The 56,662-nt window shown below is 67.5% G+C and carries 47 protein-coding genes and 1 pseudogene (2 of these 48 cut by a window edge); 27 read left to right on the top strand and 21 right to left on the bottom strand.

Going from position 1 to position 56,662, the window contains the following annotated elements:
- The 4 genes from AAFF32_RS18605 to AAFF32_RS18590 all read right to left on the bottom strand — a co-directional run.
- Window positions 1-211 carry the 5' end (the start) of a ribokinase gene (locus tag AAFF32_RS18605; protein ID WP_342315990.1) on the bottom strand. Its footprint begins 797 nt before the window's first position, so 211 of the gene's 1,008 nt are visible here — the first part of the coding sequence; the start codon lies at window positions 209-211; its stop codon lies beyond the left edge, outside the window.
- A 78-nt stretch (window positions 212-289) separates the two neighbouring features.
- Window positions 290-1,588, bottom strand: a complete 1,299-nt coding sequence (locus tag AAFF32_RS18600) for a nucleoside transporter C-terminal domain-containing protein (protein WP_216963721.1) — start codon at window positions 1,586-1,588, stop codon at window positions 290-292.
- Between the two features lie 193 nt (window positions 1,589-1,781).
- Window positions 1,782-2,852 carry a GGDEF domain-containing protein gene (locus tag AAFF32_RS18595; RefSeq protein ID WP_216963718.1) on the bottom strand — a complete coding sequence of 357 codons (1,071 nt, stop codon included), beginning with the start codon at window positions 2,850-2,852 and terminating at the stop codon, window positions 1,782-1,784.
- A gap of 143 nt (window positions 2,853-2,995) precedes the next feature.
- Entirely contained in the window at window positions 2,996-3,574 is a 579-nt protein-coding gene (locus AAFF32_RS18590; RefSeq protein WP_254200552.1) for a TMEM165/GDT1 family protein, read from the bottom strand.
- A 318-nt stretch (window positions 3,575-3,892) separates the two neighbouring features.
- Here AAFF32_RS18590 and AAFF32_RS18585 point away from each other — a divergent pair, with 318 nt between their 5' ends.
- The 4 genes from AAFF32_RS18585 (at window position 3,893) to AAFF32_RS18570 (ending at window position 8,642) form a co-directional block, all read left to right on the top strand.
- Window positions 3,893-4,861 carry an aldo/keto reductase gene (locus AAFF32_RS18585; RefSeq protein ID WP_216963716.1) on the top strand — a complete coding sequence of 323 codons (969 nt, stop codon included), beginning with the start codon at window positions 3,893-3,895 and terminating at the stop codon, window positions 4,859-4,861.
- Between the two features lie 79 nt (window positions 4,862-4,940).
- The gene (locus AAFF32_RS18580; protein WP_342315989.1) at window positions 4,941-5,165 is read left to right on the top strand and encodes a hemin uptake protein HemP; all 225 of its coding nucleotides are present in this window, start codon (window positions 4,941-4,943) and stop codon (window positions 5,163-5,165) included.
- 184 nt (window positions 5,166-5,349) lie between these two features.
- Window positions 5,350-7,644 (top strand): TonB-dependent hemoglobin/transferrin/lactoferrin family receptor, encoded by a 2,295-nt coding sequence (locus tag AAFF32_RS18575; RefSeq protein ID WP_342315988.1) that lies wholly within the window; start codon window positions 5,350-5,352, stop codon window positions 7,642-7,644.
- Between the two features lie 50 nt (window positions 7,645-7,694).
- Complete coding sequence (locus AAFF32_RS18570) at window positions 7,695-8,642, top strand: DUF6607 family protein (RefSeq protein ID WP_342315987.1); 948 nt, start codon at window positions 7,695-7,697, stop codon at window positions 8,640-8,642.
- 157 nt (window positions 8,643-8,799) lie between these two features.
- Here AAFF32_RS18570 and AAFF32_RS18565 read toward each other — a convergent pair whose 3' ends face one another.
- From AAFF32_RS18565 to AAFF32_RS18555, 3 genes are read right to left on the bottom strand one after another with little or no spacing between them, the layout of a single operon-like run.
- Entirely contained in the window at window positions 8,800-9,927 is a 1,128-nt protein-coding gene (locus AAFF32_RS18565; protein ID WP_216963704.1) for a PDZ domain-containing protein, read from the bottom strand.
- Window positions 9,928-9,956: 29 nt separating this feature from the next.
- A complete protein-coding gene (locus tag AAFF32_RS18560) occupies window positions 9,957-10,718 on the bottom strand; it encodes a hypothetical protein (protein WP_342315986.1) in 762 nt (253 codons plus the stop codon).
- A complete protein-coding gene (locus tag AAFF32_RS18555; protein ID WP_342315985.1) occupies window positions 10,711-11,322 on the bottom strand; it encodes a sigma-70 family RNA polymerase sigma factor in 612 nt (203 codons plus the stop codon). The genes AAFF32_RS18560 and AAFF32_RS18555 overlap by 8 nt, the downstream gene beginning before the upstream one ends.
- A gap of 131 nt (window positions 11,323-11,453) precedes the next feature.
- Between AAFF32_RS18555 and AAFF32_RS18550 the strand changes: the two genes are divergently transcribed.
- The 7 genes from AAFF32_RS18550 (at window position 11,454) to AAFF32_RS18520 (ending at window position 17,156) form a co-directional block, all read left to right on the top strand.
- Window positions 11,454-12,413, top strand: a complete 960-nt coding sequence (locus AAFF32_RS18550) for an SPFH domain-containing protein (protein WP_216963696.1) — start codon at window positions 11,454-11,456, stop codon at window positions 12,411-12,413.
- 3 nt (window positions 12,414-12,416) lie between these two features.
- Window positions 12,417-12,857, top strand: a complete 441-nt coding sequence (locus AAFF32_RS18545; RefSeq protein WP_216963693.1) for an NfeD family protein — start codon at window positions 12,417-12,419, stop codon at window positions 12,855-12,857.
- Window positions 12,857-13,372 (top strand): hypothetical protein, encoded by a 516-nt coding sequence (locus AAFF32_RS18540; protein ID WP_216963690.1) that lies wholly within the window; start codon window positions 12,857-12,859, stop codon window positions 13,370-13,372. The genes AAFF32_RS18545 and AAFF32_RS18540 overlap by 1 nt, the downstream gene beginning before the upstream one ends.
- A 100-nt stretch (window positions 13,373-13,472) precedes the next feature.
- Window positions 13,473-14,594: a glycine cleavage system aminomethyltransferase GcvT gene (gcvT, locus tag AAFF32_RS18535; RefSeq protein WP_216963687.1), complete on the top strand. Its 1,122-nt coding sequence runs from the start codon at window positions 13,473-13,475 to the stop codon at window positions 14,592-14,594.
- Window positions 14,595-14,599: 5 nt separating this feature from the next.
- The gene (locus AAFF32_RS18530) at window positions 14,600-15,235 is read left to right on the top strand and encodes a 2-hydroxychromene-2-carboxylate isomerase (protein WP_216963684.1); all 636 of its coding nucleotides are present in this window, start codon (window positions 14,600-14,602) and stop codon (window positions 15,233-15,235) included.
- 100 nt (window positions 15,236-15,335) lie between these two features.
- Window positions 15,336-15,731: a glycine cleavage system protein GcvH gene (gcvH, locus tag AAFF32_RS18525; RefSeq protein ID WP_216963682.1), complete on the top strand. Its 396-nt coding sequence runs from the start codon at window positions 15,336-15,338 to the stop codon at window positions 15,729-15,731.
- Window positions 15,732-16,706: 975 nt separating this feature from the next.
- Window positions 16,707-17,156: a hypothetical protein gene (locus AAFF32_RS18520; protein ID WP_216963679.1), complete on the top strand. Its 450-nt coding sequence runs from the start codon at window positions 16,707-16,709 to the stop codon at window positions 17,154-17,156.
- 518 nt (window positions 17,157-17,674) lie between these two features.
- Here AAFF32_RS18520 and AAFF32_RS18515 read toward each other — a convergent pair.
- Window positions 17,675-18,955 (bottom strand): annotated as a pseudogene (locus AAFF32_RS18515) (serine hydrolase domain-containing protein); the annotation flags it as partial.
- 188 nt (window positions 18,956-19,143) lie between these two features.
- Entirely contained in the window at window positions 19,144-20,724 is a 1,581-nt protein-coding gene (locus AAFF32_RS18510; RefSeq protein WP_342315983.1) for a choline dehydrogenase, read from the bottom strand.
- Between the two features lie 163 nt (window positions 20,725-20,887).
- Between AAFF32_RS18510 and AAFF32_RS18505 the strand changes: the two genes are divergently transcribed.
- The 3 genes from AAFF32_RS18505 (at window position 20,888) to AAFF32_RS18495 (ending at window position 24,099) form a co-directional block, all read left to right on the top strand.
- A complete protein-coding gene (locus tag AAFF32_RS18505; protein ID WP_342315982.1) occupies window positions 20,888-22,222 on the top strand; it encodes an MFS transporter in 1,335 nt (444 codons plus the stop codon).
- Window positions 22,223-22,289: 67 nt separating this feature from the next.
- Entirely contained in the window at window positions 22,290-23,420 is a 1,131-nt protein-coding gene (locus tag AAFF32_RS18500) for an NAD-dependent epimerase/dehydratase family protein (RefSeq protein ID WP_342315981.1), read from the top strand.
- Between the two features lie 325 nt (window positions 23,421-23,745).
- A complete protein-coding gene (locus AAFF32_RS18495) occupies window positions 23,746-24,099 on the top strand; it encodes a DUF1304 domain-containing protein (protein ID WP_342315980.1) in 354 nt (117 codons plus the stop codon).
- A 12-nt stretch (window positions 24,100-24,111) separates the two neighbouring features.
- Here AAFF32_RS18495 and AAFF32_RS18490 read toward each other — a convergent pair whose 3' ends face one another.
- Window positions 24,112-24,576 (bottom strand): hotdog fold domain-containing protein, encoded by a 465-nt coding sequence (locus AAFF32_RS18490; protein WP_342315979.1) that lies wholly within the window; start codon window positions 24,574-24,576, stop codon window positions 24,112-24,114.
- Window positions 24,577-24,641: 65 nt separating this feature from the next.
- Window positions 24,642-27,110, bottom strand: coding sequence for an acyl-CoA dehydrogenase (locus tag AAFF32_RS18485; RefSeq protein WP_216963660.1), 2,469 nt, complete (start codon window positions 27,108-27,110; stop codon window positions 24,642-24,644).
- Window positions 27,111-27,354: 244 nt separating this feature from the next.
- Here AAFF32_RS18485 and AAFF32_RS18480 point away from each other — a divergent pair, with 244 nt between their 5' ends.
- From AAFF32_RS18480 to AAFF32_RS18445, 8 genes are all read left to right on the top strand, one after another.
- Complete coding sequence (locus AAFF32_RS18480; protein ID WP_216963657.1) at window positions 27,355-28,020, top strand: TetR/AcrR family transcriptional regulator; 666 nt, start codon at window positions 27,355-27,357, stop codon at window positions 28,018-28,020.
- 60 nt (window positions 28,021-28,080) lie between these two features.
- On the top strand, window positions 28,081-29,877 hold the full coding sequence (locus AAFF32_RS18475; RefSeq protein ID WP_343224080.1) for a phosphoenolpyruvate carboxykinase (GTP): 1,797 nt from the start codon (window positions 28,081-28,083) through the stop codon (window positions 29,875-29,877).
- Between the two features lie 7 nt (window positions 29,878-29,884).
- Window positions 29,885-30,469 carry a 2OG-Fe(II) oxygenase gene (locus tag AAFF32_RS18470; RefSeq protein WP_342315977.1) on the top strand — a complete coding sequence of 195 codons (585 nt, stop codon included), beginning with the start codon at window positions 29,885-29,887 and terminating at the stop codon, window positions 30,467-30,469.
- Between the two features lie 19 nt (window positions 30,470-30,488).
- Window positions 30,489-31,520 (top strand): hypothetical protein, encoded by a 1,032-nt coding sequence (locus tag AAFF32_RS18465; RefSeq protein ID WP_342315976.1) that lies wholly within the window; start codon window positions 30,489-30,491, stop codon window positions 31,518-31,520.
- Window positions 31,517-33,112 (top strand): sulfotransferase, encoded by a 1,596-nt coding sequence (locus tag AAFF32_RS18460; protein ID WP_342315975.1) that lies wholly within the window; start codon window positions 31,517-31,519, stop codon window positions 33,110-33,112. The genes AAFF32_RS18465 and AAFF32_RS18460 overlap by 4 nt, the downstream gene beginning before the upstream one ends.
- Window positions 33,113-33,144: 32 nt before the next feature.
- Window positions 33,145-33,741: a sigma-70 family RNA polymerase sigma factor gene (locus AAFF32_RS18455; protein WP_216963643.1), complete on the top strand. Its 597-nt coding sequence runs from the start codon at window positions 33,145-33,147 to the stop codon at window positions 33,739-33,741.
- Window positions 33,738-34,274, top strand: coding sequence for a hypothetical protein (locus AAFF32_RS18450; RefSeq protein ID WP_342315974.1), 537 nt, complete (start codon window positions 33,738-33,740; stop codon window positions 34,272-34,274). Before AAFF32_RS18455 ends, AAFF32_RS18450 begins: the two co-directional genes overlap by 4 nt.
- Before the next feature lie 74 nt (window positions 34,275-34,348).
- Complete coding sequence (locus AAFF32_RS18445; RefSeq protein WP_342315973.1) at window positions 34,349-35,263, top strand: DUF4097 family beta strand repeat-containing protein; 915 nt, start codon at window positions 34,349-34,351, stop codon at window positions 35,261-35,263.
- A gap of 569 nt (window positions 35,264-35,832) precedes the next feature.
- On the opposite strand, the gene AAFF32_RS18440 is transcribed toward AAFF32_RS18445, so the two are convergent.
- From AAFF32_RS18440 to AAFF32_RS18415, 6 genes are all read right to left on the bottom strand, one after another.
- Entirely contained in the window at window positions 35,833-36,492 is a 660-nt protein-coding gene (locus tag AAFF32_RS18440; RefSeq protein ID WP_216963634.1) for a TIGR02466 family protein, read from the bottom strand.
- Between the two features lie 96 nt (window positions 36,493-36,588).
- Window positions 36,589-39,633 (bottom strand): TonB-dependent receptor, encoded by a 3,045-nt coding sequence (locus AAFF32_RS18435; protein WP_342315972.1) that lies wholly within the window; start codon window positions 39,631-39,633, stop codon window positions 36,589-36,591.
- 243 nt (window positions 39,634-39,876) lie between these two features.
- On the bottom strand, window positions 39,877-42,897 hold the full coding sequence (locus tag AAFF32_RS18430) for a TonB-dependent receptor (protein WP_216963628.1): 3,021 nt from the start codon (window positions 42,895-42,897) through the stop codon (window positions 39,877-39,879).
- A 280-nt stretch (window positions 42,898-43,177) separates the two neighbouring features.
- On the bottom strand, window positions 43,178-46,189 hold the full coding sequence (locus tag AAFF32_RS18425) for a TonB-dependent receptor (protein ID WP_216963625.1): 3,012 nt from the start codon (window positions 46,187-46,189) through the stop codon (window positions 43,178-43,180).
- A 287-nt stretch (window positions 46,190-46,476) separates the two neighbouring features.
- Window positions 46,477-47,298: a hypothetical protein gene (locus tag AAFF32_RS18420; protein ID WP_216964305.1), complete on the bottom strand. Its 822-nt coding sequence runs from the start codon at window positions 47,296-47,298 to the stop codon at window positions 46,477-46,479.
- Window positions 47,299-47,440: 142 nt separating this feature from the next.
- A complete protein-coding gene (locus tag AAFF32_RS18415; protein WP_216963622.1) occupies window positions 47,441-48,361 on the bottom strand; it encodes an Hsp33 family molecular chaperone HslO in 921 nt (306 codons plus the stop codon).
- A 105-nt stretch (window positions 48,362-48,466) separates the two neighbouring features.
- Between AAFF32_RS18415 and mtgA the strand changes: the two genes are divergently transcribed.
- The 3 genes from mtgA to AAFF32_RS18400 all read left to right on the top strand — a co-directional run bounded on the left by mtgA (window position 48,467) and on the right by AAFF32_RS18400 (window position 50,772).
- On the top strand, window positions 48,467-49,219 hold the full coding sequence (gene mtgA, locus AAFF32_RS18410) for a monofunctional biosynthetic peptidoglycan transglycosylase (protein WP_342317311.1): 753 nt from the start codon (window positions 48,467-48,469) through the stop codon (window positions 49,217-49,219).
- A 29-nt stretch (window positions 49,220-49,248) separates the two neighbouring features.
- Window positions 49,249-50,265, top strand: a complete 1,017-nt coding sequence (locus AAFF32_RS18405) for a glycosyltransferase family 2 protein (RefSeq protein ID WP_342315970.1) — start codon at window positions 49,249-49,251, stop codon at window positions 50,263-50,265.
- 78 nt (window positions 50,266-50,343) lie between these two features.
- On the top strand, window positions 50,344-50,772 hold the full coding sequence (locus AAFF32_RS18400; RefSeq protein ID WP_216963616.1) for a CBS domain-containing protein: 429 nt from the start codon (window positions 50,344-50,346) through the stop codon (window positions 50,770-50,772).
- A gap of 9 nt (window positions 50,773-50,781) precedes the next feature.
- Here the strand turns inward: AAFF32_RS18400 and AAFF32_RS18395 are convergent, their stop codons facing one another.
- On the bottom strand, window positions 50,782-52,671 hold the full coding sequence (locus AAFF32_RS18395) for an AsmA family protein (RefSeq protein WP_342315968.1): 1,890 nt from the start codon (window positions 52,669-52,671) through the stop codon (window positions 50,782-50,784).
- 218 nt (window positions 52,672-52,889) lie between these two features.
- Window positions 52,890-53,591 carry a hemolysin III family protein gene (locus AAFF32_RS18390; RefSeq protein WP_216963610.1) on the bottom strand — a complete coding sequence of 234 codons (702 nt, stop codon included), beginning with the start codon at window positions 53,589-53,591 and terminating at the stop codon, window positions 52,890-52,892.
- 152 nt (window positions 53,592-53,743) lie between these two features.
- Here AAFF32_RS18390 and AAFF32_RS18385 point away from each other — a divergent pair, with 152 nt between their 5' ends.
- Together AAFF32_RS18385 and AAFF32_RS18380 are read left to right on the top strand one after the other, a co-directional pair.
- The gene (locus AAFF32_RS18385; RefSeq protein ID WP_216963607.1) at window positions 53,744-54,367 is read left to right on the top strand and encodes a sulfotransferase family 2 domain-containing protein; all 624 of its coding nucleotides are present in this window, start codon (window positions 53,744-53,746) and stop codon (window positions 54,365-54,367) included.
- A 2-nt stretch (window positions 54,368-54,369) separates the two neighbouring features.
- Entirely contained in the window at window positions 54,370-55,002 is a 633-nt protein-coding gene (locus AAFF32_RS18380; RefSeq protein WP_342315967.1) for an aspartyl/asparaginyl beta-hydroxylase domain-containing protein, read from the top strand.
- A gap of 345 nt (window positions 55,003-55,347) precedes the next feature.
- Here AAFF32_RS18380 and AAFF32_RS18375 read toward each other — a convergent pair whose 3' ends face one another.
- Both AAFF32_RS18375 and AAFF32_RS18370 read right to left on the bottom strand, forming a co-directional pair.
- Window positions 55,348-55,617, bottom strand: coding sequence for a DUF1294 domain-containing protein (locus AAFF32_RS18375; protein ID WP_342315966.1), 270 nt, complete (start codon window positions 55,615-55,617; stop codon window positions 55,348-55,350).
- On the bottom strand, window positions 55,617-56,662 hold the 3' portion of the coding sequence (locus AAFF32_RS18370) for a peptide chain release factor 3 (protein WP_216963596.1). 559 nt of this gene lie beyond the right edge of the window; 1,046 of the gene's 1,605 nt are visible here — the last part of the coding sequence; the start codon falls outside the window, past its right edge; its stop codon occupies window positions 55,617-55,619. Before AAFF32_RS18370 ends, AAFF32_RS18375 begins: the two co-directional genes overlap by 1 nt.

The following is a 56,662-nucleotide window of genomic DNA, read 5'->3' as shown; positions in this document are numbered from 1 at the left end:
ACGTCGTCGCCGCGCCCGCGCGCACCGCCGCGGTGGCCTGGTTGAAGCCCTTGCCGCCGGGGCCGGTGTGGTAGTGGCCGCTGAGCGTTTCGCCCGGCCGCGGCAGCGCCGCGACCGTCCACACGTGGTCGACGTTGAACGAACCTACGACGACGACTTTGGCGCCGTGATTCGCGATTCGGGATTCGGGATTCGCAGGAGCAGGTGTCATCGCTTCATCTGTCGATAGTGGCGGCCGACCCGGATTTCGCTTTGCGAATCACGAATCCCTAATCCCGAATCCCGGCTTTCAGCTACCGAACCAGGTCAGCACGCCGGCGATCGTCGCGGTCATGAACGTCGCGATCGAACCGCCCAGCACTGCGCGCAAGCCGAAGCGCGCCAGGTCCTGGCGACGCTCCGGCGCGAGTCCGCCGATGCCGCCGATCTGGATCGCGATCGAGCTGAAGTTGGCGAAGCCGCACAGCGCGTAGGTGGCGATGAGTCGACCCTGGTCGGTCAGCGTGACGCCGGCGACCTTGCCGTTGACGATGTCGGCCAGTTGCAGGTACGCCACGAACTCATTGATGACGACCTTCTGGCCGATCAGGCTGCCCACGGTGGACGCGTCCTGCCACGGCGTGCCGATCACCCAGGCCAGCGGCGCGAGCACATAGCCGAAGATCGTCGCCAGGTCGAACGGCTTGCCGATCGCGGCCGAGATGCCGGTGACGTCGCCGATCCAGGTCAGCGGCCAGTTGACCAGCGCGATCAGCGCGATGAAGGCCAGCAGCATCGCACCGATGTTCAGCGCCAGGCGCAGGCCGTCGCCGGCACCGGCCGCGGCGGCGTCGATGATGTTGGCGGTGTTCTTCTCCACTTCCATCTTCACCGTGCCGCGCGTCAGCGGTTCGCCGGTTTCGGGCACGAGGATCTTGGCGATGACCAGCGTCGCGGGTGCGGCCATGATCGAGGCCGCCAGCAGGTGCTTGGCGTAGAACGCCTGCTGCTCCGGATCGCCACCGCCCAGCATGCCCACGTACGCGGCGAGCACGCCGCCGGCGATGTGCGCCATGCCGCCGATCATCATCGTGATCAGCTCCGACTCGGTCATCTTCGGGATGTACGGACGCACCGTCAGCGGCGCCTCGGTCTGGCCGATGAAGACGCTGGCGCAGACGCTGGTGGTTTCCGCACCGGACACGCGCATCACCTTGGTGATCACCCACGCCATGCCGCGCACGACCGCCTGCATCACGCCCAGGTGGTACAGCACGCCCATCAGCGCGGCGAAGAAGATGATCGTCGGCAGCACCTGGAAGGCGAAGATGAAGCCGTAGGTGTTCACGTCCATCAGGCTGCCGAAGATGAACTTCGAGCCTTCGCCAACGAAGCTGAGCACCTTCACGAAGCCGTGGCCGATGGCGTCGAAGACATCCTTGCCGCCCGGCACCAGCAGCACGAGCGCCGCGAAGGCGACCTGCAGGCTCACGCCGGTGACGACGAGCTTCCAGTCCACGCGACGCTTGTTGTTCGAGAACAGCCACGCGATGCCGATGAGCACCGCAAGACCAAACAGGCCAAAGGCCACCCGGGTAATGGCTTCCACTCAGTTCTCCCCATGCAACCGGCGGCCGGCAGCGAGTCGTTGTCGTTCAGGAATGATGCGGCCCTGAGCCCTCGAGGGGGGCGGGTCATGGCTGCGGCGGCGCGTAGTTTACGACGCCGCCGGGACCGCGGGCGGTGGGCCGTGCCAGAGGGGCTCGCCCGCTTCGGGGGTACGAAAACAGCGCGATGCGCGGTCAGGTATCCCGCGCCACGACCCGGTTTCGGCCCTGCAGCTTGGCCTGCTGGAGGCGGCCGTCGGCCCGGCGCAACAGACGCGAGAGGTCCGAGCCCTCGTGCGGGAAGCCGGCCAGGCCGGCGCTGAAGCTCAGTGCCACATTGTCCGCTCCGCGCTCGGGCTCGAACGGCCGCTCGCCCAGGGCGCGGCGGATCGCGTCCACGCGCTCCCAGGCCGTCCCGATCGGCTTGCGCAGCAGCAGGACGAACTCCTCGCCGCCGATGCGCACCAGCCATTCGCCCGGCTCGGCCAGCTCGCGCAGCACGGCGACGACGTGGCGCAGGGCGCGGTCGCCGGCGTGGTGGCCGTGGGCGTCGTTGATGCGCTTGAAGTGGTCCAGGTCGATCAGCGCCAGGGTCAGGCTGTCGCCGTCGTGGCGCACGCTGTCGAACAGGCGCGGCACGCGGTACATCAGCCACGTGCGGTTGGGCAGGCGGGTCAGACCGTCGGTGCCGGACATCTCCACCAGCCGCTGCATCCGGTAGACGACCATCGCCGTGATCAGGGTGAAGATCACCAGCAGCAGCATGCGCTGCAACTGGCTGGCCACGGTGATCGCGCCGTAGTCGCTGGAAATGAGCTGCTCCGGGGAACTGGCCGAAGCGAACACCCACAGCACCAGCAGGCTGTACTGGCCGATCGCCAGCGCGCCGGCGAACAGGGCGATGCGGCCGTCGCTGCGCGGCGCGGTCAGCACGATCGCCACCACGTAGCCGCACCAGGCGGTGAGGTTGTTCACGCCGGCGGGCAGGTGGTCGGAGGCGAGCAGAAGCAGCAGCACCGTCGTGGCGGTGACGTCGAACGCCGACGACGCGAACGGCAGCCAGCGGAACAACCGCCGCCGCCGCGCCAGCGCCAGCCACAGGTGGGCGAAGATGTTGATCACGATCGCGCCGCCCAGGCCGACCATGGTGTCCTTCACGCTGCCGCCGCCGAGCGCGTTTGCCACCGGCAGGACCAGCAGCATCGCGGCGATGACCACGCGCAGGCGCGCGACCATCAGCTCGCCGCCGGCGCCGATCTCGAGCATGATTTCGTCCGGCCTCGCCAATAGCGCGGCGATGACATCGCGGACCCTTCCGCCGGTTCCGAGCATCCACTCCCCCGATCGCGTGGCCCTAGCGGTGCCGCGCCGAGCATAGCGCGGCACCGTGGCGTGGCGCAGGCCGGATGTCAGGCGATGCCGCGGAATGCGGCCCACGCCGCCAGGGCGAGGAACACCACCGCCGCCGTGTAGCGCGCCGCCTTCAACGGCAGGCGGTCGGCCAGCTTGCTGCCCAGCAGCACCACCGGCACGTTAGCCAGCAGCATGCCGACCGTCGTGCCGACCACCACTTCCCACAGGGGCTGGTACTTCGCGGCCAGCAGAACGGTGGCGACCTGGGTCTTGTCGCCGATCTCAGCCAGGAAGAAGGCGAACGTCGTCGCCACGAATGCGCCGCGCGCGGGCAGCGATTCCTCGCCCTCGTCCAGCTTGTCCGGCTTGAGCGTCCACAGCGCCACGGCGAAGAAGCTGATGGCGACCACCCAGCGCAGCACCTCCGGCGTCAGCCATTGCGCCACCAGCGTGCCAAACCAGCCGGCCAGCGCGTGATTGAGCAGGGTCGCCACGAGAATCCCCGCGATGATCGGCAGCGGCTTGCGGAAGCGAGCGGCAAGCAGCAAGGCGAGGAGCTGGGTTTTGTCGCCGATTTCGGCGAGCGCGACGGTGCCCGCCGAAATGGCGGCCGACATGAGCGGAAAGTGATCCATGGGGACTCCGAGGTCGGGCTTTCGCGTGGACGCGAAAGGCAGCCGTCACGCGGCCCGACCCGGCTTTCGCCAGTTGCTCGCATGACGCCTGCCTTCGGTCTTGCCCGTGGTCGCTCGCCGCGCGTCGAAACGCCGGCTGGCTGCCGCTCCTGCGCCATGGCCGGTGGGCCAAGTGTGTTGACGCAGATCCCCGCGAGGCCGGCGGGCCGGATCGCGGATGGGCTACTCCCCGGAGGAGGAAGTGCGCGCATTGTACCGACCGGAAGGCCACGGGGGCAGGGCTAAACTGAACCGGACCGTCCTTCCGGAGTTCCCCCCATGCAATACCGCCGCCTCGGCTCGTCCGGCCTGCAGCTGTCGGCCCTTTCCTTCGGTGCCTGGCTGACCTTCGGCGCCCAGATCGGGCGCTCCACCGCGCGTGAACTCATCGCCGCGGCCTGGGACAACGGCATCAACTTCTTCGACAACGCCGAGACCTACGCCAACGGCGAGGCCGAGAAGGTGATGGGCGACGTGATCGCCGACCTGCGCCTGCCGCGCGACGGCTTCTGCGTCTCCAGCAAGGTCTTCTTCGGTTCGGCCAACGAGCCCGGGCCGACCCAGCGCGGCCTCTCGCGCAAGCACGTGACCGATGCCTGCCACGCCGCGCTCAAGCGCCTGCGCGTGGAGTGCCTGGACCTCTATTACTGCCACCGCCCCGATCCCGATACGCCGATCGAAGAGACCGTGGGCGCGATGGACGTGCTGATCCGCCAGGGCAAGGTCCTGTATTGGGGCACTTCGGAATGGACGGCGGCGCAGATCCGCGAGGCGCACAAGATCGCCCGCGCCAACCACTGGTATGCGCCGACGATGGAGCAGCCGCAGTACAACCTGCTGCACCGCGAGCGTGTCGAGCTGGAGTACGCGCCCCTCTACGCCGAGTACGGCCTGGGCACGACGATCTGGTCGCCGCTGGCCTCGGGCCTGCTGACCGGCAAGTACAACGCAGGCGTACCGACGGAGGCGCGTCTGGGGCGCGAAGGCCTGGGCTGGTTGCAGCGCACGGTGCTGGGAGGCGAGGGCGAGCGCGTGGAACGTGCACGGCGCTTCGTCGCGATCGCGCAGGAGCTCGGCCTCGCGCCGGCGCCGTTGGCGATCGCCTGGTGCCTGCGCAATCCGCATGTTTCCAGCGTGATCCTCGGGGCCAGCCGACCGGAACAGCTGATCCAGAACCTGGAGGCGCTGGAACTGGCCGATCGTTTGTCGGAAGGCGACTGGCAGCGGGTGGAGGCCGCGACCGGGTGAAACAAAATCGCGGCCGGGCCTGTTGACTCATAAATGAGAATCATTATCATCATCGGCGAGCCCTGAACGAGCCACGCCCATGTCGATGCGTCCCACGCTGCTGCAGCTCAAGCCCCGTACCGAACGCCTGACGCCGCCCATCGCCGCGGTCGCGCCGGGTGCGCCCGTCGGCCTGCCGTTCGCCAGCGGCCTCGTCGAAAGCGACGAGCTGCTGCGTGGCGGCCGCGAAGTGCTGATCCGCCACGGCGGCGAGGTCTACCGTCTGCGCCACACGCGCAACGACAAGCTGATCCTCACCAAGTAATCCTTCCCTGATCGACGGCGGCCGCTCTCTCCCGGCCGCCTCGGTCGACCTCCATGGCGCGGCGATCTTGGGGAAGGTCGCCGCGCACGGCCGCATCCGGCGGCCGCACTCTCAACTTCACGAAGGCAAGCCCGCCCGCCGGCAACGGCTGCCAGCCGCCTCGGAAACCACTCCGAGCACGCGCATGCACCCTGTCCGCAACACCCTGGCACTGGCCCTCCTGCTTGCCATTCCCGCCGTCGCGTCCGCCGCCGATGCCACGCCCGACGGCAGCGATCCATCGCTGGTCACCGCTGCCGCGGCGGCCGCCGCCGCGAACGAATTCAACCGCATCGTCGTCACCGCCACGCTGACCGAGCGCGCGCTGGACGACGTCCCGAACGTAGTCACCGCGATCAATCGCGACGAAATGGACCGCCACCTGGTCCGCGACCTGCGCGACCTGTTCCGCTACGAGCCCGGCATCACCGTCTCCGGCGGTTCGGGCCGCTTCGGCGGGCTGGGCGACATCCGCATCCGCGGCCTGGGCGGCAATCGCGTGCGTATCGAAACCGACGGCATTTCGGTGCCGGACGCGTTCTCGATCGGCAGCTTCTCCAACGCCAACCGCAACTTCGTTGACCTGGACACGCTCAAGGCGGTCGAAGTCGTGCGCGGGCCGGGCAGTGCGCTGTACGGCTCCGACGCGCTGGGCGGCGTCGTCTCCTTCGTGACCAAGGATCCGTCGGACTACCTGGCGGACGGCAAGGACGCCTACTTCGGTCTGAAGCTGGGCTACTTCGGCGAAGACAACGGGCTGTTCGGCGGTGCGACGGCGGCCTTCGGCGGCGATCGCTGGTCGGGCCTGGTCGCGGTCGGCCATCACCAGGGCCAGGAGCGCGAGAACATGGGCGAGAACCGCAGCCGCGGTACCACGCGCACCGCGCCCAATCCGCAGGATTACGACGGCCGCAGCCTGCTCACCAAGCTGGTGTTCGCGCCGAGCGAGAACCAGCGCTTCAAGCTCACCGTCGAAGGCAACGAAGACAACGTCGACACCGACGTGCTCAACGCGCTGGGCGATACCTCCACGATCCCGGGCACGCCGCCGTCGGTGCGCGTGACCTCGCAGACCGGCGACGACAAGCAGACGCGTGCCCGCGTCGCGTTCGCGCACGAAGTCGATGCGCTCGACGCGGGCATCGCCGATTCCCTGCAATGGCAGATCTACCGCCAGGACAGCGAGACCACGCAGCGCACCCGCGAGGAACGCGCCACGCTGCGGGCCGGCGTCGCGATCAACCCGGTGCTGCGCGAGCGCGAGTTCAACTTCGACCAACGCCTGACCGGCCTGGACGCGGTGTTGCACAAGGCGGTCGAGACCGGCACGGTGGACCACGAATTCACCTACGGCGTCGAGCTGACCCGCACCGAGTTCAAGCAGAAGCGCGATGGCCGCGCGACCAACCTGCTCACCGGCACCGTCACCAACGTGATCTCGCCTGACACCTTCCCGGTGCGCGACTTCCCGGTGAGCGACACCACGCAGGCGGCGCTGTTCGTGCAGGACGAAATGTCCTTCGCCGACGGCGCGTTCCGCCTGATTCCGGCCGTGCGCGTGGACTATTACAAGCTGGAGCCGAAGATCGACACGATCTTCGCGCAGGACAACCCGGGCGTGCAGGTCGCCGACCTGAGCGAAACCAGCGTGTCGCCCAAGCTCGGCGCAGTGTGGCATTTCAGCCAGGACTGGTCGCTGTTCGGCGGCTACCAGCATGGTTTCCGCGCGCCGCCTTACAGCGACGTCAACCTGGGCTTCACCAACCTGCAGTTCGGCTACACGGCGATTCCGAATCCGGACCTCAAGCCGGAAAAGAGCAATGGCGTCGAACTGGGCCTGCGCTTCTCCAACGACGCCGTGTACGCGGAAGTGTCGGGCTACTACAACCGCTACGACGATTTCATCGAGTCGTCCGTGCAGGTGAGCGCGCCGCCGCAGACGCCGCTGATCGTGTTTCAGTCGCAGAACATCGAGGACGCGGAGATCTACGGCATCGAAGCGCGCGCCGGCGTGGACCTGGGTGCGTTCAGCGATGCACTGGCCGGCTGGTCGATCCGCGGCGCCGCCGCGTGGTCGAAGGGCGAGGACCGCACGACGAACGATCCACTGCCGTCGATCGACCCGCTGCGTGCGACGCTGGGCTTGGCCTACGACGCCGAAGTTTGGGGCGTCGAACTCGCCGGTCGCTTCGCCGGACGCAAGGACGAACTGCCGGCGGCGAACCAGTTCGAGATCCCGGGCTACGGCGTGTTCGACCTGCTCGCGCACTGGAATTTCGCGCCGGGCGCGGTGTTCAACGCGGGCGCGTTCAACCTCGCCGACCGCAAGTACTGGGACGCGGGCGACGTGCCGAACGGCACGCTCGCGTCGAGCGCCGTACTTGATCGCTACACCAGCCCGGGCCGCAACGTCGGCATCAGCCTGGCGGTGAGCTGGTGAAGCTCCCGTCGTTCCCCTCTATCCATTTCTTCCGTGACATCGAGCCAGCCATGAACCTTCGCACGCTCGCCCTTCCGTTGGGCTTCCTCGCCGCCGTCGTCTCGCCGGCGTCCTTCGCCGATACCACGCGTGACCACGCGTCCATCCTCGCCATGCAGGGTGAATACATCGTCGATTTCGCCTTCGACGAAACCGTCCTGCTGGCGCCGGGCTACGAACGCCATCCGGCGATGCGCAGCGGCGGCAACGAGGTCGTGATCGTGGTGCAGGACTCGCCCGACAAGATCGTGTTGCAGCACATCCTGGTGGACGAGAAGAGCGGCCACGTGACCAAGCACTGGCGCCAGGACTGGACGTATGAAGCGCCGACGCGCTTCGAGTTCAGCGCCGACCAGACCTGGCAGGTGCGGGCGATTCCAGCCGCGCTCTCGAAGGGCGCGTGGACGCAGTGCGTGTACGAGGTCAGCGACGCACCGCGCTACTGCGGCACGGGCAAATGGACCTACGACAACAACGTGCCGACCTGGACCAGCGACCTGAGCTGGCGCCCGCTGCCGCGTCGCGAGTACACGCAGCGCCACGACTACAACGCCATCAGCGCGGTCAATCGCCACACGCTGACGCCGGGCGGCTGGACGCACGAGCAGTTCAACACCAAGGTGCTGCGCAAGCCCGACGGCACGCAGGTGGAACTGGCGCGCGAGTTCGGCTTCAACGACTACCAGAAGACGACGGAAGTCGACTTCAAGCCCGCCTACACCTACTGGAACGCCACGAAGGATTTCTGGGCGAAGGTGCGCACGCGTTGGGATCGATTCCTCGCCCAGCCGCCGGGCGTGCACCTGAAGACCAAGATCGACGGCATGGCGATGATCATCCCGTTGTTCGAGCAGGCCGGCTCGCTCGAGAAGGGCAAGAAGGTGCGCGATGCGCAGATCGATGCGGTGTTCGACAAGTGGGTCGAGCGCGCGCCGGTCGAGGCGGCGGCGCAGCGTTGATTGAGCTGTAGGTTCCACCTGCCGCAGTCGCTCCCTCCCAAGCGTGCAGGGGAGGGATGAAGCGCGCCGCGCGGTGCCTTGCCACGTCGCCGCGCTGCCCGCATTCGTCCCAGCCCCTCTTCCGGCGACGGAGGAGGGGCTTTTTACTTGCGCCAGTTCAGAACGATCGCACGACCACGACGGACGGCTCCGGAGGCTCCGGTGCCCGTGGCGCCGCAGGCGGCGACGGAGGCGTCATCGCCTGAGGCGGCTTCGGCGCGGTCGGCGGCGCGGGTAACGCGGGCACGGCCGGAACGGCAGGCGGCTTCGGCGCCGCGGGCGGGAGCGGCGGCACCGGTGGACGCGGGATGCGCAGCATCGCCGTCTTCGGCACCGTGATCTGCGTGGTGGCGCTCTTGCGGTCGCGCAGGTAAGTCACGCCGACGCGACTGTCGGCGGGCTTGCCGCGCAGCGCGGCCATGGCTTCGCGCGGCGAATTGACCGGCTTGTTGTCGATGCGCTGGATCACGTCGCCCGCTTGCAGTCCGGCCAGCTCCGGGCCGGTGCTCAACACCAGCACGCCGCGATCGGTGCCGAAGTAGCGGCCCAGCTGCGCGTCCACCGTCGCCAGGTTCAGGCCGTTCCAGCGGAAGGCTTCGGTGAGCGCGGGCAGGCGGCAGTCGTCGTCGCCCGGGTCGCAGTCCAGGCGGATGAGTTCGTTGCGCACCTGCGGGGCGACGATCGCCATCGGCCGGGCGAGCGGGTTGCCGTCGGCGTCGCGCGTGACCAGCAGGCGATCGCCGATCTGCGGTGTGGCGCGCGCGGTCGCGGCGCGGCCATCGCGCGTGTAGGCCAGCGCGATCGGCGATTTCACGTCCAGCGTGCGCAGTTGCGCGCGGGCCTGCTCCAGGCGTGCGTCGGCGTCCTTCTGGTCCAGGTTCTTGCCGTTGATGGCGGTGAGCACGTCGCCGCTTCGCAGTCCGGCCTTGGCGGCGGCGCTGTCCGGCGTGACGGCGGCGATGCGCACGCCGGCCTTCGGCTCGGGCGAGAGCACCACGCCCAGCACCGGCTGGCGCGCGAAGCGCTTTTCGAACTCTCGCTCGAACTGCACGCGGTCGAACTTGATGTTCTCGCGCGAAAGTTCGGCATAGCGCTGTGCGGCGCGGTTGAGTTCGGTGCGCGCGTTCTCCAGCTCGCGCGCCTTGTCGGCGTCGGATTTGCTGGTTTGCGCGCCAGCGCCCGCGCAGGCCAGGAGCAGTCCGATCGTTGCGGCCAGCAGCGTCGGTGTGGTGCGGATGGGAATCATGGGTTCGGTCCTGCGGGGTAAGTGGGGAGTCAGTCGACGCTGACCAGCGCGCCGTCGTAGCGCTCGCCGCTGGCGAAGAGCCAGCGCTGCGTGGTTTCGATGCCCGCCAGTTCGCGCATCGTCGCCACGCGCGCCTGCCACAGCGCAGCGCGATCGGCGTCGGCCAGACCGGGCTGCGAGAGCGAGGCATCGATGCGACCGATGCGGCGGTCGAACTCGACCGCCAGCGCCGCGCCGTTGGCCGATGCGACGCGGTCGTCGCGCGCCAGCGCCAGCAGCGTTTCGAGCTGCGCGGATTCGGACTGCAATGCGGCGATGCCGGCGCGCAGTTCGGCGGCTTGCGCGTCCGGTGCGGGGGAAGGCGGTGTCGTCGCGGCGATGCGTGGTGCGGTGTCCGGAGCGGTTGGCTTCGTCGAAGCGGCTGCGCCGTCGTCGCGCGACGGAGCCTGCGTGGGTTCGGTCGTCGTCGCCACGCGCGTCTCGGGTCGCTTCGACGTGGCGATGGGCGGGCGTGAAGTGTCCACCGGCGCGCGCTTGTGCGCGGCGATGGGCGCGTCGCCCGGCGCGACGGCGTCGTCGGAATGGCGCAGCGCCGGAACCAGCGCGATCGCGCCGATCGCAGCGGCGGCCAGCCACACCGGCCAATGCCTGCGGCGCTGCGTGCGCGCGACGGGCGCATCCAGCGCCTGCTGCAATCGCTGCCAGCCACCGTCCGGCGGCGTTTCCACCGGCAATGCGGCGAAGGCGCCGCTCCAGTCGGCGGGCGGGGTGGTGCGTTCGGTGTCAGGCATGGGCCTTCTCCGGTTCGAGCAGATCGCGCAGGCGGCGGCTGCCGCGCGCGAGTTGGGATTTCGAGAAGCTCGGCGTGCGCTGCATCAGCGCGGCGATCTCCTCGTGCGTGTAACCCTCGGCGTGGTACAGCCACAGCACGCTTCGGGTGGTGTCGGGCAGCCGTGCCAACGCGCGGCCCAGCGCGGCGGCATCGGCGGCCGCTGCGGGCAGTGGTGCCGGATCGACGACGAAGTCGTCGTCTTCCAGCGCGACGTCATGCACGTGGCGACGCTGGCTGCGCAGGCGCATCAACGCCTCGTTCACGGCGATCTGGCGGACCCAGCCCCAGAACGGGCTGGCGCCTTCGCCGTGGCCGCCGCGGAAATCGCCGATCCGGCCGAACACCTTGAGCATGGTTTCCTGCAGCACGTCCGCCGCCTCCTCGTGACCATCCGGCCCCTTGCCGCCGCCGAGCATGCGCAGCGCCAGGTTGAACACCGGGCGCTCGAAGCGGCGGTAGATCTGTTCGAATGCCGCCCGCTCGCCGGCCCGCACGCGCGCCAGCAGCGCCTCCGGGACATCGATGGCGAAGCTGCTGCGGGGCGCGTCGGTCGTTGGTGTCACGGGCGGAGACAAGGGCTCGGGGCCTGCGTTCGATGGCATGTCATTCCCAAGGATGCGGGGACCGGGAAAATCGTCGCAGCGGCCTGCTCAGGTCCCTGCGCCTATACTCGGGCCATCAGAAGGAGGGGATCATGAGCCTGAGTGCAGTACTGAGCGTCGTCCTGCTGTTCGCCGGTGTCGTCCTGGTGCTCAAGGCGGTCCGGATGGTGCCGCAGGGGTATGAATGGACGGTGGAGCGCTTCGGCCGCTACACCCACACCATGGACCCGGGGCTGCACTTCCTGATCCCGATCGTCTACGGCGTCGGCCGCAAGATCAACATGATGGAGCAGGTGATGGAGGTCCCCAGCCAGGACGTCATCACCAAGGACAACGCCGTGGTGAAGGTGGACGGCATCGTCTACTTCCAGGTGCTCGACGCGGCCAAGGCCGCCTACGAGGTCGCGCAGCTGGAGGTCGCCATCCTCAACCTGGTGATGACCAACATCCGCACCGCCATCGGTTCGCTGGACCTGGACGAATCGTTGTCCAAGCGCGACGAGATCAACGCCAAGGTGCTGGTGGCCGTGGACCAGGCCACGCATCCGTGGGGCCTGAAGGTCAACCGCATCGAGCTCAAGGACATCCAGCCGCCGCGCGACCTGGTGGATTCCATGGCGCGGCAGATGAAGGCCGAGCGCGAGAAGCGCGCCAACATCCTGGAGGCCGAGGGCCACCGGCAGGCGGAGATCCTGCGTGCCGAGGGCGAGAAGCAGGGAGCGATCCTCGCCGCCGAAGGCAAGCGCGAAGCCGCCTTCCGCGAGGCCGAGGCCCGCGAGCGTCTGGCCGAAGCCGAAGCCAAGGCGACGCAGCTGGTGTCGGATGCGATCGCCGCCGGCAACGTCAGCGCCATCAACTACTTCGTCGCGCAGAAGTACATCGAGGCGTTCAAGGCGCTGGCCGAGGCGCCGAACCAGAAGTTCGTGATGATGCCGATGGAGTCGGCGGGCGTGATCGGCTCGCTGGCCGGCATCGCCGAACTGGCGAAGGAAGCGATGGACCGCAAGCCTGTGATTGCTACGCCGCCGCCGTCGCCGCGGACGGGAGGCTGACCGATGCAGTGGGACTGGCAGACGGTGACCTGGGCGGTGGTGGCGCTGCTGCTGTTCGCCGCCGAAGCGATGGCGCCGGGAGCGTTCATGCTGTGGCTCGGCTTCGCCGCAGCGGCGGTGTTCGCGATCGTGCTGCTGGTGCCGGGCGTGCCGGTGCTGGCGCAAGTGACGGCGTTCGTAGTGCTCAGCTTCGTCTCCATCCAGGTGTACCGCACGTGGTTTCGAGGCCGGGAACCCCGCAGCGACCAGCCCAACTTGAACCGTCGCGCGCAGGCGCTGGTCGGACGCGTCGTGCCGCTGGAGCTGGCCATCGTCAACGGTCACGGTCGCGTGCAGATCGCCGATGCGTACTGGGACGTGAGCGGCCCGGAACTTCCCGCCGGTACCGTCGTGCGCATCATCGCCACGCGCGGCATGACGCTCATGGTCGAGCCCGCGCAGTGATGCGCCTGTACACCGCGTGCCTGCTGCTGGCCGGCCTGTGCGCCGGTGGCGGTACATGGGCAGGCGGGCATCCGATGATGATCGGCAAGGTGGTGCCGCCCTATCCGGAAGGGTACCGATCCAACACCGGCAGCTGCGTGGGCACGGGCACCGGCATCGACCAGCTCTGCACGCGCAGCATCGTCACCCTGGACGATGCCGAAGACCGCACGGTGCAGCTGCTTGCCGCGCAGTTCGTCGACCGGGTGGGCGACGAGCCGCGCTGGCGCATCACCGACGCCCTGCCGTACCCCGCGCTGCGCCGCGATGAACTGGTCGCCATCGCCACCTGCCAGCGCGACGGCGTGGACGACACCAGCGTGGTCGCGATCATCGACACCGGCGCGGCGGGTGCCTCCGAGCTGGACATGCTCCCGGCCGCGCGCTGGGCGATGCGGCTGGACCGCGCCTCGGGCAAGTTCCTGCGTGTGCAGCCCTCGCGCGTGCGCTGCTACAACGAAGGCTCCAGCGAGTAGCGCCGCGTCCATGCGCCGGCGTAGGTGAATGCGGGAAAGCCCCGCGCCGGCCGTTCTGGGATAATCGCGGGCTCGCTCCCGCACACAGGTTCCCAGCGCCATGACCCAGAAGACGATCCTCAACCAGACCCACCGCGACCTCGGCGCCAAGATGGTCGACTTCGGTGGCTGGGACATGCCGATCCATTACGGCTCGCAGATCGAGGAACACCACCAGGTGCGCCGCGACGCGGGCATGTTCGACGTCAGCCACATGACCGTGGTCGACCTGCGCGGCGCGAAGGTGCGCGACTTCCTGCGTCGTCTGGTCGCCAATTCGGTGGACAAGCTCAAGGTGCCGGGCAAGGCGCTGTACACCTGCATGCTCAACCCGCAGGGCGGCGTGATCGACGACCTCATCATCTATTACCGCGCGGAGGACTTCTTCCGCCTGGTCGTCAACGCCGCCACCCGCGACAAGGACCTGGCGTGGATCACCGAGCAGGCCGAGGCGTTCGACGTGAAGGTCACCGAGCGCCCCGACTTCGGCATGATCGCGGTGCAGGGCCCCAGCGCGCGCGAGAAGGTGCTCGGCCTGCTGCGCGAAGAGGACCGCGCTGCGGTCGGCAAGCTCGGCAAGTTCGTCGCCGCCGAGGCGAAGACGACGGGCGGCATCGACGTGTTCGTCGCACGCACCGGCTATACGGGCGAGGACGGTTTCGAAGTGGTCGTGCCCGAAGCGCAGACCGTCGCTTTCTGGAACGCACTGCTGGAAGCCGGCGTGAAGCCCGCCGGCCTGGGTGCACGCGACACGCTGCGCCTGGAGGCGGGCATGAACCTCTATGGGCAGGACATGGACGATTCGGTCTCGCCGTACGAAGCCGCGCTGGCCTGGACCGTGGCCCTGGACGACCAAGCTGATGGAAAGCCGCGCGACTTCATCGGCCGCGACGTGCTGGAGAAGCAGAAGGCGGCCGGCGCGCCGCGTCAGATGATCGCGCTGGTGATGGACGAGAAGGGCGTGCTGCGCCACGGCCAGAAGGTGCTCACCGACAACGGCGACGGCGAGATCCTGTCCGGCACGTTCTCGCCGACGCTGGGCAAGGCGATCGCCTTCGCGCGCGTGCCGGCCGGCACGCCTGGCAACGTGCGCGTCGACATCCGCGGCAAGGAAGTCCCGGTGCGCGTGGTGAAGTTCCCGTTCGTGCGCGACGGCCAGCCGCAGGAAGGCGTGCTGGGCTGATCGCCGTGGTCGCGCGCGTCGTCGAGTACTACTTCAGCCTGATCTCGCCGTATGCCTGGCTCGGGCATGCGGCGGTGCTGGCGGTGGCACGCGAGACGGGCGCGACCCTGCACTACCGGCCGGTGCGCATCTTCGAACTGTTCGATGCCAACGGCGGCCTGCCGCTGGGCAAGCGCGCACCGGCGCGGCAGCGTTACCGCCTGATCGAACTGCAGCGCTGGCGCGAACAGCGCGGCCTGCCGCTCAACCTGTCGCCGGCGTTCTTCCCGGTCGACATCGCCCTGGCGGACGGCTGTGCGATCGCGCTGGTCGAGGCGGGACACGATCCCTCCGGCTACATGGACGCGGCGTTCCGCGCGCTGTGGTCGGAGGATCGCGACCTTGCCGATCCCCAGGTCGTTGCTGCGTTGCTCCAGGCACAGGGCTTCGATGCGCGGGTCGTGATGGAGCAGGCCGCGACCGACGCCGTCGCCGAGCGGTACGCCGCCAACACGCGCGCGGCGATCGCGGCGGACCTGCCGGGACTGCCGGGTTACGTCCTCGACGGCGAACCGTTCTGGGGCCAGGACCGCGTCGATGCGCTGCGCGATGCGCTCGTGCATCCGCGTGCGCCGTACCGCCCGTCCGTCGAGCCACGCTGACCGCGATCCGCTACCCTGTCGCGGTCCGGGTCGGCGCCGTTAAACTAGGCGCCGACATCCGGTGTTCCGCCGCCCCCGCAAACGTTTCGAGGCTCCCGTCATGAGTGAAATTCCCGGCGATCTGAAGTTCATGAAGTCCCATGAGTGGGTCCGTATCGATGGTGACGGCAAGGCCACCGTCGGCATCTCCGACCACGCACAGGGCCTCCTCGGCGACCTGGTGTACGTCGAACTGCCGAACGTCGGCGACCGCGTGGAAGCGGGCACCGGCTGCGCCGTCGTGGAGTCGGTGAAGGCCGCCTCCGACGTCTACGCACCCGTGTCGGGCAAGGTCGTGGCGGTCAACGCCGCGCTGACCGACAAGCCGGAAACCATCAACGAGGACGCCTACGGCGAAGGCTGGATCTTCACCGTGGAGATCGAGGACGCCGATCAGCTCAACGAGCTGCTGGCGCCGGACGACTACGCCGAGCTGCTCGAAGAAGAAGATCACTGACGTCACCGCCGCGCGATCCTTCGCGCGACGCACGCGACACCCGGACCGGCCGCCCTGTGCGGCCGGTTCTTTTTTGCGGTGAGCGCGCGTTGCGGGAAGTGACGGTCGGGTGAGTTTCAGGCGTTGCGCGCGTGCATCCGAGCTTCGACGCCGATCGAAACGCGACGTCCGCCAAGCATCCAAGCGCGACGTCCGATGCCAGCGACAGGGTGCGCCATCGCGCTCACTCGCCACCGTCGAAGGCATCGTCGAGTGGCCCGACGCGACCTGCACGAGCATCTCGAAGCCGTCATCGGGTTCGCGCACTTTCGCGCAAATCGGCTTGTGCGACGCGAAACCGGGCGGTCGTCGGTGATTTTTTTTCGGGTGCCTTCGCGCCCCCCGAAAACGGTTCGCCGCCTCCGTCGTGCATGTGCGCGAGTTTTGCGTCGTCGCTGCGAGCGTTTTCGCAAACCCCTAAAAAAAAGCCATTTGTGAAATGCATGAGTGCGCACGACGGGTTCGATGGTCCTCGTCGCCGTCGTCAGCTGCACCGCTTCGACTGCCGTCCATGGCGATGCCGCACCGACGGCGTTGAAAAAAATTTGGGCGAAGTTGTTGACAGTCCGAAAAAGCGTGATTAGGTTTCGCCCAGCAGACGTCTCCTGCGGAAGAGAGTGAGTACAGACAACGCGACAACTCGCGGCACAAAACGAACCTCCGACCGGGCAGTCGACACGGTGGAAGCAGGGTTCGTTTCCCCCGCGAAAACGCGCACCGTGCACACGCAGGCCAGGCACTCCATCCAACCCGGTCCGCTCAGCGCGCGCCGGGTTTTTGTTTGCCCGCACTCGCGGGCGGTACCGAATCCGTACCGGCGCGCCCGCGCGTCGGCGGCTGCTCGCGGGTCCGACTCCCGCGGCTCTGGTTCTACTGGGCGATAGACCTGCAAGACCACTGATCAATGCTGATCAACCACTGACGAGGAGCCATACCATGGCCATGAAGAAAGCTGCGAAGAAAAAGACCGCCGCCAAGAAGGCGACCAAGAAGGTAGCCAAGAAGGCTGGCGCCAAGAAGACCGTGAAGAAGGCCGCCAAGAAGGCTGCCAAGCGTCCGGCCAAGAAGGTCGCGAAGAAGGCCGCCAAGAAGTCCGTCCGCAAGACGGCTAAGAAGGCCACGCGCAAGACCGCCGCCAAGAAGACCGCGAAGAAGGCCGCCAAGAAGGTTGCCAAGCGTCCGGCGAAGAAGGCTGCGAAGAAGACCGCCAAGAAGGCCACCAAGAAGGTTGCCAAGAAGGCCGCCAAGAAGACGGCTAAGAAGGCTGGCAAGAAGGCCACCAAGAAGGCTGCCCCGAAGAAGGCCGCCCGCAAGTCGAGCCGCAAGAAGACCGCCAAGAAGGCGTCCGTGACGGCGATGCCGGCTACCCCGGCTCCGATGATCTAAGAAAGCCCCGAAGACCGTAATCGAGCTCTCTCCCCGCAGCCCAGGCGGGGGGAGAGTTTTTTTTTGTGGCCTCGAAAGGCGACAGGCGCCACGGGAATGCGGTGCGGCGGTATCCCGTCCTCGACGGAGGGGAGCAGGGTGCGCGGAGCGATGGCCCCGGATGGATGCGACTCGGCACTGGCGGCATCGGATGAGCCCGCCGCTTCGTCTGCGTCAGAAACTCAGCAGCTCACTGCGACACCTGCGGCATCGCTGCACGGGAAGATGGCGCGGTGCGTTGCCCGGATCTCTTGCGGTAAGCGGCGCGCGACGACCCGCCACGCGCGACGCGGGCGGGCCCGCCGCCGATCTCAAGCATCGATGAATGCCCGCCCGTCGAACCGGTGAGCGATGACGCCGCAGGGCGTCGGATCAGCCGCTCAGTGCGGCGCGGCGGTCGAAGCCGATGCGTGCGTGCCCGGCGCGTTCGGTGCGTTGGGCGAGGCGTCGTCGCTGGACTCGGCGGCATAGAGCGTCGGGTCGATGTCGTCGTCCAGCCACTGGCCGGCGGGCAGGCCGAGCGCGTTGTCGAGGATGGTCGGCAGCAGGCCGGAGGGCAGCGAGCTTTCGCTGTTCCACATGATCGCCACGCCGAAGTCGAGCTCCGGCACCATCGCAATCAGGCCGCGATAGCCCTGCACGGCGCCGCCGTGGAAGACCACGCGGTGCCCGGCATAGTCATAGGAGCGCCAGCCCAATGCGTAGCCGGCGCTGGTGAGGCGGCTGCGGCGCCAGGACGAACCGCGGATCTCGCTCGGCGTGCTCACCAGCGGTTGATGCAGCGTGGCCAGCAGCGGCGCGGGCAGCACGTCCGGGCGATGGCCGGTGTGGGCGAGCAGGTACTGCGCCATGTCGCTGGCGCTGGCGTTGACGCCCGCGGCCGGCAGCACCTGGTAGTAGGTGGTCTTGGGCATCATCGACACCCAGCCGCCGCGGCCGCGCACATGCGGACGCGCCCAGCTCGGGCTGGCCTGGATGCCTTCCAGGCCCAGGCTCGCGTCGTTCATGCCCAGCGGCTTGAAGATGCGGCGCTGCACTTCCTGCGCATAGAAGTCGCCGGTGGCGGCGAAGACCATGTCGCCGACCAGGCTGAAGGCGACGTTCTGGTAGCTGTAGCAGGTGCCCGGTGCGCACTGCAGCGGCGCATAGGCGAGCTTCTGCGTCAGCGTGCGGTAATCGGTGTACTGCTCCAGGTCGCGGTCGAACGCGTTGTGCGTGAGCCCGACGCGGTGGCTGAGCAGGTCGGCCACGGTGAGCTGCTGCGAGGCGAGCGGATCGCTCAGGCGGAACGTGGGCAGGTAGTCGACCAGCTTGCTGTCCCAGCGCAGCGAACCGTCGTTGACGAGCAGGCCGGTCATCGTGCCGGCGAAGCTCTTGGACAGCGAGGCCAGGCGGAAGACGGTGTGCGAATCGACCGGCGTGGCATGGCTGGTATCGGTGATGCCATAGCCGCGCGCGCTGAGGATGCGGCCGTCGTGCACCATCGCCATCGCCAGGCCCGGTACACGCTGGTTGGCGACCAGCTGCTGCGCCATCGATTCGAATTGACGTACGTCGAAAGCGGCGGGAAGCGGTACGGCCGGCGGCAGGTTCGCGGGACGCGCGACGGTCGTGGCCACGGTGTTCTGGACACGCGCCGCATTCGTCATGCCGTTGTGCTGCGGAGTCTGCGCAGTGGAGCCGAGCGTGAGCGGCAGCAGCAGGGCAATGGCACACGCCCGGGGCAGGGCGCGCGAAGGCTTTTTCACGTTGCTATTCATGGCCTTCGCCCCTGCTTCACAGTACGCGGGGATCATAGCGCCTATCTAAGGGGGTGGCGCAACAGTCCCGACCACGGCCCTGATTTTGCAGGCTTTAGTGCGGTCCATCGCAGTTCGCGAGGCGCTCTTTTTCCCGTTCACTTTTGTCGATGCGCGGGTCTGCGGGCGGCCTGCGCGGCGGTGCGGCGTCACGCTGCGCGGATGAGCTCGGCGGCGCGCTCGGCGATCATCATCGTCGGGGCGTTGGTGTTGCCGCCGATCAACGTCGGCATGACCGACGCGTCGACCACGCGCAGGCCCTCGACGCCGCGAACATGCAGTTGCGGATCGACCACCGACAGCGCGTCCTCGCCCATGCGGCAGGTGCCGACCGGGTGGTAGATGGTCTCGGCCTTGGCGCGGATGAACTCGACCAGCTCCGCATCGGTGAGGTCGTTGCGCGCGGGGAAGATCGGCGCGCCGCGATACGCATCGAACGCGGGCTGCGCGAGCAGTTCGCGCGAGAGCTTTGCGCATTCGACCATCATCTTCAGATCGAAGCCTTCGGCATCGCTGAGGTAGTTCGCTTCGATGCGCACCTGGTCGCCGGCATGCCCACTGGCCAGCGTGATCCGGCCTCGGCTGCGTGGGCGCAGGAAGCACGCGTGCACGGTGTAGCCGTCGCCGGACAGGCGGTGGCGGCCGTGGTCGTCGAGCATGGCCGGCACGAAGTGCAGCTGGATGTCCGGGCGTTCGTCCGGCGCCAGGCGCGAACGCACGAATCCGCCGGCCTCGGCGATGTTGCTGCTGCCGATGCCGCTGTGGCCGCGCAGGTAGTAGTCGAAGGCGATGCGCGCGTCGCTGAGGCGGTCGTAGGTGATGGGCTGCGTGCAGTGCTGGAGCGTGCAGATGTCCAGATGGTCCTGCAGGTTCTCGCCCACCTGCGCTGCGTCGACGACGACCTGCAGGCCGTGGCGTCGCAACTGCATCGCCGGCCCGATGCCCGACAGCATCAGCAGCTGCGGCGAGTTGAGCGCGCCGCCGCACAGCAGCACTTCGCGCGCGGCGGCTTCGTGGAAGGCGCGGCCCTTCGCGGTGTACACCACGCCGTTGGCGCGGCCGTGCTGGAAGGTGACGCGGCTGGCCGTCGCGCCGGTGACGATGGTCAGGTTGCGACGACCGCGCACGGGATCGAGGTAGGCGACGGCGGCCGAGCAGCGCGCGCCGTCCTTCTGCGTGACCTGGTACAGGCCGAAGCCGTCCTGTCGCGGGCCGTTGAAGTCGTTGTTGCGCACGAAGCCCGCCTGCCGGCCGGCTTCGATGAAAGCGTGCGACAGCGGATTGCTGTGCCGCAGGTCGGACACATACAGCGGGCCTTCGTCGCCGTGCAGCGCGTCGGGTCCGCGCGCGTTGTGCTCGCTGCGGCGGAAGTAGGGCAGCACCGACGCCCAGTCCCAGCCGCTCGCGCCGTGCGCGGCCCACTCGTCGTAATCGGCCGGCACGCCGCGCGTGTAGCACATGGCGTTGATCGAACTGGAACCGCCCAGCACCTTGCCGCGCGGCCACCACAGCGTGCGGTTGTCGAGCTCGCGCTCCGGCGCGGTGTGGTAGTCCCAGTTGACCCGGCGGTTGTTGACCAGCTTGGCCAGGCCGGCGGGCATGTGGATGAAGGGGTGGTTGTCGCGCGGGCCGGCTTCGAGCAGCAGCACCTTGACGTCGGGGTCCGCGGACAGTCGGTTGGCGAGCACGCAGCCGGCCGAGCCGGCACCGATGATGATGTAGTCGTACACGTTTGCCTTGCGCCCCAATCGGTGTGTCGGTCTGCCTGCCAGCGGCCGGCCGACCGTAAGCGCCGCCATTAGAGCAAATGCTCCCAGGGGCGGCAGGCGCGCGATGGCGGGGCCGGGCACGGCGGTTACACTGCCGCCACCTCTCCCCCGGAGCCGCAGTGCGATGACGCAGGGCCACGACGACCGCGAGCCGTCCGCCGTGCCGGCCCGCCGCATCCGGGGCGGGGAGTGGCCGGCGGTGGCGCTTTCGTTCGCCTACTTCTTCTGTGTCCTGGCGGCCTACTACGTGATCCGGCCGGTGCGCGAGCAGCTCTCCGCCGCGGTCGGCTCGACCCAGCTGCCCTGGTTCTACGGCGCCACCTTCCTGGCCACGCTGGCCCTCACGCCGATCTTCGCCGGCCTGATCGCGCGCTACTCGCGGCGCGTCGTCGTGCCGCTGGTGTACCTGTTCTTCATCGCCTGCCTGTTCGCCTTCGTCCCGCTGTTCGCCCAGCCCGATCTGCTGAGCCCGCGCGCGCTGGGCACGGTGTTCTTCGTCTGGGTGAGCGTGTTCAACCTGTTCGTGGTGTCGGTGTTCTGGATCTTCATGTCCGACATCTGGACCAGCGAGCAGGCCAAGCGCCTGTTTCCGATCATCGCGGTGGCCGGCACCTGCGGCGCGCTGGCGGGGCCGACGATCACCGCCACGCTGGTCAACATCATCGGCGTCGCGCCGCTGCTGCTGGTGTCGGCCTCGCTGCTGGGCGTGGCGGTGGTGTGCATCGTGCTGCTCGGCCGCTGGGCGCGCACGCACGGCGAGCGCCGCTTCGAGACCGGGCAGGAAGCGCCGATCGGCGGCAGCATGTGGGACGGCCTGCGTCAGGTGTTTTCCGATCCTTTCATGCGCGGCATGGCGATCCTGCTGCTGCTGGCCGACGGCATCGGCACCGTGAACTACGCGCTGGTGGCGGACTATTCGGGTGCGACCTTCGCCGACGCGGTGTCGCGCACCGCCTTCGCCGCGAAGGTGGACCAGGCCGCCAACGCGCTGACCGTGATCACCCAGCTCACGCTCACGCGCTGGCTGCTGCCGCGCAGGGGGCCGGGCGCGGTGATCATGGTGTGGGCCGTGGTGAGCATGCTCGCGCTGTCGTTGGTGGTGTTGGCGACCGATCCGCATGCGCCGATGGTCTTCGGCCTGCCGGCGGTGGCGGTCGCGCTGATCATCAGTCGCGGCCTGGCTTACGGAATGGCCGAACCGGCGCGCCACAGCCTCTACGCGCGCGTCCCGCGCAACGTCCGCTACAAGGGCCAGAACGCGGTGGACACGGCGGTGTGGCGCTTCGGCGATACCGCGATCGCGCTGAGCATGAACGCCCTGCGCGCGGTAGGCGTGACCACCGCCGGGTTCGCCGGCATCAGCGCGATGGCCGCCTTCGCGGCCGCGACCATCGGCTGGCGCCTGTCGCGTCGCGTGGAAGAAACGCCGCCCGCCGCGACGCAAGCCGCCACGCCATGACCTTCGGCGGATGGCGACGTGCGCCGGCCGGCGCACGCTGCCCCGACTCCGCATCCGAAGGATCGACATGACGCATCGCCGCGACGTCCTGAAGGCCGGCCTCGCCGGCGCCGCATGGATGGCCCTTCCCGCGTTCGCCCGCGAAAAGCCCGCCAAGCCGATGCGCATCCTCGTGCTCGGCGGCACCGGCTTCCTCGGCCCGCACTTCGTCGATGCCGCGCGTGCGCGCGGTCATGCGCTCACGCTGTTCAATCGCGGCAAGACCAATCCGACCAAGTTCGCCGGGACCAAGGGCGTCGAAATACTGCACGGCGACCGCAAGACCGACCTGACCGCGCTGGAGGGCGCGCAGCGCTGGGACGCGGTGCTCGACACCTCGGCCTACATTCCCGCCGACGTCACGCGCTCGGCGACGCTGCTGGCGCCGCGCGTGGACCAGTACGTGATCATCTCGTCCATCTCCGTCTATGCGAACAACGACAAGATCGGAGAGGACGAATCCGGCCCGCTCGCGCAGCTTGCCGATCCCAACGTCACCGAGGTCACCGGCGCAACCTACGGCGGCCTCAAGGCGGCGTGCGAGAAGGCCGCCGAAGCGGCGATGCCGGGCCGCACGACGGTGGTTCGCCCGGGCCTCATCGTCGGCCCCGGCGACACCACCGATCGCTTCACCTACTGGCCGGCGCGCGCCGGTCGCGGCGGCGAGATCCTCGGACCCGGCAGCGCGAGCGATCCCACGCAGTTCATCGACGTGCGCGATCTCGCCGCGTTCCTGCTGCACCTCATCGAACAGCGCCGCTTCGAAACGTTCAACGCCGACGCGCCCGCCGGCAAGCTCACGATGGGCGGCCTGCTCGACACCTGCCGCACCGTCGCCGGCGAGCTGGGCGCACCGAAGTCCACGGTCACCTGGGTGCCGGCGGATTTCCTGGAAGCGAACAAGGCGTCGGCGTGGCAGGACCTGCCGGCGTGGATTCCGCCGACCGGCGAGTACGCCGGCTTCGGCCGTCGCAGTTCGGCGAAGGCGCAGGCGGCGGGGCTGACCTACCGCCCCTTGCGCGACACCGTGCACGACACGCTCGTGTGGTGGCGCGCACAGCCGGCCGAACGCCGCGCCAAGCCCAAGGCCGGCCTCACGCCGCAGCGCGAGGCGGAACTGCTGGCGGCGTGGCACGCGAAGGAAAAGGGCGGCGGCTGAGGCGCAGCCAGCGCTGGAAGACCAGTCGCGTACCAAGAGGCCGATATCGCGCCGGAAAGCGTGGATGGCACAGCCGAAAGGCCGGCGCCCACCCGAAAGGCCGGCAGCACACCCGATGCCGTCATCCCGGCGAAGGCCGGGATCCAGGCCGTCACGTTGTCAGACGCTGTCGCGTCACTCCAGTCACCCAAACCCCTCTTCCGTCGGAATAAGGGCGGTGACTCCGACGCTGTTTGCACTCACCGAATCCATGCGACGCTGCGAGCCTGGCTCCCGGTCTTCGCCGGGATGACGTCTGCGTTACGCCGCCTGTTGGAGAACCCGAATGTCCATGCTCGCGCTGGTGCTGATCGCGATCGTCGCCCTGCTGCACCTGTACTTCCTGGTGCTGGAGATGTTCCTGTGGACGAAACCGCTGGGTCGCAAGGTGTTCCGGATGTCGCTGGAAAAGGCCGAGGCGACGAAGGTGCTTGCCGCCAATCAGGGCCTCTACAACGGCTTCCTCGTCGCCGGGCTGGTGTGGGCGATCGTCGCCCAGCGCGCCGATGTGGCGACTTTCTTCCTCGCCTGCGTGATCGTCGCCGGCGTGTACGGCGCGGCGACGGTCAACAAGCGCATCTTCTACGTGCAGGCGCTGCCGGCGATCGTGGCGTTGGCCGTGGTGTGGTTCGCCCGCTAGGAGCCGCGGCTTTCACCGTCGCGGCGACACCCACATCATGATCGACGCGCGGAACACTGCTTCGCCCGCGTCGTTGCTCACCAGCACCGTGACCGGCAGGTCGTAGCCGTTCGTCGACTCGACGAGCGCCACATCGGGCGTGGCGACGCCGTGCATCGTGCCGGTGGCTTTCTTCAGATACTCGACCGTCATGCCCTTGGGAATCCAGCGCATCGACGGCGGCAGCGAAGCGTCGGTCATCACGCCGGCAGCGAGTTCGGCCAGGTTGCACAGCGCGATCGCGTGCACGGTGCCGATGTGGTTGTGGACGCGGCGACGGTCGCGGATGCGCACTTCGCAGCGGTTCGGTTCCAGTGAGACGATGCGCGGTGCGATGGTGCCGAAGTAGGGCGCCTTGAAGCACACCGCGCGCGAGAACAGCCAGTGGCCCGCGGGCCAGCGCGTGATCCTGCGGTAGAGCTGGAGCAATGGCGTCATGGCGAAGTCCGCATAAGACGACGGCGGGACAAGCCCGCCGTCGTGGATGTGAATCCCGCGTCGCGTCAGGCCGCGTAGCGGCTGTCGTGCGTCGCGTCGTGGTGGCCGGCGGCACGCAGCTCGTCCGGAGCGAAGTCGTCCACGCTGATCGTGTCGATCGTCAGCTCGCGCAGCTCTTCCAGCTGGCGGCGTTCGTCGGCGGTGATCCAGCCTTCGCGCACGCCCTCGTCGAGCTGCGTGGCGAAGTCGTGCGCCTCGATGCCCTTCTGCTTGAGCGCCTTGAGGAACTTGCGCTCCACCGGCTCGGCGAGAACTGCCTTCTGCAAATAGCTGGCGATGCGGCCGCCCGGGTTGTTCGCGGTCGGCGTGAGGAACACGCCCTTGCCCAGACGATCGCGCGCTTCGTTCGGCGACATAAGCAAAGACGCGACCTTGTGGCCCAGGCGATCGCTCGGGTACTGCGCGCGACGGCCCAGCGGGAACACCAGCGCCCACAGCAGCCAGCCGATCGGACGGATCGGGAAGTTGCGCAGCGCGCCGGAGAACGCCTTTTCGATCTTGAAGGTGGCGTTGTGGATCGACCACGCCAGCAGCGGCTGGTCGGTGACCGGGCGGCCTTCGTCCTCGTAGCGCTTGAGCAGCGCGCTGGCGATGTACAGGTTGCTGAGCACGTCGCCCAGGCGGCCCGACAGCGATTCCTTGAACTTCAGCTTGCCGCCCAGCAGCAGCATCGAGGTGTCGGCGCACAGCGCCAGCGCTGCCGAGTAGCGGTTGAGCTTGCGGTAGTAACGGCGCGTGTAGGCATCGCCCGGCGCCTTGCCGACTCGCGCCGAGGTCAGGCCGAACCAGAACGAACGCACGGCGTTGGAAATCGCGAAGCCGATGTGCCCGAACAGGTTGCGGTCGAACTCCCGCAGGCGTTCTTCCGGATCGGGCAGCGTCGCCGCCTTCATTTCCTTCAGCACCCACGGATGGCACAGGATCGCGCCCTGGCCGAAGATCATCAGCGAGCGCGTCATGATGTTCGCGCCTTCCACCGTGATCATGATCGGCGCGGCCTGCCAGTTGCGGCCGGCGAAGTTGCGCGGGCCCAGGATGATGCCCTTGCCGCCGATGATGTCCATGACGTCGCGGGCGACTTCGCGGCCCATTTCGGTGCAGTGGTACTTGGAGATGGTCGAAGGCACCGCCGGCAGTTCGCCACGGGCCACCGCGGCGGCCGAGGCTTCGGCCAGCGCGCTGATGGTGTAGGCGTTGCCGCCGATGCGGGCGAGCGCTTCTTCCACGCCTTCGAAGCGGCCGACCGACAGGCCGAACTGCTTGCGAATGCGCGCGTAAGCGCCGGTCACCACGGCGCCGAACTTCGTGCCGCCCGAGGCGGTGGACGGCAGCGTGATCGAACGGCCGATGGACAGGCACTCCACCAGCATCTGCCAACCCTTGCCGGCGTAGGCTTCGCCGCCGATCAGCTGGCTCAGCGGAATGAAGACGTCCTTGCCGCGGATCGGGCCGTTCTGGAACGGGCTGTTGAGCGGCATCGCGCGGCGGCCGATCTCCACGCCCGCCGTGTCGCGCGGCAGCAGCGCCAGGGTGATGCCGATGTCCTGCTTGTCGCCGATCAGCCCGTCCGGGTCGTACATGCGGAATGCCAGGCCGATCAGCGTCGCCACCGGGGCGAGGGTGATGTAGCGCTTGTCGAAGGTCAGTTTCACGCCGACCACGCGCGCGCCGTTCCACTCGCCCATGCAGACGATGCCGTAGTCGGGGATCGACGTGGCGTCCGAACCGGCCCACGGACCGGTCAGGCCGAAGCAGGGCACTTCGCGGCCATCGGCCAGGCGCGGGAGGTAGTGGTCCTTCTGCTCCTGCGTGCCGTAGTGCATCAGCAGTTCGGCCGGGCCGAGCGAGTTCGGCACGCCGACAGTGGAGGAGACCACCGAGGAGATCGAAGCCAGCTTCTGGATCACCTTGTGGTTGCCCAGCGCGGTGAAGCCCAGGCCGCCGTACTCCTTCGGCACGATCATGCCGAAGAACTTGTTCTTCTTGATGTACTCCCACAGGTCCGGCGAGAGATCGGCGTCGACGTGGGTGATCTTCCAGTCGTCGACCATCTTGCACAGCTCTTCGACCGGGCCGTCGAGGAAGGCCTGCTCATCCGGACGCAGCGTCGGCTTGGGCTGGTTGGCGAGCACATCCCAGTCCGGCTTGCCGGAGAACAGCTGGCCTTCCCAACCCACGGTGCCGGCTTCCAGCGCGACGCGCTCGGTTTCCGACAGCGGCGGCAGGATCTTCGTGTAGAAGCCCAGCAGCGGCTTGGTGATGAACGGCAGGCGGATCTGCGGCACCAGGAGCGGCACCGCGATGATCGCGGTGACCAGCGCGGCCACGACGGTCGCCGTGCCACTGGCGCCCAGCAGCCAGCAGGCGACCAGGGCGGTGGCGGTCAGCGCCGCCCACACCGGCAGGCGCAGGCGGTGGTAGGCACAGATGGCGCCCACCAGCAGGAAGGCAATAAAAGGTATGGCGATGCTCATGACGGCGCTCCAGCAGCGGTGCGGCAGTGTCCAGTTGATGGATATGTTGGGTCGGGTTGCGTCGATGCGCAGGGGCCTTTTATGGAAACAAGGCGTTCAAGCGCGCGCATCAAACGCTTGCCATACGGCCGAGTATGGTAATATCCCATCCTTGCTGTCAACCGACCGTCTTCATGCCTTCTTTCGGCCATCTTGACGGGGCGCATACTGTTACCGCCACTGCCGTATGGTTAAACTTGCCGCCATGAGCTCGAACGCGCAGACCAAGCAGGAAGGAGCCGGGCAGGACCGCACCGGTGACCGCGGAGCCCAGGAGCGTGCGGGCCAGGATCGCCCCGCCGCGCCCGAGCGCACCGGACGCCTGAGTGCAGACGACTGGGCCCAGGCCGCGCTCGACCTGATCGCCGAGCAGGGCGTCGCCGCCGTCGCGGTCGAACCGCTCGCCCGTCGCCTGGGCGTGACCAAGGGCAGCTTCTACTGGCACTTCCCCTCGCGCGATGCCCTGCTGGTGGCCGCGCTGGAGCGCTGGGAGAAGGTCGAGCAGGAAACCGTCTTCGGCCAGCTCGAACCCATCTCCGACCCGCGCGAACGCCTGCGTGCGTTGTTCACCCTGGTCGCGCACGAGTTCAAATCGCACGTCATCTATTCCGAGCTGCTCAAGGCGCTCGACCACCCGGCAGTCCAGCCGGTCATCGGCCGCGTCTCCGAGCGCCGGCTCGAATACCTCGTCGCATCGTTCCGCCAGGCCGGGCTCAGCCGCACCGACGCCCAGCACCGCGCGCGCCTGCTGTACGCCGCCTACGTGGGCTTCCTGCAGCTGAACCTGCAACTGCACCAGGCGCGCATGCAGCACGATGAATTCGAGGCCTATGTCGAGCACATGATGGCCACGCTGATTCCATCAGCATGATCCGTCAGCCTAATTTTCAATAACGCCGGCCCCCGCTGGAGGATGTTGTCCGTGAATGCCATTTCCCATGACGTCGCCAAACCTGTCATCGCCCCGGGAAGCGACGGCAGCAAGCTTGCCGCCCTCAACGCCTGGGTCGCAGAAGTCGCCGCGCTGACCAAGCCCGACGCGATCCACTGGTGCGACGGCAGCGACGCCGAGAACGCCGCGCTCATCGCGCAGATGCAGCGTGATGGCACGCTGGTCAAGCTCAACGAGCAGACGCATCCGGGCAGCTACCTGCACCGCTCGCATCCGGACGACGTCGCACGCGTCGAGCACCTGACCTTCGTGTGCACGAGCAAACAGGACGACGCCGGCCCGAACAACCACTGGATGTCGCCGGCCGACGGCCACAAGAAGATGGACGCGCTCTTCGACGGCTGCATGAAGGGCCGCACGATGTACGTGATCCCGTACTGCATGGGCCCGATCGACTCCCCGCTGTCGCGTTGCGGCGTGGAAATCACCGACAGCCCGTACGTGGTCGCCAACATGCGCATCATGACGCGCATGGGCGCACCGGCCCTGGCGCGCATCGAGCGCGAAGGCAGCTTCGTGCGCGGCCTGCATTCCATCGGCGAGCTCGATCCGGAACGCCGCTTCATCATGCATTTCCCGGAAGAACTGACGATCAAGTCGTTCGGCTCCGGCTACGGCGGCAACGCGCTGCTGGGCAAGAAGTGCCATGCGCTGCGCATCGCCTCGCACCAGGCCAGGTCGGAAGGCTGGCTGGCCGAGCACATGCTGATCCTGGGCCTGGAGAATCCGCAGGGCGAGACGCACTACGTCGCCGCCGCGTTCCCCTCGGCCTGCGGCAAGACCAACCTGGCGATGCTGATTCCGCCGGAAGGCTATCGCGCCGACGGCTGGAAGGTCTGGACGGTCGGCGACGACATCTGCTGGATGCGCCCGGGTGCCGATGGCCGCCTGTACGCGATCAACCCGGAAGCCGGTTTCTTCGGCGTCGCGCCGGGCACGTCGAGGAAGTCGAACCCGAACGCGCTCGCCTCGATCCAGAAGAACACCATCTTCACCAACGTCGGCGTCACCGCCGACAACCAGCCGTGGTGGGAAGGCCTCGACGACGGCCAGCAGCCGGTGACCGACTGGCGCGGCAACGCGTTCGACGCCGCCAAGGGCCCGGCCGCGCATCCGAATTCGCGCTTCACCGTGAGCGCGAAGCAGTGCCCGAGCTATTCGACCGAAGCCGAAAGCGCCGCCGGCGTGCCGATCAGCGCGATCGTGTTCGGCGGTCGTCGTCCGTCGCTGGTGCCGCTGGTGTTCGAAGCGCGCGACTGGACGCACGGTGTGCTGGTCGGCGCCGCGATGGGTTCGGAAACCACCGCCGCCGCCACCGGCGCGGTCGGCGTGATGCGCCGCGACCCGATGGCGATGAAGCCCTTCTGCGGCTACAACTTCGCCGACTACTTCAGCCACTGGCTGTCGTTCGACAAGGCCGACGCGAAGCTGCCGAAGATCTTCCACGTCAACTGGTTCCGCAAGGGCGATGACGGTTCGTTCCTGTGGCCGGGCTTCGGCGAGAACCTGCGCGTGCTGGAGTGGATGATCCAGCGCGTGAAGGGCGAGGCCGGTTCGGTGGAAACGCCGATCGGTCATCTGCCGAAGAACGACGAGATCAACCTGGAAGGCGTCGCCCTGACCGACGAAGCGCGCGCGAAGCTGTTCGGCTTCGAACGCGAAGGCTGGCAGGCGGAATTCGCCAGCATCGGCGAGTACCTGGACGAATACGGCCCGCGCATGCCGCAGGCGTTGAAGGACGAGCAGCAGCGCATCGCCAAGGCGCTTTCGAACTGAGGACTGCATGACAACGAACCCCGCCGCGCTCGCGGCCAGTCGTGAACTCGTGATCGACGGCCGCCCGCTGCGGGTGTTCGACGGCCATCTGCCGAACGTCGGCGACTACGTGCGCGGCCTGGAACGGGCCGCGTACACGCGCACCGAGATCGCCCGCCCGGAAACGGCCGAGCATCGGCACTGGGCCACCGAAGTGAAGCTCGAAGCGCTGGTGCAGCAGCCGATCTTCGACATCTCGGCCCGCGCGGTGCTGGGCTTCACCACGCGCGAGTTCGGCTACCGGCCGTACCGCGCGTACACCAACGTCGCCAGCTTCGGCGACATGCTCTTCAGTCACACCGACTGCCTGCCCGAGCAGCACGATCTCACCGCGCTGTGGTACCTGTGCGAGCAGTGGGACCTGGAGTGGGGTGGGGAGACGATGTTCTTCGACGCGCAGGACGAAGTGGCCTGCGCCGTGCAGCCGCGTCCCGGACGGCTGGTGATCTTCGACGGCGCGATCAAGCACGTCGGCCGCCCGCCGAACCGCATCTGCTACGCGCCGCGCTACACGTTCGCGATCAAGTTCGAGCGCCAGCGCGTCCCGGGCTGACGTCGTGCCCGACGCCGCGATGCCTCCGTCGCCCGAATCCGCGCCGTCGTCCGCCCTCGCGGACGCCCGCTGGTTTCCGGTCGACCTGCACGTGCCGGAACGGCGTTTCACGTTCGCAACGCTGGATGTCGATGCGCTGGAGCGTTCGACCTTCCTGGACACGCGGCTCGACGCCGGCCTCGACGATGCGACGCCTGTGGGCGCGGATGCCGCGGCTTCCGTCGCCGCGCCGCCGCGACCGCCGGCCTGGCTGTTCCACACCTCTTTCTGCGGCTCGACCCTGCTCGCCCGCGCGCTGCATGTCCCGCCGCACCAGGTCGCGCTGAAGGAGCCACTGGTGCTGCGTCGTCTCGGTGACGCGCGCCATGCCGGCTGGTCCACCGGCGAGCTCTCCGCGACGACGGCCCGGCTGCTGTCGCGCCCGTGGAGCGACGAAGGCGGCGTCCTCATCAAGGCCACGCACGCCGCGCTCAACATCGCCGGGGACCTGCTCGATGCCACGCCCGGCAGCCGCGCCGTGCTGTTGACCTCGTCGCTCGACGACTTCCTGATCTCCAACCTCAAGAAACCCGCCGACACGCGGGCGAAAGTGCCTGAGCTGGCCGAACGCGCACTGCGCGCCGGCTCGCTGCACACGCGCTTGCCGGCGCAGGCATTGCAGCCGCCGGACCTGCTCTGCGCGGTTGCCCTGCAATGGGCGGCGCAACGCGATCTCATCGCGCGCCTGTCCGCGCAGTACGGCGACCGCGCGCGCCTGCTCGACTTCACGACGCTCGCGGCCGACCCGGTCGGCGTGCCGGTCGCGTGCTCGCGCTGGTGGCGGCTGCCCGCACCGGCCGACGTGGTGCGCGCACGGGCCGACGAGGTCGCGCGCCGCAACGCCAAGGCGGTGTCGGTGGAATACAGCGCCGATCGGCGCGCACACGAAGCGCGACTGGTGCACGATCACCATCGTGGGGAGCTCGCGCGCGCACGCGCCTGGGCCGATCGGTTTGTAATGCCTGCGATGCAGGACGAACGGGCGATGACGCCGCCGGAGGAATGGACGTGAACGTGGCATCGCTGTGGCAGCAGGGCGAAACCTATGCGAAGCAGGGGCAGTGGGCGGCGGCGCTCAAGGCCTACGACGGCGTGCTCGAACGCGATCCCAAGCACGTCATGGCCATGCTGCGCGCCTCGCGCATGGCGCTTTCGCTGGGACGCTACCGCGACGCGCGCGAGTACGCGGTGCGCGCGCTTGCCGCCAGGCCGCAGGGCGACGAGCCGGTGTTGAACCTCGCCCGCGCGCTGCGTTTGTTCAACGAGCCGGCGCTGCTGATGGAATGCATCGAGCATTCGCGCTGGCAGGAACGCCGCTCGGCGCAGTGGCTCACCGAAATGGCCATGCTGATCAGCACCAGCGGCGAGAACGACCTGGCGATGCAGCTGCTCGACGTCGCCGTGCAGCGCGATCCCAAGCATCCGCCGACGCGCTACTTCCGCGGCGTCGTGCGCATGTTCTTCGGCCAGATGGACGAGGCCGAGCAGGAACTGGAGCAGTGCATCGCGCTGCTGCCGACTTACGCGCAGGCGCACTGGGTGCTCTCGCGCCTGCGCAAGCAGACGCCGGAGAACAACCACGTCGCGCGCATGAAGGCGCTGATCCCGCGCGTGCCCGCCGGCAGCGAGAGCCGCGTGTACCTCGCCTACGCGGTGCACAACGAAGCGCACGACCTGGGCGACTTCGACGAATCGTGGCAGGCACTGGAGCATGCGTGCCGCACCAAGCGCCAGCTCACGCCGCACGACCGGCTCGATGCGCGGCGCATGTTCGAAGGACTGGCGAAGACCTGCGACGCGGACTTCGTTGCCGCAGGCCAGGCGCACGCCGATGCGCCCGCGCCGTACCGGCCGGTGTTCGTGGTCGGCATGCACCGCTCGGGCAGCACGCTGCTGGAGCAGTTGCTGGGCGGCCATCCCGATGTCACCGACGGCGGCGAGACGTACTCGTTCACCTCGCAGATGCGCTACTTCGCCGACCACCGCAACAAGGGCGTGGTCGATGCGGAGCTGGTCAAGCGCGCGCCCAACGTCGACTACGCCGCGCTCGGGCAACGCTTCCTCGAACACACCGCGCGCCGCGCACGGGGCCGTGCGGTGCTGACCGAGAAACTGCCGTCGAATTTCCTCAACCTGGGCTTCATCGCCCGGGCGCTGCCGCACGCGCGCATCCTGCACATGGTGCGCGACCCGGTGGACACGTGCTTCTCGAACCTGCGCACGATGTTCTCCGACGTGAACACCTTCTCCTACGACCAGCGCGAGCTGGCCGAGTGGTATGGCCAGTACCGCGGCCTGATGGCGCATTGGCATGCGGTGATGCCCGGTCGCATCCTCGATGTGCACTACGACGAGCTCGTCGCCGACCCGGAGGCCGTGATGCGCGGTGTGCTCGAGTTCTGCGGCCTGCCCTGGAACGAATCGGCGACCACGCTGGACCGCGCCGGCGCCGTGGCCACCGCGAGCAGCCCGCAGATGCGCGGGGGCATCATCAAGAACCGCAAGGCTGCCTGGGCGCCTTACGCGGACAAGCTGGGGCCGCTCCTGGAAGGGCTCGCGCCCTGGCGGGAGCCGCAGGACACCATTCAGAACCCCGGCCCTTAAACCCGCGCGCGGTTCGGCGCATCACAAGGGACATGCTGACCGTCGTGACCGAAAGCCTGACCGATGCCCCCACCGCCCCGGACGATCCGGGCGAGGAGCGCAGCCTGGTGGCCGCGGCTGCCCGCGGCGAGGTGCGGGCCTTCGAGGCGCTGTACCGCCGCCACGCCGGCCGCGTCCACGGCGTCATCGCCCGCCTGGTCGGGGCGCACGGCGCCCGCGCCGAGGACCTGACGCAGGAAGCTTTCGTCCGCGCGTGGCAGGCGCTGCCGGCGTTCCGCTTCGAGTCGGCGTTCTCGACCTGGCTGCACCGCCTGGCCGTGAACACCGCGCTGATGGAGCTGCGCAGCCGGCGCAGCCGCCCGCAGGACGAGGGCGATTCGGACGAGGAGGTGTTCGACCTGATCGGCAGCGCCGACTCGGCCGGGCATGTCACCGCGCTGTCCATGGACCTGGAACGCGCCGTCGCCAGCCTGCCGCCGCGCGCCCGCGCGGTGCTGGTCCTGTACGACGTGGAAGGCTGGAAGCATGAGGAGATCGCCGCCGAACTCGGCATGGCGGTCGGTAGTTCGAAAGCGCAATTGCACCGCGCGCGCACCCTGTTGCGCGACCGGTTGGAGGCCCACGCATGAACACCCCCAACGCCAACGAAGACACCCGCCGCGACGATCTTCCCGATGCACTGCGCTGGCAGTTGCGCGCGATGCGCCGCGACGAACCGCCCGCCCGCGACCTGTGGCCGGACATCGCCCAGCGCCTGCAGCAGTCGCCGCAGCAGGCGGCCCGACCGCAGCGCCCGCGCTGGCTCGCGCCGGTGGCGATGGCCGCCACGCTGGTGATGGCCGTCGGCATGGTCGGCGTATGGCGAGCCGGAACCGATCACCCGGCCAACCCCGGCACGCCGGTCGCGACCGACGCCCGCCAGGCGACGCTGGTGCAGCTCGAGGCCCAGGGCATGACCCGCCAGTACCAGGCCGCGATGATCGAAGTCGGCCCGGGCCGGCCGCCGGTCGAACTGCAGCCGGCCTTCGACGAACTCGACCGCAACGCCACGCTGATCCTCGACGCGTTGGCGCAGAACCCCGACTCGCGCCTGCTGCTGGAGCAGCTGCGCCGGACCTACGCACGCCGCCTCGCACTTGCGCAGCGCGTCGCCTACGCCTGATGGTGAATGCCCCGATGTCCCGACCCTTTGCCGCTTCGTCCCAAGAACCGAAGAACGCTTCCCGGAGAATCTCCATGACCCGCGCCCACCTCCAACGCCTCGCATTCGGCCTGGCCCTGCTGGCGGCGCACAGCGCCTTCGCCGCCACGCCGATCAACGAGACGCGCCCGCTGGATCCGCGCGGACGCATCGAGATCGAGAACGTCAAAGGCAGCGTGGTCGTGCGCGCCTGGGACAAGTCCGAAGTGAAGATCGAAGGCAGCCTCGGCGCGGGCGTGGAACGCCTGGAAGTCGAAGGCGACCGCGAGCACCTCAACGTGCGCGTGAAGTACCCCAACCGCGGCGGCATGGGCATGTTCGGCAGCGACAAGAGCGAGCCGACGGACCTGATCCTGACGGTGCCGATCCGCGCGGACCTGGACATCGACGTGGTCTCGGCCGACGTCAACATCGAGGGCGTGGCATCCAACGAACTGTCCGTCGACACGGTCAGCGGTGAAGTCACCGTCGCCGCCGCGCCGCGCGAGGCCGATTTCGACAGCGTCAGCGGCGACCTGCAGCTCACGATCAACTCCAGCCGCGTCAGCGCCGAGACCGTCAGCGGCGACCTCAACCTGCGCGGTCGCCTGGACGGCGAAGTGCGCGTGGAAACCGTCTCCGGCCGTATCGACGTGAGCACGCTGCAAAGCCGCGTGCAGAAGCTGTCGGGCTCCACGGTGTCGGGCGACATCAACATCCACACCGCGCTGGCGAGCAACGGCCGCATCTCGCTGGAAACGGTGAGCGGCGACCTCGACCTGACCCTGCCGAGGAACCTGTCGGCGAACGTGCGCGGCGAGAGCTTCAGCGGCGATCTCGCGGCGCCGGGCGCTCAGATCATCCGGCCCAAGCACGGCCCGGGTTCCAGCTTCGACCACCGTTACGGCAGCGGCGACGGCGACATCACGATCGAGAGTTTCTCCGGAGATGCGACGCTGCGTTTGGAGTGAGGCGCGGAGCGCCTGCAAGCGACACACCGCAGGGCCGCCGCAAGGCGGCCCTTTTTCTTTGGGGCCTTCTACCGTGCGAGCCCCTCTCCCGCATGCGGGAGAGGGGTTGGGGTGAGGGCAGGCGATGGGTGCGCCCCCGCTTCTCTCTCACTCGCCCCCTCAACACCGGACACCCGAAGCCGTCATTCCCGCGAAGGCGGGAATCCAAGTTTCCGAATCCTCACGCACTGGAAAGGCATCACGCGATGCGAGCCTCGCTCGCCGGCTGGCGCGGTCGCGCCGGGTACTCCGCACGCCGAGCGCCAAGCTCGGGCGTCCGAGCAGGAAACTCCGTGCGCCGAGCTCAAGACTCGGATGTCCGAGCAAAAAGCCCCGCACGCCGAGCTCCGAGCTCGGTCATCCGAGCAAGAAGCTCCGTGCACCGAGCTCCAAGCTCGGACGTCCGAGCAAAAAGCCCCGCACGCCGAGCTTAACGCTCGGGCCATCGGAGCAAAACGCTCCGTCCGCCGCGTTCAATCCCAGCCATCGCACCGCACCACCGCGCGTTCGAAGCCGCGCGCCGCGCGCCCTCAGCCTTCCTTCATCCCGAACCAGCAGTTGAACGCGATGGTGATGCGTTCATCGTCGCCATAGAACGGAAGCACTTCATGTTGCAGCCACGACGGGAACAGCACGAGCTGCCCCGCCTGGAACCGGATGCTGTACGTGCCATGGTGATACGGCGCACGCAAGCGCTGGTTGCCCGCGTCCATGAAGTAGTTGCTGTAGTGATGCGGATTGTGGAATCGAAGCACGCCCGACTCGGGCCGATCTGGCGGCGTGGTGCCCGGGTCGACGCAGTACACGCCCGACCACGACGCCATCGGGTGCGTATGCATGATCGTGAACCCGCCGTGCCGGGTCACATGGAACCAGGTGTGCGAGAAGATCTGCAGCCGCTGCATTTCCTGCGCGGTGTAGCCATTGAGATCGGCGATCGCGCGGCCGAGCGTGGCCCAGCAGAACTGCCGCAGCTGCTGCACGCAGGCCTCGGGCCAGGCGAACAGGTTGAAGTCGCTCTCGAACACCCCGTGCTGCTGTTTCAGCGACGGATTCGGATTGGCGTACCGGTCGCCCTGCGCTTCGCGCGAGAGGATCAGCGCGCGCAGTTGCGCATTGAGGCCGGACGCATCGGGCAGCATGTCCTGCGCCAGCGGGACCGCGAAGACGGGGTTGATCTCGAAGGGCATGCGGAACCGGACAGACGGGCAGCGATGTCCGCAGTGTAGCCAAAAACGCTACGGCCTCATGCGAGGCCGTAGCGGTCGTGCAAGCGACACACCCGCTCAGAACTTCTGCGAATAGCGGAAGTAGAAGAAGCGGCCGGGCAGGTCGTACTGCGGGTCGAACGAGTTGGCGAACGAGGTGAAGGCGATGGGCGGGTTCTTGTCGAAGAGGTTGTTGATGCCCACCGTGACCTTCGCGTTCCACGGCGCATTCCAGTACACGCTGGCGTCGTGGAAGGTCGAGGCGCCGATGTGGTGCTCGTTCGCGGCGATCGACGTGAAGCTGTCGCCGCCGGCCGGGCCGTCCCAGATGCCGTTGCCGTTGCTGTCGGTCGGCACGCTGCGGGTGCGGCCGGTCGTGGTGCACAACCAGGCGTAGCCGTAGTCCTCGAAGGCCTGGCAGGGCTCGTTCTGCGACGAGTAGTAGCGCACGTTCCAGGTCGCGCCCCAGTCGCCCTTCTCCCAACGCGCCGCCAGGTTGGAGCGGATGCGCCAGTAGTTGAGCAGGTTCGGGCCGTCGTACTCGCCCACCAGGTTGCCGCCTTCGTTGGCCGCCATCTCCGCGCCGATTGCCGGCTCGGTGAAGATGTCCTCGCCGTAACGGCCGTCGCCGTCGTTGTCGTTGAGGAACTCGGACAGGTAGGTCGTGTCCCAGGTGAAGCTGAACTTGCCCCAGGAGTTCTCGGGCAGACGGTAGCTCACCGTCATGTCCCAACCCTCGACCTTGGTGCCGCCGATGTTCACCGTGGTGTTGAGCAGCGACAGGATCTCGCCGCCCGGCTGGCGGCTGTAGAGATCGCAGGTCGCGCCGGTGCCGCCGGAGTCGATGCACTGCTGGATGATGTTGGCGCCGCCGACGGTGGTGATCGCGTCCTCGATCTTGATCTTCCACCAGTCCAGCGAAACGTCCAGGCCCTCGACGAAGCTCGGGCTGTAGACGAAGCCGGCGGTGGTCGACTCGGCCTTTTCCGGCTGCAGGTTCGGGTTGCCGCCGACGGTGATGCGGATCTGCGTGTTGTTCTGCGCATACCCGCCGTCGGGCACGCCTTCAGCGCGGCAGCGGGCCTGCGCGGGCGGCGTCTGGTTGCCGAAGTTGACCTGGTTGCAGGGATCGCTGAGCTGCGGGAACGAGTCGGCCTGGCCGGCGAACAGTTCGGCGATGGACGGTGCGCGGAAGCCTTCGGACCAGTTGCCGCGGATCAGCAGGTCGTCGATCGGCTTCCAGCGGAAACCGAACTTGCTGTTGAGCGTGTCGCCGAAGTTGCTGTAGTCCGAGTAACGCGTGGCCACCGAGAAGTCGAGCAGCTTGGCGCCCGGCAGGTCCGCGAGCAGCGGAATCGCCAGTTCCAGGTACGCCTCGTCCACGTCGTAGCCGCCGTTGGTGGCGGTGCGCGCGTTGCCGGTGGTGTTGCCGGAATTGATCAGCGCATCCGGTGAGTCGTAGCCGTCCTCGGTGCGGTGTTCGACACCGACCGAGAAGCCGAGCGGACCGCCGGGCAGATCGAACAGATCACCGCCGATGTTGGCGTAGTAGGTCTTCTGCGTGTAGCTGTACTCGTCGTGCGCGACGAAGGTCGTGTAGTCGAGCATGTCCTGCGTGATGCTGCCCGCGCCACCGAGCAGGTTCATCGGCACGCATCCGGCGATCGGATTGGTTGCCGTGCCGCAGGTCGGCACGCCTTCAGCGTCGACGAACGACGGCCCCAGCGCGTTGCCCAGCGAGATCACGTTGAACAGGCCGTTGGTGGTGTTGTTGGCCTTGTTGCGCCCGTAGAAGTAGCCGGCTTCCCAGTCGTAGTACTTCTCGGCGAAGTTCAGCGTGCCTTCGAAGCCCGCGTTCATCGCGAAAGTGCGCACGTCCTGGCTGAAACGGCGACCGCCGGTTTCAACCGCACGACGCTGCACCCAGTCGATGTCTTCGCCGAACGGGTTGTAGATGCTGTCGGCGCTGATGACCACGTTGCCGGCGTTGGTGCCGGCGACCGGCACGCCCAGCGTGATGGGCATCGCCGCCAACAGCTGTTCGGACTGGCGTTCGTTGTAGGTCAGCGTGGTCTTGAAGCGGATGTCGTCGGTGATTTCCACCGAGGCATTGCCGAACACCGAGCGGCGTTCCTGCGGGGTGAGCAGGTAGTTGTCCGGCGCGAAGTTGTAGATGTCGGCACCGGTGAAGTTGCGCCATGCCGTGCTCGCCGCGCCGCGGTCATAGGTGAAGCTGCCGGGGGAATTCGGTGTGCCCGTGCTGCCCGGCGTCGCGTTGGGACGGCAGCGCGTGGCCGAATCCGGATCGTCCGGGTCGGTGAAGCACTCGCCGAAGCGCACGCTGAAGTTGCCGTCGGGTGTGGTGGAGCTGCCGCCCAGCGCTGCGCCGGTGGTGTAGATCGGCTCCTTGGAGATGTAGCGGTCGCCCGCCATCACCGGGTCTTCCTTGACGTAACCGAAGCCGAGCATCGCGGCGAAGCGGTCGGACGTCGTGCCGATGGTGAAGTCGTAGGACTGGCGGAAGCCGTCGCCCTTGTCGTACTGGCCGATGTAGGCGTTGGCTTCGGCGCCCTCGAAGTTCTGGCGCAGGATCACGTTGACAACGCCGGCGATGGCGTCGGAACCGTAGATCGCCGAGGCGCCGTCCTTCAGCACTTCGATGCGTTCCACCGCGGCGGTCGGAATCGAGTTGAGGTCGACCTGGCCACCCAGGCCGGTGCCGGATGCACCGCCGACCCAGCGACGGCCGTTGACCAGCACCAGAGTGCGGTTCGCACCGAGGTTGCGCAGGCTGACGCCGGTGTCGCCGTTGCCGCCGTTGTTGAACGTCGTGTTGAGCGTGGAACCGTTGGCGGTGATGTTCTGGATCACATCGCCGACGGAGGTGAGGCCCTGTGCGGCGATGTCGTCGCGACTGAGCGAGAAGATCGGCTGCGAAGTCTCGATGTCCGCGCGCTTGATGCGCGAACCGGTGACTTCGATGCGATCGAGGGTGGTGGCTTCCTGGTCGGGGGCGGGGGCGGGGTCCTGGGCATGTGCGGTACCCATGCCGACTGCGGTTGTCGTGCCCAGGGCGAGCGTCATGCTAATGGCGTCCCGGAGCTTTGTTGTCTTCAAGATCATCGCTCTCTCCAAGTCGGTCTCAGTTTGTTCCCATGGGAACCCCGCCGGCGGAGCAAAAAACCACGCCAAGTCCGGCAAGGTCGGGCCGATGGTAGACCCGCCGAGCCAATACTTAAAGTGTTGTTAATCTTCAACATTCTGAACGGCCGTCGTTTCATTTCTGCAACGGCCACAAACAACTACGGCCCCTTTCGGGGCCGTAGAAGTAACGCAAGTGCCATTCGTACGGGACGAATGTACCGATCAGAACTTCTGCGAGTAGCGGAAGTAGAAGAACTGGCCGGGGACTTCGTACTGCGGGTCGAACGAGTTCGCGAAGGTCGTCGCCGAGATCGGCGGATTCTTGTCGAACAGGTTGTTGATGCCGACCGTGATGCGCGCATTCCACGGCGCATTCCAGTACGCGCTCACGTCGTGGTACGTCGTGGACCCGATGTGGTGCTCGGCCGACGCCACCGGCGTGATCGCGTCGCCACCGGCCGTGCCGTCCCAAACGCCGTTGCCGTTGCTGTCCGTCGGCAGGCCCGTGGTGCGGGTGTGGTCGGTGCACAGGAACGAGTAACCGTAGTCCTCGAAGTTCTGGCACGGCTCGCTCTGCGACGAGTAGTAGCGGACGTTCCAGGTCGCACCCCAGTCGCCCATCTCCCAACGCGTGGCCAGGTTCGAGCGGATGCGCCAGTAGTTCAACTGGTTCGGACCGTCGTACTCGCCGACCAGGTTGCCGCCTTCGTCGAAGAAGAACGGAGCGCCGATGGCCGGAACCTGGAGGTTGTCCTCACCGTAGACACCGTTACCGTTGATGTCGTTCTCGTAGCTCGACATGTAGGTGGTGTCCCACGTGAAGCTGAACTTGCCCCACGCGGTTTCCGGCAGGCGGTAGCTCACCGTCAGGTCGTAACCTTCCACCTTCGTGCCGCCGATGTTGGTGGTGGTGTCGAGCAGGTCGATGATCTGGCCACCCGGTTCACGGCTGTACAGAGAGCACGCCGGGCTGGTGCCGCCCGAGTCAAGGCACTGCTGGATGATGTTGGCGCCGCCGATCGTGGTGATGGCGTCCTCGATCTTGATCTGCCACCAGTCCAGCGAGACGTCCAGGCCTTCCACGTAGTTCGGGCTGTACACGAAGCCCAGCGTGTAGGACTCGGACTTCTCCGGCTGCAGTTCCGGGTTGCCGCCGACCGTGATGCGGATCTGCGGGTTGTTCTGCACGTAGCCGTTGGCCGGAACGCCTTCACGCACGCACTGTGCCTGCGCCGCCGGGATCTGGTCGGCGAAGTTGTTCACGTTGCAGGGGTCGGCGAGCTGCGGGAACGAGTCGGCCTGGCCGGCGAACAGCTCGGCGATGGACGGCGCGCGGAAGCCTTCCGACCAGTTACCACGAACCAGCAGGTCGTCGATCGGCTTCCAGCGGAAACCGAACTTGCTGTTGAGCGTGTCGCCGAAGTTCGAGTAATCCGAGTAGCGCGTGGCCAGCGAGAAGTCGAGCAGCTTGGCGCCCGGCAGGTCGGCCAGCACCGGGATCGCCAGTTCGAGGTAGGCCTCGTCCAGGTCGTAGCCACCGGCGGTCGCGGTGCGCGCGTTGCCCGTGGTGTTGCCCGAGTTGATCAGCGCGTCCGGCGAGTCGTAGCCGTCTTCGGTGCGGTGTTCCAGACCGAAGGAGAAGCCCAGCGGGCCGCCCGGCAGCGAGAACAGATCGCCGCTGATGTTGGCGTAGTAGCTCTTCTGCGTGTAGCTGTACTCGTCGTGCGCGGTGAACGTCGCGAAGTCCAGCATGTCCTGCGTGATCGTGCCCGGAGCGCCGAGGATGTTCATCGGCACGCAGCCGGTGACGATCGCGCCCGGCGCGCCGCACTTGATCACGCCATCGGTGTCGCGGAACGACGGGCCCAGGGCCTGGCGCAGCGCGATGACGTTGAACAGGCCGAAGGTGGTGTTGTTGGCCTTGTTCTCACCGCGGAAGTAACCGGCTTCCCAGTCGAAGTACTTCTCGGCGAAGTTCAGCGTGCCTTCCAGGCCGGCCGACATCGCGAAGGTACGCACGTCCTGGTTGAACGAACGACCGCCGGTCTCGACGGCGCGACGCTGGATCCAGTCGACTTCCTGACCGATGCCGCCGTTTTCCGGACGGTTGTAGAAGTTCGTCGCGCTGACGCGGATGTCGGAAGCGTTGGTGCCCGGAGCCGCGCGACCCAGCACGACCGGCATCGCCGCGAGCAGCTGCTCGGAGACGCGCTGGTTGTAGGTGATCGTCGACTTGAAGCGGACTTCATCGGTGATGTCGGCGGTGGCGCTACCGAACACCGAACGGCGCTCCTGCGGCGTCAGCAGGTAGTTGTCCGGCGCGAAGTTGTAGATGTCGGCCGGCACCGAACGCGGACGCCAGTTGGCGCCGCTCTGGCCGTTGTTGTACGTGAACGAACCCACCTGGCCGTTCGGCAGGCAGCGCAGCAGCGGGCCGAGCGGGTTGGTCGCCGTCGGTGCGCCGCGGCAGGCGTTGTTGGTGACGCTGTAGTTGCCGTTCGGCGAGGTCGAGCTGCCGAAGGCATTGCCGGTACCGACGATCGGCTCCTTGGAGATATCGCGATCGCCGGCCATGACCGGCTCTTCCTTGACGTAACCGAAGCCCAGCATGGCCGAGAAGCGGTCGGAGGTCGTGCCGATGGTGAAGTCGTAGCCCTGGCGGAAGCCGTCGCCCTTGTCGAACTGGCCGATGTAAGCGTTGGCTTCGGCGCCTTCGAAGTTCTGGCGCAGGATCACGTTCACGACGCCGGCGATGGCGTCGGAGCCGTAGATCGTCGAGGCGCCGTCCTTCAGCACTTCGATGCGCTCGACCGCGGCGGTCGGGATGGTGTTGAGGTCGACCGCGCCGCCGAGGCCCGTGCCACCGACCCAACGACGGCCGTTGACCAGCACCAGGGTGCGGTTGGAGCCCAGGCCGCGAAGGCTGACGCGGGTTTCGCCGTTACCGCCGTTGTTGAACGTGCTGTTGAGCGTGGAGCCGTTGGCGGTGATGTTCTGGATCACGTCGCCGACCGAGGTCAGGCCCTGCGAGGAGATGTCCTCGCGGCTCAGCGAGAAGATCGGCTGGGACGTTTCGATGTCGGCGCGCTTGATGCGCGAACCGGTCACCTCGATGCGATCGAGGGTGGTCGGCTGCTGCGAGCTTTCCTGGGCCACGGCGATGCCGGTGCCGGCAGCGGCGGTGCTGCCCACCGCGAGCGCGAAGGTAATCGCGTCGCGAAGCTGGGTGGTCTTCAAGGTCATCTCTCTCTCCGTAAAGCAGGGTGGTACTTCCCATGGGGCCCGCCGGCGGTGTCAAAGAAGACGCCAAAAACGGCAAGGCTTAACCGGATCGTAACCGCGCCATCAGAAAAGTGAAAGACGTGTTAACGACCAGTTATCGGCCAGTGACGGCAAAGTTTGAACATACGAAACCCTGAATGGGCGTATGGAGGGAGAGGCCGGCCGGTCCGGCAGGGGCCGTCGACGGGCCAAAAAAAAGCGGCCCCTTTCGGGGCCGCTCGAGTTGCTCCGCGTGAGCGGATCAGAAGCGCTGCTGGTACTTCATGTAGATGAAACGACCGATGTCGAACTGGCCCTGGTAGGACACGTTCGCGTTCGGCTGGCTGTACACCACCGGACCCTGGTGATCAAACACGTTGTTCGCACCCAGGGCGACGGTCGCGTTCCACGGCGCCTTCCAGCGGAATTCCAGATCGTGGAAGGTGTTGGAGCCGATCTCGTTGATCGCACGGGCCTGCGCCGGCACCGGGTTCGCCACGGCGAAGTCCGGGTTCGAGCACTCATCCGGGAACAGCGTGGCCGACAAGCAGGTTTCCTTCATGCCCGAGTAGTAGCGCATGCCCCACGTCGCGCCCCACGAACCCAGATCCCAGCTCAGGCTCGTGTTCGAACGAACGCGGAAGGTGCCCACGAAGCCCGGCGAGGTCGCGTAGCCAACCAGCTGCTGCGCCTTGGTGGCCGGGTTGGTGTCGGTCTTGATCTCGTCGCTCGTGGTGTAGGTCGTCTGCCACGAGAAGTTGAAGTTACCGAAACCTTCCGTCGTCAGGCGGTAGCCCAGGTCCATGTCCCAACCTTCGGCCTCGCGGTAACCCGCGTTGATGCTGGCGAATGCAAGGTTGTTGACGTAGCCCTGTGCCGCGTCACGAGTGAACAGTGCGCAACGGGTCGGATCGTTCTGGATGTAGCAGTCGTTGAGGATCTGCGTCGGCGAGTCGGCAACGATCGTGTCGTCGATGCGGATCTTCCACCAGTCGAGGCTGACGTTGAAGCCTTCGATGAAGCCCGGGCTCCACACCAGACCCAGCGTCTTGGACTCGGACGTTTCCGGGATCAGGTTCGGGTTGGAACCCGAGAAGAACGGAACCGGAGTCTGGGCGTTCGGCGCCGTGGCGGCGTTGAAGCCCTGCGCGAGCTGACGATAGGTGGCCGGGTTCGGAACGCCCGGGACGCCCGCGCCGCCGGCGCACGCCGTACGGACCGCCGCGTTCGTACGCGCCGTGCCGAAGTTCGTATCGCACGGGTCGGTGAAGAACGAGAACGTCTGCGAGCCGCCGCCGTACAGGTCGGCGATCGTCGGCGCACGGAAGCCTTCAGCGTAGGTACCGCGGAACAGCAGCGAATCGATCGGCTTCCACTTGAAACCGAACTTGCTGTTGAGCGTGTCGCCGAAGGTGTCGTAGTCCGAGTAGCGGGTGGCAAGGCTGAAGCTCAGCTCCTGCGCGCCCGGCAGGTCGGCCAGGACCGGCAGGAACAACTCGGCGTAGATTTCGTCGACGGTGTAGCTGCCCTGGGTCGGACCGCTGGCCAGCGTCGTCGAGTTGCCGGTCACTGCCTGCGCGTCGGGGATGAAGCGACCCTGCTCCTTGCGGTTTTCAACGCCGACCGCCACGCCCAGGTCACCACCCGGCAGCGTCGCGAGCGAGCCGCTGATGTTGGCCGAGTACACGGTGGTTTCGGTTTCGCCGCTGGAGTTCAGGCGCTGGAACAGCCAGTCCTGCAGAGCCTGGTTGCCGGTGAGACCACCTTCGCCAACCTGACCGTACGGGATGAACGGGTTCCATGCGACGCAGCCCGGGATGACCACGCGCTCAACGGCCGGCGTGCTCGGATCGTCCGGCAGCAAGCAGACGACGCTGCCGTCGGCCTGACGCTCGGAACGACCGGTCGACTGCTTGGCGCGGTCGACGTTGAGGTTGCCGTAGTTTTCCTGGTGGACCTTGTTGTTGTTGTAGAGGTAGTTGACGTCCCAGTCGAAGATGCGCTCGGCGACGTCGAAGCTGCCTTCAAGGGCCGCGGAGAAGCGCCAGGTGGTCGACGACGGAGCGTCGACGCGCGGCACTTCCCAGGTACGGCGGGTGAAGTTGATGTCACGCGGGGTGGCATAACCGTGCTGCGTGCCGACCGGGTTGTAGTAGCTGAAGCGCGACATCTTGAAGCCGCCCGGAATCAGGCCGGCCGACGCGCTCTGGAACGGATAACCCGCGACCTGACGCTCGGCGTCGCGGTCGGTGTACAGCATGTCGCCGCGGAAACGGACGTTCTCGGTGATGTCGAAGATGCCGTTGACGAACAGCGAGCGGCTCTCCAGCGGCGTGCGCAGGTGCGTCTGCTGGTTCGTGTTGCTCTTGTCGAGCACCGAACCGTTCGGATCAGCAGCCGTCGCGCCGGTGTTGGAGTTCTGCGTGTGGTAGTTGGCGAGGCTGCGCCAATCCGCACCCGGGTTCAGAACGAGCGTGCCGACGCCGCCCGGGTTCGCTGCACCCGGCGCATCCGTGATCTGGCCCCACTGCGAAGCGGTGGTCCAGCCGCGGGTCGGATGCTTGTAGCTCTGCGGGTACGCGCTGTACTCGCGATCCTTGGCGAAGACTTCCTCTTCCTTGCGGTATTCGACGGCGGCCGTGATCGAACCGCGATCACCGGTGAAGCCGAGGATGCCCGAAGCGCGGGTCGTCTCGCCGTCGCCTTCGCTGTACTGACCGTAGTACGCGTCGACCGTGGCGCCTTCGAAGTTCGAACGGGTGATGATGTTCACCACGCCGGCGATCGCGTCGGAGCCGTAGATCGAGGAAGCGCCGTCCTTCAGGACTTCGACGCGCTCGACGGCGACCGTCGGGATCAGCGAAACGTCCTGCAGGCCCGAGGTGCTGATGCCCAGGCGCTTGCCGTTGACCAGGATCAGCGTGCGCTGGGTACCCAGGTTGCGCATGCTGATGAACTGGCCGCCGACGTTTTCACCGGCCGACAGCGGCGAAGCGCGGCTGATGGCCGGGGCGCCGACGGCGGAAATGTTCTGCAGGATGTCGGCGACCGACTGGAAGCCCTGGTTTTCGATGTCCGCGCGGGTGATGGTCAGGACCGGTGCTTCGGTCTCGATATCAACCTGACGAATGCGCGAACCGGTCACCTCGATGCGATCGAGGGTGGTCGTCGTCTGCTGCTGTTCCTGAGCCATGGCCGTACCGGCCAGGGCGGTGGTGCCGACCGCGAGCGAGTAAACAATCGCGTCGCGGAGCGGGGTGGTCTTCAAGTTCATCTCTCTCTCCAAACGTGAGTCGATGGATCCCATGGGACCTAACCGACGGCGTCAAAGAAGACGCCAAAAACGGCAAGGCAACCCGATCCTAACCACGTTCGAAGAGAAGTGAAAGTGTCGTTAATGCACAGTTTCGAACTTGTGAAGGCCGTACGCGGGTGTATCGACCCCGACAGGGGCCTGGAAGGCAAGAGATGTGCCCAAACGAAGGCGCCGCTCACGAGAACCCCGCGAGCGGTCTTTGGATTCAAGGAGTTAAATCCGCGGCTGGCGCGGACGGCGGATCGTCAGAGATCCTGCTCGTAACGGACATAGGGAACGGTGCCCTCGTCCTTGTCGCCGTTTTCGGGGGCGAACGGGTTGCGGCCGCGGGTCACGACGTTCTCCGCGCCCACCGTGAGCTGGCCGCTCCACGGCGTGCGCCAGGTCAGACCGACGCCGAGGCCTTCCCACTGGCCCGGCTCGCCGGGGGTGTCGACCACGCGGCCGACGATGTTTGCGCTGAAGTTGCCGACGCCAGCGCCGACCGTGAGGCTCTTGGTGTTCCAGCGATCGGCCAGGGCGGGCACTTCGCCGGCCGGGATCAGCTTCGCGCGTGCCCAGGTGCCGCCGATGGACACCGTGGCCTCGCGGCCGATGTTCTTCTGGCCGTACACGGTGAGCGTGTTCTGGTCGACCTTGCTGAACTTCGAGTTGGGGCTCAGCCAGGCGGGTAGGGTGTCGCGACCCGTGCCGAGCGCCAGGCCGACCTTGCCACCCGCGCGACTCAGACTGGCACCGAGGGTGCCTTGGCGCGTGCCGGAATGGTCGTCGTCCTCGTCCATCGAGGCGAGCATGCAGTGATTGGCGAGGTTGCCGATTGCACCGGCCAGTCCGGTCTTGCGATCGCAGACCAGGCCGAGGGTGTCGCCGGCTTCCAGGCCGAACGCAGCGTCGAGGGTATTGCTGCCCACGCGCCAGCGGGCGCCTGCCACCGGGGTGCCGGTGGGCTCGAGCTGCAGGAGGTATTCGAGCTTGCCGCTGGTCTGGTTCCAGACCGGGAGGTAGGTCGTCTCCGGGGTGCGCCTGGCCTGCGCATGGACGCCCGACACCACGCCCAGGGCGAGCATCAGGGTCAATGGCAGTCGAAGCAGGCGCGTGTTCATGGTCTTGTTACGACCGGGTAAACCCGGCGGAGTTCCCCTCTCTTGAGGACCGCGACTATAGACCGTTTATGTTTATTTAACAATTCCCCGAGTGACGTCGGAGGTGCTACTGCAGCCTTTCAGGGGCCGCCATCTCCGTTGTCGCCACGGCAAACAAGCTAGCGATTTCCTCCGCATCGAAACGGTAACTCTGTCCGCAAAACTCGCAACGGATCTGGGCGGCGCCACCGGCCGCCTCCACCGCTGCCTCCGCCTCGGCGGCCCCGAGGGAGACGAGCATCGATTCCACCCGTTCCCGGGAGCAGGAGCAGGCAAAGCGGAGCGGTTTGCGTCCCAGGACCTGGACCCCGTCCTCATGGAACAGGCGGGTCAGCAGGTCCTCCGCCGACCATTCCAGCAGTTCGCGCGTGGTGAGCGTGTCGAATAGGGCGCCCACACGCGACCAGCCGTCGTCATCCCCATGATCCGACGGAAGCTTCTGCAGCATCAGTCCCGCCACCTGCCGTTCGTCGGCGGCCAGCAGCAGGCGGGTCGGCAGCTGCTCGGACTGGCGGAAGTAATCCTCGAAGGCCTCCGTCAGCGAGTCCGATTCCAGCGCCACCAGGCCCTGGTAGCGCATGGGCTCGCGGCCGTCGATGGACGGGTTCTCGATGGTGATGGCGAGCACTGCGTCGGGACCCAGTTCGCGCAGGTCGCGCGAGACCGTTTGGGCGTGCTCGTCCACCTGTGCGATGCCGCGCAGCGTGCCGGCCGCGGTGCATTCGGCGAAGAGGGTGCGCAGCGCGCCGTGCCCTCGCAACTGCACCGAGAGGCGACCGTCGACCTTGGCGTGGCCGGTGAACAGTGCCGCGGCGGCGGCGGCTTCGCCTAGCAGCTCGGCGGCGGCCTGCGGGTACTCGGCGCGACTGCGGATCTGGTCCCAGGTGTCCTGCAGGTGCACGCGCACCCCGCGCACCCCTGCGCCTTGGATGAGAAAACGGGTCAACTGGTCGCGGTCGCCGGCGGGCGCGGTCGAGGTATCGGTCATGCGGAGGACTCGTGCGGTCTGCGCGCGTGATTGGAATAATGCGCGCGATCGTGTGAAAAGGGATGGACGAACACAAATGGGGATGGAGCAACGCCCGTGCAAGGCATGAACGTGCGCGAAGAAGACAGGCCCGACGGGTCCAAGACGGTAACGCCGCGCCGACGCCGGCGCTGGCTGCGGTGGCTGATCGCGTTGCCGTTCGCCCTGCTGCTGTTGAGCGTGGTGCAGGTGGCGACGCTGCGTTTCGTCGATCCGGCCTTCAGCGCGTTCATGCTGTCCCGTCAGCTGGAGGCATGGAGCGAAGGCGACTGGCGCTTCCGCATCGCCCACGACTGGCGTGACCTGGACGAGATCTCGTCCTACGTGCCGCTGGCGGTCGTGGCCTCGGAGGACCAGAACTTCGCCGACCACTTCGGCTTCGATCTCAAGGCCATCGAAAAGGCGCGCAAGAACAACGAACGCGGCCGCAAGGTGCGCGGCGGCAGCACGATCAGCCAGCAGACCGCCAAGAACCTGTTCCTGTGGAGCGGACGAAGCTGGGTGCGCAAGGGCATCGAGGCCTGGTACACGGTGCTGATCGAAGCGCTGTGGCCCAAGCACCGCATCATCGAGGTGTACGTCAACATCGCCGAGTTCGGAGACGGCGTGTACGGCGCGCAGGCCGCGGCCCGCACCTACTTCGGCAAGGATGCCGACCGCCTCGGGCCGGCCGAGGCCGCGCGCATGGCCGCGGTCTTGCCGAGCCCGCGCCGCTACAGCATCAGCCGGCCCGGTCCGTACGTGCAGCGGCGATCGCAGGCCATCCAGCGGCAGATGCGCTACATGGGCGGCACCGAGTACCTCCAGCGGATCGAGTAGGCGCCGCGAGACCCGGCTACCATTGCCCCATGACCTGCAACCGCCTCACCGTCGTCATCGCCGCCTTCAACGAGGCCGACAGCCTGCCGTTGCTGCATCCGCGCATCCGCGCGGTGCTCGATGCGCTCGCGCACGAGGAAGGCATCGACGGACAGGTGCTCTACATCGACGACGGAAGCACCGATGCGACCTGGCCGCTGATGCAGCAGCTCGCGGCCGCAGACCGTCGCGTCGCACTGCTGCGGCTGTCGCGCAATTTCGGCAAGGAGCTCGCCCTCACCGCCGGGCTGGACCGCGTGGAGGAAGGCGCCGCGCTGATCCTGGATGCCGACGGGCAGGACCCGCCGGAGCTCATCCCGCAGTTCATCGCGAAGTGGCGCGAAGGCTACGACGACGTCCACGGCACCCGCATGGAGCGCGAAGGCGAGGGCTGGCTCAAGCGTTCCACGGCGCACGCGTTCTACCGCTTGATCGGCCGTCTGTCGAAGACGCCGATTCCGGCCGATACCGGCGATTTCCGCCTGCTGTCGCCGCGCGCGCTGGAGGGGCTGCGTCAGCTGCGCGAACGTCATCGGTTCATGAAGGGCCTGTTCGGCTGGGTCGGCTACAACCGCATCTCCATTCCGTATCACCGCGATCCGCGCGTGGCCGGACGCAGCAAGTTCAATTTCTGGAGGCTGTGGAACCTCGCGCTGGAAGGCATCACCAGCTTCTCCACCGCGCCGCTGCGACTGGCGACGTACATGGGCCTGCTGACGGCGATGGTCGCCTTCCTCTACGGCGTGTGGATCATCGTCAAGGCGATGCTGCTCGGAGATCCCGTGGCGGGCTGGCCGACGATGATGTCGGTGATCCTGTTCCTCGGCGGCGTGCAGCTGATCGCGCTGGGCGTGATCGGCGAGTACCTGGGACGCCTGTACGACGAATCCAAGCAGCGTCCGCTCTACCTGGTGGACACCTGGCAGCCCGCACGCCCGGCGCGCCCGGCCGAGGCGCCGAACGAGGGCGATCGCGTGCAGCGCCTGCACGGATCCAGGGTGGATTGACGCTCGTCCGTCTTCGCATGCGTTGACGTCGCCCTGGAGTATGCTCGGCCGCAAGCCCCCTGGCGGAAGGAGACGGCCATGCGCACCGTGCGGCAATTGCTCGAAGCCAAAGCGCCGGAAGTGTTCGCGATCGGCCCGGACGCACCGGTGATCGACGCGATCAGGTTGATGGCCGAAAAGCACATTGGCGCCGTACTGGTGCTGGATGCAGGACGACTGGTGGGCATCCTGTCCGAGCGCGATTACGCGCGCAAGATCGTGCTGCAGGGACGCTCTTCGGCCGACACGCCCGTGCGCACCATCATGACCGGCCAGGTCATCAGCATCGGACTGGACGACACCACCGACCGCTGCATGCAGATCGTCACCGACCGCCGCATCCGCCACCTGCCGGTCGTGCACAACGGCCAGGTGCTGGGCGTGGTGTCCATCGGCGATCTGGTCAAGGCGGTGATCGAAGACCAGCAGGTCGAACTGGACCAGTTGCAGCGCTACATCGCCAGCTGAGTCAGCGGCTCATTTGGCGTAACGACCGCCGCAGCCCGAGTCCTCGCCCGGGCCCAGTTCCAGCGTCGCCAGCAGCGCGGCCGGCGGTGTGATCGTCCCCAGCGTGAGCGCGATCGCGCCGCGCAACCCCACGCCCGCCAGATCCGGATGCACCTTGGGCTGCTTGAACGTGCCGTCCACGCGCAGCGGCGTGCGGAAGGTGAGCAGGCTGCGGTCCTTCGGGCGCGGGCGGATGGTGAGATCAAGCGTTTCATCGCGCAGGTTCACCGTGCCCGAGCCGATGAGGATGGTGTCGGTCGTATCGAACGCCAGCGAGCGCGCCGTCATCAGTCCGTTGTCCACGCCGAAGTCCGCGAACGCGCAGCGCACCGGAATCTGCCGGTCGCCGCCGAGCTTGAACTTGATGATCTCCGCCAGGTCGATGCCGGCCATTTCCATCAGCAGGTTGCTGATGCGCCCCCGACCCATGCCGACGGAGATGTTGCCGTCACTGCTGCCCAGCATCGCCGCGATGGAATTGCCCGTGCCTTCGATGCCGACATCGCCGCTGATCTTGCCGATCGCGTTCTGCGCAAGTTCCACCTTGGGAAGGAGCTTGGAGAGATTGAGCCCGGCGAGCTTCGCATCGGCGCGCGTGCGGATCGTGTCGGTGCGCGCGTCCATGCGGATGCGCGAACGGATGTCGCCGTCGGCCACGCCGAAGTTCAGCGGATCCAGTTTCAAAAGCCCGCCTTCCAGCAGCAGGTGCGCGTCCATGTCGTCCAGCGGCAGGCTGGGCGCGTTGATCCGCACCGCGCGCAGGCGCACGTCGGCGTCCATCGCGCGCAGCTTGTCGAGCTCGTACGGCGTGTGCGGAAGCAGGCGCGCGCTGGCCTGTTCCTGCGCGGCCTTCGCGCTCTGCTCGGCATTGGCCGTCTCGCCGCGGCCGCTCTGCGGCGCGCCACCGACGAAGCCGGCCAGGTCGTCGAAGTCCAGGCGCTGCGAGGTGAGGTTGGCGCGCAGATAGGGACGCTTGCCGCCGGTCGTCACGCTGGCGTCGCCGTGCATGTCGCTGTCGCCGATGCGGCCGTCGAAGTCGCGGTAGTGCCACACGTTGCCTTCGCGGCTGAAACGTCCGTCGAGCGTGTACGGCGGCGTGTGCGGGATGGCCAGTCCCAGCAGCGGATACAGGTCGGCGAGGTCGCGACCGGAGAGTTTCATCTGCAGGTCGAAACCGCGCAGCCACAGAGGATCCAGCAGCGTGCCACGCGCATGCGCGTGGGTCGGGCCCGCGGAGGCGCGCACGTCGATCCGGTACGGCGCCTCGCGATCGCGCAACAGCAACGGCGAAGCGGCCGTGCCCTCCAGCACGAACTTGTTGTTCTGCCACAGCCCTCCGCCGATGACCGACACCGGCGCGGACGCATCCCGCGTGCGCGCGCCCTGGCTGCTCACGCCGATGCGGATGTCGGTGCGCTTGGGCGCGTCGAGGAACTGCAGGAAGCCACGCTGGATGTCGACGCGGCGGAACTGCACGTTGGTCTCGCTGCTCTGGTCGCCGAACACCCAGTTGCCGTCGCCACCTTTGGGGTTGGTCTCCAGCAGCAGGCGCGGACGGTCCAGGCGGATCAGCGGCAACAGCACCTGCCGGCGCAACAGCGGGCGCAGCGCGATGCCGATTTCCGCACGATCGGCCGAGGCCATCACGGGTTCGCGCGCCCACGAGGCGTTGCCGAAACGCACGCGTTCGCCCGACACCACCGGTATCCAACCCAGGTCGACGTCGAGGTTGCCGTCGATGTGGAACTCGCGGCCGGTGCGCGCCTCGACCTGGCGCTCCAGCGGGCCTTTGAACCAATTCCAGTCCCAGATGGCGATAAGAATGGCGAGCAGCGCCGCGACGATCGCCAGCGCCGTCATCACCGGATGGCGATGCGGCCATGCGCGGCCGGCGTCCGCACCGCCAGACCCCGCGTTTCGAGGACCGCGCCAGCGCATGCCGTCATCTGCACGCGACGCAGTGCGCGCGTGCCGTTGTCATGAAAGGAGATAGCAAAGCGTTCACCGCAGATCCGCCTGGATACCGCCCCACCATCGGCGGCGCGCGGTCAAGCGAAAGTGAACGCGTTGTGCGCAGTTCAGCTCGGCAGGATGCTGCCCGGCGTGACCACCTGCGCCATCACGGCGACGTAATGGCACACGCTGCCGGCCACCACGAACAGGTGCCAGATCGCGTGCGAATAGGGCAGCGATGGCCGGTGATAGAACACCGTGCCCAGCGTGTAGAACACGCCGCCGCCGAACAGCCATCCGATGGTCCAGCCGTCCAGCGCCCCCAGCAGCGGCTTGATCGCCACGATCACCAGCCAGCCCATCGCGATGTAGATGCCGGTGGAAAGCAGCTTGAAACGACCCGTGAAGAACAGCTTGAACACCACTCCGGCCAGGGCCAGCGTCCAGATCGCCGCGAACAGCCCCCAGCCCCACGGCCCGCGCAGGCCGATCAGCGTGAAGGGAGTGTAGGTGCCGGCGATCAGCAGATAGATCGCGCAGTGATCGAAGACCTTCAGCCGCGCCTTGGCGACCGGGTGCTGGATCGCGTGGTAGAGCGTGGAGGCGAGGTAGAGCAGGAGCAGGCAGATGCCGAAGACGATCGCCCCCGCCAGTTGCCAGCCATCGCCGTACAGGGCGGCCAATGTAATGAGGACGGCACCACCGGCGAGCGCGGCGGTCGCGCCCAGGCCGTGGGTCAGGGCATTGACGAATTCCTCGCGCACCGAATGCAGGTCGTGCGGCGCAACGGACGCGGAACCGTCGTGGACGGATCGGGCGGGGGGCATGGTGCGAGCATCCTAGCGCACGCTGGAGCAAATGCTCGGGATCGCTGGCCGAGACAAAGGCGAGGCTGTGACGCCGGCCTCAGGACGCGCCCGCCAGCCTCTATGATGCGGGCACTGCCTTGCCCGTCCGCCCCATCCCGAACCCGGCCCCGATGATCATTTCGCACCAGCACCGCTTCGTCTTCGCCGCCATTCCCAAGACCGGCACGCATTCGGTGCGCCAGGCATTGCGCGAACACCTCAGCGAGGAGGACCTGGAGCAGGTCGGCCTGTTCGTGAACAAGCGGTTTCCGTTCGAGGAGCTGGCAGCCATCAAGCACGGCCACATCACGCTGGCCCAGATACGCCCGTTCCTCGGCGAGGAACCCTTCGCCTCGTATTTCAAGTTCGCGTTCGTGCGCAATCCCTTCGACCGCTTCGTCTCCTACTGCGCGTTCATGACGCGCGCCGACGGGGCGTTCCTGAAGAACCCGCAGCAGGTGATGCGTTACATCCTGTTCCAGGCGCGTCCGATGCAGCACATCCTGTTCCAGCCGCAGCACACGTTCGTCACCGACGAGGATGGCACGATGCTGGCCGATCACGTCGGGCGCGTGGAAGACATGCAGGCGTCCTACGACGCGATCTGCGAGCGGCTGGGCCTGCCGTCCGCGACGCTGGGGCAGGTCAACAGTTCGCGCCGCGGCGGTTACCGGGACTACTATGACCAGGCGCTGATCGACGGCGTCGCCGAGCTCTACCGGCGCGACCTGGAACTGTTCGGATACGAGTTCTGACCATGACCGCCACCGCCGCCTTTTCGTCTGCCGACGTCCAGCCGAACCCGCGCAAGACCACTTCGGTGCGCCGGCTCGGCCATGTCGACATCGCGCGTCTGCGCGAGGCGGTGCTCGCCATTCCCGAAGCGACCTGGGACGCGGAGAACGCCGACAAGCCCAACCGTTTCGAAGCGCTGGACCGTACGCGCCACATCGTGTTCCGCTTCGTCAGCGATTTCCAGGATTGGCGCAAGCATTACGAGCGCCCGCTGTGGGCGTCATGGCGCGAATTGCTCGAACCGGTGTTGGCGCAGGCCGTCGCGCCTTACGGTTATGCGCGCGGCGAATTCCCGCGCGTGATGCTCGCGCGCATGGCGCCGGGAGGCGTGATCAAGCCGCACCGGGATGCGAATCCCGCGGCGAAGTGGCCGCACAAGATCCATGTGCCGCTGCTCACCAACGAGAAGGTGGTGTTCTTCATCGACGGCACCGGCTATCACTTCATCGAAGGCGAAGCGGTGGAGGTCAGCAACATGGCCGTGCACGCGGTGGAAAACAACGGCGACGCCGATCGCATCCACCTGATCTTCGAGTACTTCGACGCCGATCAGCCGACGCCGCCGTGGGTGGGGAAGTTGCCGGCGCGGAAGTGATCGGGCGAGTGCGGGGCCGGACTGGCCGTGGTCGGTCCTCGCAAAGATGGACGACTCTCTCAACCCGTCATCCCGGTGTAGGCCGGGACCCAGGCTCGTTGCGCATGGCGCAGCGCGCGGGCACTTCCCATCGGGCAATCCATCTCACGTCATTCCCGCGAAAGCGGGGTCTTTGGGGTCGCCGTAGGGCGGCACTCTCCAGGGACTTTCCGCGCTTGCCCCGTTGCCTCGTGAGCAACTGCAGAAAAATGGATTCCAGCTTTCGCTGGAATGACGTGATGTGTCGGAGGACGTGCAGCCTGGGTCCCGGCCTACGCCGGGATGACGGAGTTACTGATCTGCGATCTACGGATTGCGCGTGAACAGCACCAGCATCACCACCACCTGCGCCGTGACGATCAGCATCATCGCCCGTCGGAACGACGGCTTGGCCGTCTTGTGCCGGAACAGCCCCATCGCGAACAACGCGCCCGGCGAGCCGCCGAGCAGCGCCAGCGCGAGCAGCCAGCGTTCCGGAACACGCCGGCGCTTGCCGCCGGCGATCGCCTTGTCATAGCCGTACACCAGCACGGTGGCGAGGTTGAGCACCAGCCACCACACCAGCCATGCGGGCATCAGTCGAACGCCGCCGCGTGCGCGTGCTCGCGCGTGGCGAGGAACTTCACGTCCGGGGCGCGCTCCTGCGCCAGCTGCAGGTTCACGCGGGTCGGCGCGAGGTAGACCAGCTCACCGGCGGCGTCGACCGCGAGGTTCATCGCGTTCTTGTCGCGGAACTCTTCGAGCTTCTTCTCGTTGTCGCAGCGGATCCAGCGCGCCGTGGCGACGCTGACCTGCTCGAAGCTCGCGTCCACGCCGTACTCGTCCTTCAGTCGGTAGGCGACCACGTCGAACTGCAGCACGCCCACCGCACCCAGGATCAGGTCGTTGCTCATCAGCGGACGGAAGAACTGCGTGGCGCCTTCCTCCGACAACTGCGCCAGGCCCTTCTGCAACTGCTTCAGCTTGAGGGGATCGCGCAGGCGCGCACGGCGGAAGAGCTCCGGTGCGAAGTTCGGAATGCCGGTGAAGCTCAGCGCCTCGCCCTCGGTGAAGCTGTCGCCGATGGAGATCGTGCCGTGGTTGTGGATGCCGATGACATCGCCCGGCCACGCGCTCTCGGCGATCTCGCGGTCGCTCGCCATGAAGGTCAGCGCGTTGGCGAGCTTCACTTCCTTGCCGCTGCGCACGTGGAAGGCCTTCATGCCGGCGCTGAACTGGCCCGAGCACACGCGCATGAACGCCACGCGGTCGCGATGCTGCGGGTCCATGTTGGCCTGGATCTTGAAGACGAAGCCGGTGAGCTTGGGCTCGTACGACGCCACTTCGCGCGAGGTGGTCGCGCGCGGGCGCGGCGAGGGTGCGTGCTCGACGAAGAAGTCCAGCAGCAGCTGCACGCCGAAATTGTTCACGGCCGAACCGAAGAACACCGGCGTCTGCTCGCCCGACAGGTATTTGGCGACATCGAACGGGTGCGAGGCGCCTTCCACCAGCTCCAGTTCTTCGCGCAGCTCCTGCAGCATCTGCGCGCCGATGCGCGCTTCAAGCGCCGGGTCGTCGATGGACGCGAAGATGGTCGAGTCCTGGCGCGTGAAGTTGCGGCCTTGTTCGTACAGGTGCACCT

The sequence above is a fragment of the Lysobacter sp. FW306-1B-D06B genome, assembly GCF_038446665.1.
GTDB lineage: Bacteria > Pseudomonadota > Gammaproteobacteria > Xanthomonadales > Xanthomonadaceae > Lysobacter_J.
Note: the sequence above shows the minus strand (reverse complement) of the source record. Positions and strands in the feature narration are given on the sequence as shown.

What these genes read in the sequence shown, in the direction of transcription:
- AAFF32_RS18595 (WP_216963718.1), bottom strand. Translation starts at nt 2,852, where the DNA reads ATGCTCGAGATCGGCGCCGGCGGCGAGCTGATGGTCGCGCGCCTGCGC.
- AAFF32_RS18590 (WP_254200552.1), bottom strand. Translation starts at nt 3,574, where the DNA reads ATGGATCACTTTCCGCTCATGTCGGCCGCCATTTCGGCGGGCACCGTC.
- AAFF32_RS18585 (WP_216963716.1), top strand. Translation starts at nt 3,893, where the DNA reads ATGCAATACCGCCGCCTCGGCTCGTCCGGCCTGCAGCTGTCGGCCCTT.
- AAFF32_RS18580 (WP_342315989.1), top strand. Translation starts at nt 4,941, where the DNA reads ATGTCGATGCGTCCCACGCTGCTGCAGCTCAAGCCCCGTACCGAACGC.
- AAFF32_RS18575 (WP_342315988.1), top strand. Translation starts at nt 5,350, where the DNA reads ATGCACCCTGTCCGCAACACCCTGGCACTGGCCCTCCTGCTTGCCATT.
- AAFF32_RS18570 (WP_342315987.1), top strand. Translation starts at nt 7,695, where the DNA reads ATGAACCTTCGCACGCTCGCCCTTCCGTTGGGCTTCCTCGCCGCCGTC.
- AAFF32_RS18565 (WP_216963704.1), bottom strand. Translation starts at nt 9,927, where the DNA reads ATGATTCCCATCCGCACCACACCGACGCTGCTGGCCGCAACGATCGGA.
- AAFF32_RS18560 (WP_342315986.1), bottom strand. Translation starts at nt 10,718, where the DNA reads ATGCCTGACACCGAACGCACCACCCCGCCCGCCGACTGGAGCGGCGCC.
- AAFF32_RS18550 (WP_216963696.1), top strand. Translation starts at nt 11,454, where the DNA reads ATGAGCCTGAGTGCAGTACTGAGCGTCGTCCTGCTGTTCGCCGGTGTC.
- AAFF32_RS18545 (WP_216963693.1), top strand. Translation starts at nt 12,417, where the DNA reads ATGCAGTGGGACTGGCAGACGGTGACCTGGGCGGTGGTGGCGCTGCTG.
- AAFF32_RS18540 (WP_216963690.1), top strand. Translation starts at nt 12,857, where the DNA reads ATGCGCCTGTACACCGCGTGCCTGCTGCTGGCCGGCCTGTGCGCCGGT.
- gcvT (WP_216963687.1), top strand. Translation starts at nt 13,473, where the DNA reads ATGACCCAGAAGACGATCCTCAACCAGACCCACCGCGACCTCGGCGCC.
- gcvH (WP_216963682.1), top strand. Translation starts at nt 15,336, where the DNA reads ATGAGTGAAATTCCCGGCGATCTGAAGTTCATGAAGTCCCATGAGTGG.
- AAFF32_RS18520 (WP_216963679.1), top strand. Translation starts at nt 16,707, where the DNA reads ATGGCCATGAAGAAAGCTGCGAAGAAAAAGACCGCCGCCAAGAAGGCG.
- AAFF32_RS18505 (WP_342315982.1), top strand. Translation starts at nt 20,888, where the DNA reads ATGACGCAGGGCCACGACGACCGCGAGCCGTCCGCCGTGCCGGCCCGC.
- AAFF32_RS18500 (WP_342315981.1), top strand. Translation starts at nt 22,290, where the DNA reads ATGACGCATCGCCGCGACGTCCTGAAGGCCGGCCTCGCCGGCGCCGCA.
- AAFF32_RS18495 (WP_342315980.1), top strand. Translation starts at nt 23,746, where the DNA reads ATGTCCATGCTCGCGCTGGTGCTGATCGCGATCGTCGCCCTGCTGCAC.
- AAFF32_RS18490 (WP_342315979.1), bottom strand. Translation starts at nt 24,576, where the DNA reads ATGACGCCATTGCTCCAGCTCTACCGCAGGATCACGCGCTGGCCCGCG.
- AAFF32_RS18485 (WP_216963660.1), bottom strand. Translation starts at nt 27,110, where the DNA reads ATGAGCATCGCCATACCTTTTATTGCCTTCCTGCTGGTGGGCGCCATC.
- AAFF32_RS18480 (WP_216963657.1), top strand. Translation starts at nt 27,355, where the DNA reads ATGAGCTCGAACGCGCAGACCAAGCAGGAAGGAGCCGGGCAGGACCGC.
- AAFF32_RS18470 (WP_342315977.1), top strand. Translation starts at nt 29,885, where the DNA reads ATGACAACGAACCCCGCCGCGCTCGCGGCCAGTCGTGAACTCGTGATC.
- AAFF32_RS18465 (WP_342315976.1), top strand. Translation starts at nt 30,489, where the DNA reads ATGCCTCCGTCGCCCGAATCCGCGCCGTCGTCCGCCCTCGCGGACGCC.
- AAFF32_RS18455 (WP_216963643.1), top strand. Translation starts at nt 33,145, where the DNA reads ATGCTGACCGTCGTGACCGAAAGCCTGACCGATGCCCCCACCGCCCCG.
- AAFF32_RS18450 (WP_342315974.1), top strand. Translation starts at nt 33,738, where the DNA reads ATGAACACCCCCAACGCCAACGAAGACACCCGCCGCGACGATCTTCCC.
- AAFF32_RS18445 (WP_342315973.1), top strand. Translation starts at nt 34,349, where the DNA reads ATGACCCGCGCCCACCTCCAACGCCTCGCATTCGGCCTGGCCCTGCTG.
- AAFF32_RS18440 (WP_216963634.1), bottom strand. Translation starts at nt 36,492, where the DNA reads ATGCCCTTCGAGATCAACCCCGTCTTCGCGGTCCCGCTGGCGCAGGAC.
- AAFF32_RS18435 (WP_342315972.1), bottom strand. Translation starts at nt 39,633, where the DNA reads ATGATCTTGAAGACAACAAAGCTCCGGGACGCCATTAGCATGACGCTC.
- AAFF32_RS18430 (WP_216963628.1), bottom strand. Translation starts at nt 42,897, where the DNA reads ATGACCTTGAAGACCACCCAGCTTCGCGACGCGATTACCTTCGCGCTC.
- AAFF32_RS18425 (WP_216963625.1), bottom strand. Translation starts at nt 46,189, where the DNA reads ATGAACTTGAAGACCACCCCGCTCCGCGACGCGATTGTTTACTCGCTC.
- AAFF32_RS18420 (WP_216964305.1), bottom strand. Translation starts at nt 47,298, where the DNA reads ATGCTCGCCCTGGGCGTGGTGTCGGGCGTCCATGCGCAGGCCAGGCGC.
- AAFF32_RS18415 (WP_216963622.1), bottom strand. Translation starts at nt 48,361, where the DNA reads ATGACCGATACCTCGACCGCGCCCGCCGGCGACCGCGACCAGTTGACC.
- mtgA (WP_342317311.1), top strand. Translation starts at nt 48,467, where the DNA reads ATGAACGTGCGCGAAGAAGACAGGCCCGACGGGTCCAAGACGGTAACG.
- AAFF32_RS18405 (WP_342315970.1), top strand. Translation starts at nt 49,249, where the DNA reads ATGACCTGCAACCGCCTCACCGTCGTCATCGCCGCCTTCAACGAGGCC.
- AAFF32_RS18400 (WP_216963616.1), top strand. Translation starts at nt 50,344, where the DNA reads ATGCGCACCGTGCGGCAATTGCTCGAAGCCAAAGCGCCGGAAGTGTTC.
- AAFF32_RS18395 (WP_342315968.1), bottom strand. Translation starts at nt 52,671, where the DNA reads ATGACGGCGCTGGCGATCGTCGCGGCGCTGCTCGCCATTCTTATCGCC.
- AAFF32_RS18390 (WP_216963610.1), bottom strand. Translation starts at nt 53,591, where the DNA reads ATGCCCCCCGCCCGATCCGTCCACGACGGTTCCGCGTCCGTTGCGCCG.
- AAFF32_RS18385 (WP_216963607.1), top strand. Translation starts at nt 53,744, where the DNA reads ATGATCATTTCGCACCAGCACCGCTTCGTCTTCGCCGCCATTCCCAAG.
- AAFF32_RS18380 (WP_342315967.1), top strand. Translation starts at nt 54,370, where the DNA reads ATGACCGCCACCGCCGCCTTTTCGTCTGCCGACGTCCAGCCGAACCCG.
- AAFF32_RS18375 (WP_342315966.1), bottom strand. Translation starts at nt 55,617, where the DNA reads ATGCCCGCATGGCTGGTGTGGTGGCTGGTGCTCAACCTCGCCACCGTG.